General features: G+C 36.3%; 42 protein-coding genes and 3 pseudogenes (2 of these 45 cut by a window edge). 21 read left to right on the forward strand and 24 right to left on the reverse strand.

From position 1 onward, the window contains the following. The 4 genes in view from H4J76_RS11525 to H4J76_RS11540 are tightly spaced (at most 15 nt apart) and all read left to right on the forward strand, a layout consistent with a single transcriptional unit that may run on beyond the window. Positions 1–643 carry the 3' portion of an efflux RND transporter periplasmic adaptor subunit gene (locus H4J76_RS11525; protein ID WP_182175705.1) on the forward strand. Its footprint begins 539 nt before the window's first position, so only the last 643 of its 1,182 coding nucleotides appear in the window; its start codon lies beyond the left edge, outside the window; it ends in the stop codon at positions 641–643. A gap of 9 nt (positions 644–652) precedes the next feature. Further along, a complete protein-coding gene (locus H4J76_RS11530; protein ID WP_182222386.1) occupies positions 653–3,796 on the forward strand; it encodes an efflux RND transporter permease subunit in 3,144 nt (1,047 codons plus the stop codon). Positions 3,797–3,799: 3 nt separating this feature from the next. Beyond that, entirely contained in the window at positions 3,800–5,236 is a 1,437-nt protein-coding gene (locus tag H4J76_RS11535; RefSeq protein ID WP_182230635.1) for a TolC family protein, read from the forward strand. Positions 5,237–5,251: 15 nt separating this feature from the next. Beyond that, a complete protein-coding gene (locus H4J76_RS11540; protein WP_182175702.1) occupies positions 5,252–6,280 on the forward strand; it encodes a zinc-binding dehydrogenase in 1,029 nt (342 codons plus the stop codon). A 9-nt stretch (positions 6,281–6,289) separates the two neighbouring features. Here the strand turns inward: H4J76_RS11540 and H4J76_RS11545 are convergent, their stop codons facing one another. Beyond that, positions 6,290–7,078 carry an ABC transporter substrate-binding protein gene (locus H4J76_RS11545; protein ID WP_182222387.1) on the reverse strand — a complete coding sequence of 263 codons (789 nt, stop codon included), beginning with the start codon at positions 7,076–7,078 and terminating at the stop codon, positions 6,290–6,292. Between the two features lie 768 nt (positions 7,079–7,846). On the opposite strand from H4J76_RS11545, the gene H4J76_RS11550 reads away from it, so the two are divergent. The 3 genes from H4J76_RS11550 to H4J76_RS11560 are packed head-to-tail and all read left to right on the forward strand — an operon-like array spanning position 7,847 to position 10,249. Then, complete coding sequence (locus H4J76_RS11550) at positions 7,847–8,572, forward strand: 5-oxoprolinase subunit PxpA (protein ID WP_182222388.1); 726 nt, start codon at positions 7,847–7,849, stop codon at positions 8,570–8,572. Beyond that, positions 8,572–9,276, forward strand: a complete 705-nt coding sequence (gene pxpB, locus H4J76_RS11555) for a 5-oxoprolinase subunit PxpB (protein ID WP_182230636.1) — start codon at positions 8,572–8,574, stop codon at positions 9,274–9,276. Before H4J76_RS11550 ends, pxpB begins: the two co-directional genes overlap by 1 nt. Next, positions 9,269–10,249: a biotin-dependent carboxyltransferase family protein gene (locus H4J76_RS11560; protein WP_182230637.1), complete on the forward strand. Its 981-nt coding sequence runs from the start codon at positions 9,269–9,271 to the stop codon at positions 10,247–10,249. The genes pxpB and H4J76_RS11560 overlap by 8 nt, the downstream gene beginning before the upstream one ends. Positions 10,250–10,298: 49 nt before the next feature. Here H4J76_RS11560 and H4J76_RS11565 read toward each other — a convergent pair whose 3' ends face one another. The 10 genes and pseudogenes from H4J76_RS11565 to H4J76_RS11610 all read right to left on the reverse strand — a co-directional run bounded on the left by H4J76_RS11565 (position 10,299) and on the right by H4J76_RS11610 (position 18,298). Continuing rightward, positions 10,299–10,544, reverse strand: a complete 246-nt coding sequence (locus H4J76_RS11565; RefSeq protein ID WP_182230638.1) for a hypothetical protein — start codon at positions 10,542–10,544, stop codon at positions 10,299–10,301. Positions 10,545–10,758: 214 nt separating this feature from the next. Continuing rightward, positions 10,759–11,208, reverse strand: a complete 450-nt coding sequence (locus tag H4J76_RS11570; protein WP_182230639.1) for a hypothetical protein — start codon at positions 11,206–11,208, stop codon at positions 10,759–10,761. A gap of 190 nt (positions 11,209–11,398) precedes the next feature. Then, the gene (locus H4J76_RS11575) at positions 11,399–11,848 is read right to left on the reverse strand and encodes a methyltransferase (protein WP_310734074.1); all 450 of its coding nucleotides are present in this window, start codon (positions 11,846–11,848) and stop codon (positions 11,399–11,401) included. A gap of 492 nt (positions 11,849–12,340) precedes the next feature. Beyond that, positions 12,341–13,033 carry an SOS response-associated peptidase family protein gene (locus H4J76_RS11580; RefSeq protein WP_182230641.1) on the reverse strand — a complete coding sequence of 231 codons (693 nt, stop codon included), beginning with the start codon at positions 13,031–13,033 and terminating at the stop codon, positions 12,341–12,343. A 204-nt stretch (positions 13,034–13,237) separates the two neighbouring features. Continuing rightward, the gene (locus tag H4J76_RS11585; protein ID WP_182230642.1) at positions 13,238–13,942 is read right to left on the reverse strand and encodes an outer membrane beta-barrel protein; all 705 of its coding nucleotides are present in this window, start codon (positions 13,940–13,942) and stop codon (positions 13,238–13,240) included. A gap of 160 nt (positions 13,943–14,102) precedes the next feature. After that, positions 14,103–14,483: pseudogene (gene rimO / locus H4J76_RS11590) on the reverse strand (30S ribosomal protein S12 methylthiotransferase RimO); the annotation flags it as partial. 91 nt (positions 14,484–14,574) lie between these two features. Beyond that, positions 14,575–16,551 (reverse strand): M10 family metallopeptidase C-terminal domain-containing protein, encoded by a 1,977-nt coding sequence (locus H4J76_RS11595; protein WP_182230643.1) that lies wholly within the window; start codon positions 16,549–16,551, stop codon positions 14,575–14,577. A 139-nt stretch (positions 16,552–16,690) separates the two neighbouring features. Then, positions 16,691–17,041, reverse strand: coding sequence for a hypothetical protein (locus H4J76_RS11600; protein ID WP_182230644.1), 351 nt, complete (start codon positions 17,039–17,041; stop codon positions 16,691–16,693). A gap of 7 nt (positions 17,042–17,048) precedes the next feature. Continuing rightward, positions 17,049–17,426 carry a hypothetical protein gene (locus H4J76_RS11605; protein WP_182230645.1) on the reverse strand — a complete coding sequence of 126 codons (378 nt, stop codon included), beginning with the start codon at positions 17,424–17,426 and terminating at the stop codon, positions 17,049–17,051. Between the two features lie 47 nt (positions 17,427–17,473). After that, positions 17,474–18,298, reverse strand: coding sequence for a hypothetical protein (locus H4J76_RS11610; RefSeq protein ID WP_182230646.1), 825 nt, complete (start codon positions 18,296–18,298; stop codon positions 17,474–17,476). 194 nt (positions 18,299–18,492) lie between these two features. Here H4J76_RS11610 and H4J76_RS11615 point away from each other — a divergent pair, with 194 nt between their 5' ends. From H4J76_RS11615 to H4J76_RS11645, 8 genes and pseudogenes are all read left to right on the forward strand, one after another. Next, positions 18,493–19,086: a sigma-70 family RNA polymerase sigma factor gene (locus tag H4J76_RS11615; RefSeq protein ID WP_182230647.1), complete on the forward strand. Its 594-nt coding sequence runs from the start codon at positions 18,493–18,495 to the stop codon at positions 19,084–19,086. A gap of 3 nt (positions 19,087–19,089) precedes the next feature. Continuing rightward, positions 19,090–19,803 (forward strand): protein kinase domain-containing protein, encoded by a 714-nt coding sequence (locus H4J76_RS11620; RefSeq protein ID WP_182230648.1) that lies wholly within the window; start codon positions 19,090–19,092, stop codon positions 19,801–19,803. Then, positions 19,794–20,564, forward strand: coding sequence for a signal peptidase I (gene lepB / locus H4J76_RS11625; RefSeq protein ID WP_182230649.1), 771 nt, complete (start codon positions 19,794–19,796; stop codon positions 20,562–20,564). Before H4J76_RS11620 ends, lepB begins: the two co-directional genes overlap by 10 nt. A 45-nt stretch (positions 20,565–20,609) precedes the next feature. Next, entirely contained in the window at positions 20,610–20,930 is a 321-nt protein-coding gene (locus H4J76_RS11630) for a hypothetical protein (protein WP_182230650.1), read from the forward strand. Positions 20,931–21,022: 92 nt separating this feature from the next. Further along, entirely contained in the window at positions 21,023–23,272 is a 2,250-nt protein-coding gene (locus H4J76_RS11635; RefSeq protein ID WP_182230651.1) for a hypothetical protein, read from the forward strand. A gap of 3 nt (positions 23,273–23,275) precedes the next feature. Further along, positions 23,276–23,401: pseudogene (locus H4J76_RS19960) on the forward strand (IS3 family transposase); the annotation flags it as partial. Between the two features lie 91 nt (positions 23,402–23,492). Continuing rightward, on the forward strand, positions 23,493–25,727 hold the full coding sequence (locus H4J76_RS11640; protein ID WP_182230652.1) for a DUF4062 domain-containing protein: 2,235 nt from the start codon (positions 23,493–23,495) through the stop codon (positions 25,725–25,727). 49 nt (positions 25,728–25,776) lie between these two features. Further along, positions 25,777–26,334 carry a tetratricopeptide repeat protein gene (locus H4J76_RS11645; RefSeq protein WP_182230653.1) on the forward strand — a complete coding sequence of 186 codons (558 nt, stop codon included), beginning with the start codon at positions 25,777–25,779 and terminating at the stop codon, positions 26,332–26,334. A 391-nt stretch (positions 26,335–26,725) separates the two neighbouring features. Here H4J76_RS11645 and H4J76_RS11650 read toward each other — a convergent pair whose 3' ends face one another. From H4J76_RS11650 to H4J76_RS11695, 10 genes are all read right to left on the reverse strand, one after another. After that, entirely contained in the window at positions 26,726–29,674 is a 2,949-nt protein-coding gene (locus H4J76_RS11650; RefSeq protein ID WP_182230654.1) for a TIR domain-containing protein, read from the reverse strand. A gap of 62 nt (positions 29,675–29,736) precedes the next feature. Then, the gene (locus H4J76_RS11655; protein ID WP_182230655.1) at positions 29,737–30,105 is read right to left on the reverse strand and encodes a hypothetical protein; all 369 of its coding nucleotides are present in this window, start codon (positions 30,103–30,105) and stop codon (positions 29,737–29,739) included. Between the two features lie 55 nt (positions 30,106–30,160). Beyond that, positions 30,161–31,096, reverse strand: coding sequence for a hypothetical protein (locus tag H4J76_RS11660; protein WP_182230656.1), 936 nt, complete (start codon positions 31,094–31,096; stop codon positions 30,161–30,163). Positions 31,097–31,151: 55 nt separating this feature from the next. Continuing rightward, positions 31,152–35,006 (reverse strand): AAA family ATPase, encoded by a 3,855-nt coding sequence (locus tag H4J76_RS11665; protein ID WP_182230657.1) that lies wholly within the window; start codon positions 35,004–35,006, stop codon positions 31,152–31,154. Between the two features lie 200 nt (positions 35,007–35,206). Further along, positions 35,207–35,554, reverse strand: coding sequence for a YqhA family protein (locus H4J76_RS11670; protein WP_259377141.1), 348 nt, complete (start codon positions 35,552–35,554; stop codon positions 35,207–35,209). A 664-nt stretch (positions 35,555–36,218) separates the two neighbouring features. Continuing rightward, positions 36,219–38,135 carry an NAD-binding protein gene (locus H4J76_RS11675; RefSeq protein ID WP_182230658.1) on the reverse strand — a complete coding sequence of 639 codons (1,917 nt, stop codon included), beginning with the start codon at positions 38,133–38,135 and terminating at the stop codon, positions 36,219–36,221. Between the two features lie 44 nt (positions 38,136–38,179). Then, positions 38,180–40,876, reverse strand: coding sequence for a toll/interleukin-1 receptor domain-containing protein (locus tag H4J76_RS11680; protein WP_182230659.1), 2,697 nt, complete (start codon positions 40,874–40,876; stop codon positions 38,180–38,182). Positions 40,877–40,928: 52 nt separating this feature from the next. Continuing rightward, positions 40,929–44,834 (reverse strand): AAA family ATPase, encoded by a 3,906-nt coding sequence (locus H4J76_RS11685; protein ID WP_182230660.1) that lies wholly within the window; start codon positions 44,832–44,834, stop codon positions 40,929–40,931. A gap of 32 nt (positions 44,835–44,866) precedes the next feature. Then, on the reverse strand, positions 44,867–45,550 hold the full coding sequence (locus H4J76_RS11690) for a protein kinase domain-containing protein (RefSeq protein WP_182230661.1): 684 nt from the start codon (positions 45,548–45,550) through the stop codon (positions 44,867–44,869). Between the two features lie 6 nt (positions 45,551–45,556). Then, complete coding sequence (locus H4J76_RS11695; protein WP_182230662.1) at positions 45,557–46,168, reverse strand: ECF-type sigma factor; 612 nt, start codon at positions 46,166–46,168, stop codon at positions 45,557–45,559. A gap of 283 nt (positions 46,169–46,451) precedes the next feature. Here H4J76_RS11695 and H4J76_RS11700 point away from each other — a divergent pair, with 283 nt between their 5' ends. The 3 genes and pseudogenes from H4J76_RS11700 to H4J76_RS19735 form a co-directional block, all read left to right on the forward strand. Then, positions 46,452–47,126: a PEP-CTERM sorting domain-containing protein gene (locus H4J76_RS11700; RefSeq protein ID WP_182230663.1), complete on the forward strand. Its 675-nt coding sequence runs from the start codon at positions 46,452–46,454 to the stop codon at positions 47,124–47,126. A gap of 41 nt (positions 47,127–47,167) precedes the next feature. Then, on the forward strand, positions 47,168–47,443 hold the full coding sequence (locus H4J76_RS11705) for a hypothetical protein (protein WP_182216550.1): 276 nt from the start codon (positions 47,168–47,170) through the stop codon (positions 47,441–47,443). 71 nt (positions 47,444–47,514) lie between these two features. Continuing rightward, positions 47,515–47,611, forward strand: a pseudogene (locus H4J76_RS19735) (HU family DNA-binding protein); the annotation flags it as partial. 121 nt (positions 47,612–47,732) lie between these two features. On the opposite strand, the gene rimO (H4J76_RS11715) reads toward H4J76_RS19735, so the two are convergent. After that, positions 47,733–49,187: a 30S ribosomal protein S12 methylthiotransferase RimO gene (rimO, locus tag H4J76_RS11715; RefSeq protein WP_070376401.1), complete on the reverse strand. Its 1,455-nt coding sequence runs from the start codon at positions 49,185–49,187 to the stop codon at positions 47,733–47,735. Positions 49,188–49,658: 471 nt separating this feature from the next. Continuing rightward, entirely contained in the window at positions 49,659–51,347 is a 1,689-nt protein-coding gene (locus H4J76_RS11720; RefSeq protein ID WP_182230664.1) for a M1 family metallopeptidase, read from the reverse strand. 234 nt (positions 51,348–51,581) lie between these two features. On the opposite strand from H4J76_RS11720, the gene H4J76_RS11725 reads away from it, so the two are divergent. The 3 genes from H4J76_RS11725 (at position 51,582) to H4J76_RS11735 (ending at position 54,417) form a co-directional block, all read left to right on the forward strand. Next, complete coding sequence (locus H4J76_RS11725; protein WP_182230665.1) at positions 51,582–51,767, forward strand: hypothetical protein; 186 nt, start codon at positions 51,582–51,584, stop codon at positions 51,765–51,767. Positions 51,768–51,885: 118 nt separating this feature from the next. Continuing rightward, positions 51,886–52,407, forward strand: coding sequence for a gamma carbonic anhydrase family protein (locus H4J76_RS11730; RefSeq protein WP_182230666.1), 522 nt, complete (start codon positions 51,886–51,888; stop codon positions 52,405–52,407). Between the two features lie 213 nt (positions 52,408–52,620). Beyond that, positions 52,621–54,417, forward strand: coding sequence for a diguanylate cyclase domain-containing protein (locus tag H4J76_RS11735; protein ID WP_182230667.1), 1,797 nt, complete (start codon positions 52,621–52,623; stop codon positions 54,415–54,417). A gap of 62 nt (positions 54,418–54,479) precedes the next feature. Here the strand turns inward: H4J76_RS11735 and H4J76_RS11740 are convergent, their stop codons facing one another. Further along, a protein-coding gene (locus H4J76_RS11740) for a translocation/assembly module TamB domain-containing protein (RefSeq protein WP_182230668.1) crosses the window boundary here: on the reverse strand, positions 54,480–57,671 show its 3' portion. It continues 543 nt past the right edge of the window; the window shows 3,192 of its 3,735 coding nt (coding positions 544–3,735); its start codon lies off the right edge, out of view; the stop codon is at positions 54,480–54,482.

A 57,671-nucleotide genomic window follows, 5' to 3' on the forward strand; every position in this document is an offset into this window, starting at 1 on the left:
TTCTCGCGCCAACATTACCAAAGGCAATAACATTATCGCCGGACAAAGTGTGCTAACAACGATTGTTTCTAACCAAGCGATGTTTGCTTACTTTGACATTGATGAGCGCACCTGGAATAGCGATTTTGCTAATATTAGTGCCTCCGATCAGCAAAAAGTCATGATGCAAAAAGTAGGACAAAGTGAGTTTGCTTACCAAGGCTATATTGATTTTATTGATAACCAAATAAATTCGGCAACCGGCACATTGCGGGTAAGAGCGGTATTTAATGAAGAGAAAAACCAACTCCGTGCAGGCTCTTTTGCACGCATCAAGTTGGCTGCAAATGCCATTACCGAAAAAATTATCGTGCCTTCACGCGCTATTGGTACCGACTTAAAAAATAATTTTGTTTTAACTGTTGGTGAAAATAATATTTTGCAATATAAGCTGGTTAAATTGGGTGAGCGTTACGGCAGTTTACAGGCAATTACTTCCGGGCTAAAAGCAACAGATGTTATTGCTGTTAATGGTCCTGCCCGCGTAGGTCCAGGCATGCCTGTCGCACCTAATAATGTCACCATTGATAGTGCTGGTATTGCCTTTACTTTATCACCTGTTGCTGATGCCAGTTTAACGGCAAAACTAACGTCAGAAGAATAAGAGTTAACCATGAATTTTTCCCATTTTTTTATACAACGCCCGATATTTGCAGCTGTCTTGTCATTTGTCATTCTACTTGCTGGTGGACTTTCACTTTTTCAACTACCCGTTAGTGAATACCCTGGTGTTGTGCCACCAACCGTGGTGGTTACGGCAAATTACCCGGGGGCAAATCCTTCGGTTATTGCACAAACAGTGGCAACCCCACTTGAGCAAGAAATCAACGGCACTGAAAACATGCTATACATGTTTTCACAAGCCACTGGCGATGGTCGTATGACCTTAACGGTGACGTTTGCTCTTGGAACTGATCTAGATCGCGCGCAAGTACAAGTACAAAATAGCGTTAATAGTGCATTATCTCGCTTACCAGAAGAAGTGCAACGTCTGGGTGTGGTTGCAGAAAAATCATCGCCTGATTTAGCTATGGTGGTACATTTATATTCACCCCAAGAAAGCCATGATACCGCATATTTATCTAACTACGCCGATCTCTACGTTAAAGATAAAATCTCCCGCTTACCCGGCGTTGGTGATATAAAATTATTTGGTGGTGGTCAATATTCGATGCGCGTTTGGCTTAACCCAGATGCATTAGCTGCGCGTGAATTAACCGCAACCGATGTTATTAATGCATTACGTGAGCAAAACCAACAAGTTGCTGCCGGTAGTTTAGGCTCTCAACCTGCTGCTAACGACAGTGAATTTCAAGTATTACTCAATGTAAAAGGCCGTCTTGATAACATTGAAGAGTTTGAACAAGTAATTATTAAAGTCGGCGAACAAGGCCAGCTTACTCGATTAAAAGATGTCGCTCGTGTTGACCTAGGACAAAATACTTATGCCTTGCGTGCCATGTTAGACGGGCAACCTGCTTTAGCTATGCCTATTTTTCAACGACCTGGTTCTAATGCTATTGAGTTATCAGATCAAGTACGGGCAACTATGGCGTTATTATCTGAAGACTTCCCTGCTGGTGTCGAATACGACATAGTTTACGATCCCACTATTTTCGTCCGTGACTCTATCGATGCAGTAATAACGACCTTAATTGAAGCCATTGTTTTAGTTGTGATTGTGGTAATACTATTTTTACAAACATGGCGTGCTTCAATTATCCCGTTAATTGCCGTACCCGTGTCGTTAATTGGTACCTTTGCGGTAATGCAATTACTTGGCGTTTCAATTAACACCCTATCACTCTTTGGTTTAGTACTAGCAATAGGTATTGTCGTCGATGACGCTATTGTTGTCGTTGAGAATGTCGAGCGTAACATCGAAAAAGGGCTAAGTCCTTTAGAAGCAACACGCGTTGCCATGACAGAAGTCACAGGACCTATTATCGCTATCGCCTTAGTATTAAGTGCGGTATTTATACCAACGGCATTTATTAGTGGCCTATCGGGGCAATTTTATAAACAATTTGCCTTAACTATTACGATATCAACGATAATATCGGCCTTTAACTCTTTAACGTTATCGCCAGCATTGGCGGCATTGTTATTAAAATCACACGATAGTAAACCAGACCGATTAACACGCCTACTTAATAAACTTTTTGGCCGTTGGTTATTCGCGCCTTTTAACCGTGTTTTTGAACGTGGTAGCCATGGTTATCAGAAGCTGGTTAAAAAATTAATGCGTATGAGTGTTATCGTTATTGTTGCCTATATCGCACTCTTGGGTGGAACGGCACAGTTATTTAGCAGTGTGCCCGGTGGCTTTATTCCAACACAGGATAAACAATATCTTATCGCTATTGCTCAATTACCTGACGCAGCAAGTCTTGACCGTACCCATGCGGTGGTTAGAGAAATGGAAAAAATTGCTCTAGATATACCAGGTGTTGCTCATACTGTTGCTTTTCCTGGCTTGTCGATCAATGGTTTTACTAATAGTCCTAATAGTGCGATTGTTTTTCTTCCTTTAGATGCTTTTTCTCTGCGAACTGATGATAGTAAATCAGCTATGGCAATTGCAGCGCAATTAAACCAACGTTTTACAGCCATAGATGAAGCTTTTGTTGCGGTATTTACACCACCACCAATCCAAGGTTTAGGTACAACCGGCGGCTTTAAGTTACAAATTGAAGACCGTGGTAACAAAGGCTTTGAAGTGTTATTTAATAGCTTACAGGCAGTTATTGACAAAGCAAGACAAGACCCTGCATTGGTAGGACTGTTTTCAAGTTTTAGAATTCAAGTTCCACAAATGGATATAGATATCGACCGTGAACAAGCCTTAATACAAGGAATTCCACTTGATGAAGTCTTTAATGCCCTGCAAGTCTATTTAGGCTCAGTTTATGTCAATGACTTCAATATGTTTGGTCGTACTTATCAAGTAAAAGCGCAAGCAGAAGCTGAGTTTCGCCAAGACCCTGAACAAATATTAAACCTCAAAGTGCGCAATCGCCATGGTGATATGGTGCCGTTAGGTTCTGTTTTAACCGTAACGCCAACAACAGGTCCAGACCGTGTAATGCATTACAATGGTTACCCAAGTGCTGAGCTTAATGGTAGCCCTGCCCCTGGTTATAGTTCAGACCAAGCACAAACGGCAATAGAAGGTATATTGGCCAATACCCTACCCAAAGGTATTGCTTATGAATGGACAGAAGTGACTTACCAACAAATATTAGCCGGCAACACTATGGTGTATGTTTTTCCGCTAGTGGTGCTTTTAGTCTTTATGGTTTTAGCTGCACAATATGAAAGTTTGCGTTTACCTTTAGCCATTATTCTCATTGTACCCATGACTATATTCTCTGCTTTGTTAGGTGTTTGGCTCGTTGGTTCAGACAACAATATTTTCACCCAAATTGCGTTAATTGTTCTGGTCGCACTGGCCTCGAAAAATGCTATTTTAATGGTAGAGTTTGCTAAGGATCAAAACGAGCAAGGCTTATCTCACTTTGACGCTATTATTGAGTCATGTAAGCTGCGTTTACGTCCAATACTCATGACTTCGATAGCCTTTACGGCTGGTGTACTACCGTTAGTTTTTGCTACAGGTGCTGGAGCAGAAATGCGCCATGCTATGGGTAATGCGGTGTTCTCAGGCATGATAGGCGTGACTGTATTTGGCCTGCTCTTTACGCCAGTATTTTATATTTTAGTGACCAAGACTAAACAAAAAAAGGTTGAGGAGTAGCCAATGATTAAGTTACTTACCCGTAGTTTAAAAGCCAAGCAATTTAGCGCTAAACCGCTAAAAACCAAGTTAACTGTCGGTGTCGTTTTAGTCGCCAGCTTATTCTCGGGATGTGCCACCAAAATTGATGAGCAACAGCATCAACAATTAATGAAAAGTTTTATTGCTGATGCTGATATAGCCACACAGTTGACCGGTCAAGACGAGATTAATTGGTGGCAACAACTCAACTCAGTACAATTGAATCAATTGATTAAAGATGCACTTACCAATAACCATGACTTAAAAACAAGTCAGTTACAATTGAAAAGTGCTTTAGCTAAACTCAAGGTAGAAAAGAGTGATTTTCTACCACAAGGTGGGCTTGAGATTGGTGCGCAACGCACTAGCATAGCTGATAATATTAGTCGTCAATCAAGTGCTAATCTAGCCTTAAGTTGGCAACTCGATTTATTTGGTCGTATTAATGCGTTAGTTGATGCCGCCAATGCATCAGCGATGAGCCAGGCTGAACAATTACGCGCCTTGCAAATCGAAGTGATTTCGTCTGTTGTTAAAGGTTTCATTAGTTATCAGGGCAATATGCAAAAGCAAGAGATTATTAGTCTGCAAGTTGCTGCGCTTAAAAAAAGTATCTTGGTTCTTTCCGCCAGGGTTGAAGAAGGCATTGCTAATGAACTTGACTTAAACCGCACTCGTGCCCAGTTAAGTCAACAACAAGCATTATTACCTGAAACAAGTTATGCATTATATAACGATTTATCTACGTTGGCCTTATTAACCGGTCGTTTAAGCGGCGATATAAAGCTTAATAATGAACAAAAGATCTTTGACTTACCCTTTGAGGTCACTTTAGCGCAACCCAGTTCGGCTATAGCTTTACGTCCTGATATTAGCCAAGCCTTATATCAATTTAGCCAAGCTAATTCGTTAAGTGTAGCCGCAAGTAAAGCCTTGTTACCTGACATTAGTTTAAGTGCCTTTGTTGGTGTGCTAAGCCTTGGCAGTAGTCAATTAAATAATAGCCAGCATCAATGGCAAGTCGCGCCACAAATACAATGGTCATTATTAAGCTATCCAGCTTTACTGGCGCAACGTGACGCGCAGCAATATTTAAGTGAAGCGGCTTATAGCCAATATCAGCAGGTTGTTTTAGCGGCTATTAATGACAGTGAACTATCGTTACAATTGCTGACAAAGCACCTTGAACAAAAACGCTTTGCAGATAAACGTTTTCAATTTGCTCATCAAGCTTTTATGCAAGCTAACGCTATGTATCAAGAGGGGCAAATTCCTTACTTAGAGTTGTTAGATGCGCGGCAGGATGTTTTAATAGCCCAAGAAAATGCAGTAAACGCGACCATTTCTTCATCTCTGGCCAAAGTAAGTGCCTATCAGGCTTTTAATGGTCGGTGGAGTTACGGTTTAATCACCTTGTAAAGTTTGAGTTTTTTTATGCTAACTACTGAGATATTGCCCAACATTGACCAACCTACTTCTATGCGAGCTATAGTGCTTGAAAAGGCAAACGAAAAAATCCATTTATCTGACGTGCAATTGCCGTTACCTGAGTGCGATGAACACGAGCTGTTAGTTAAGGTTGAATATGTAGGTCTCAATCCTATTGATGCTCATTTCGCTAAAAGTGGATTTTCTCAATGGCAATATCCTCATATTCTTGGCTTAGATGCAGTTGGCATTGTCGTTCAAGCTAAAAAAGGCCTGTTTCCTAATATTGGCGATCGCGTTATGTGGCATGCCAATATTGGTCAACAAGGCGTGCTAAGTGAGTACGCTAAAGTCCCTAACTTTGCCGTTTCTATTGTGCCAAAAAATGTTACAGCAAGTGAAGCGGCAACACTTCCTTGTGCCGGTATGACGGCTTTAATTGCTTTAGATAAATTACAAGTAGTACAAGGCGATACTATTTTAATTGAGGCTGGTGCAGGTGCTGTTGGGCAATTTGCTATTCAGTTTGCCAAGGAACGTGGTGCAGATGTGTTTACCACGGCTGCTAAGCATAATCATAAATTAGTAAAGAAACTCGGTGCTGATGCAATATTTGATTACCACGATAAAAAACTTTGTCAAAAAATTCGCCTAGCATTAGGACCACAAGGTTTTGATGCAGTTCTTGACTCTGTTGGTGGTGACTCAACAATGCGTAATATTGAGCTGATGAGGTTTTGTGGTCGTATTGCTTGCTTGCGTCCCTTGCCTAACATTGACCAAGAGCTCATGTTTAGAAAAGCGCCCAATATCGGCATAGTATCACTCGCTGGTGCGTGGTTAGCCAATAGCTTGTGCGCACAACAAAAAATGAGTTTTAAGAGTAATCAATTACTTGATGCACTAGCAAAAGGCAGTATTCAAACGCCTGATATTACCTTAATTGAATTTAACGCACAGCAGGTTTCTCGTGCCCTGCATATTCAAGTTGATGGAGGTTTTACCGGTAAACAAGTGGTAAAAATATTTGCCTGAGGGTTTTATTTAGTCCCTTGGCTGGCTACTTTTTGAGTGCCAATCTGAGATACCATAACGCTGCAATATTTTTGACAGTTGTCCTTCTGATCTTAGTTTTATTAAGCCTTTATCAAAGGCACTAATATAGTTAAGTTTAGTGTCTGGTGCAAAGCCGATAAAAAGCGGAACAAATATACCTTGGGTACCGGCATATTGTAAGTTAGTGATTTTTTTATCCTGAATTTCATATTCAACATTAAAACGCGAATCAAGCAGCACAGTTATACGCTGCTTACTGAGCATTTTTAAAGCACTGGATAACGGCTTATCTCCCGAGGCTAAAAATATAAATTCACCCGAGGTTTCTTTTAGGCGACTCACTGCACTGCCGTATTCATAGCCATTAATAAGCCCAAGAATATTGCCCTGTTCAATGAAGTTTTTAAGGTTCTCTATGGTAGAAAATTTCCATTGAGTTTCGTTACTAACATAAAAGTCATTATACAAGCCGCCATAAACTTGTTGGCTTTGCCTTAAATCAAAAGCTTCAATGTGTTCTTTTGTTAAAGCGAGGACCATGTCTAACTTTGATTGTTGAAGAAGCCTTAATGAACGAGCCAGCGGCATAAGGGTAAAATTAACATCATAGTCTTGAGCTTCAGCAATTTCACTGATGATTTCAATTAATATACCTGGCTTATCATCTTCATTACAAATGTAAGGACACCATTCGTCTGAAGCAATGTTTATGGTGTCATTTGCCCCAACTTGCAGTGACCATGAAAAAACAATAAATAATATATATTTATACGGCATTTAGCACCATCGTTTTTACCTAATTTCAACGGTGAAATTAGGTAAAACCCCATAAGAATGTAAGTAGATCTATTGGTATATTAATAATTATAACAATAGTCAGCTATTAGCTTGTTAAAGATTAGCTTATTTTTAACTTTAACTTTAACAGAAACGACCGATTACTTGTTACTAGGGTCAAAAGTAACAATACCAATTTATACCTTACAGGCATTGCTAATGTAAAGTCGCTCGTCAAACAACTGGCCATTCATCCCATGATTGTAATCAATACACCCCGTTATTTTATCATGTCAGTGGCAACTACCTATTTGAAAACCTAGCATTAAATCAAGTCTTTGCCTTAACAGGACTACAGACCATAACTGCCGGTAAAGTCTAAAACAATGACATTAACACATGCAAGGAAATGTACAGGTAACATTTTATCTTATTACTTGCGAAAATAAATTATGTAGGATCAATAGGTACACAAAAATGATCATTTATTGAACTGGCAAGTGTCTTATTGCATTGATTTTATTGTTGTACACTCCCAAAAGTATCATTAACATCTTTTTATATTTATCTCAGCCATTTGATTTAAGTAATCTAGCCTCTCTTATTTAGATACTATTAGCCTTATACACCTAAAATTTAGTAAGATGCTGGCTAATCTTTGTCACTTAATAGCATGCTAAAGATTTAAAATAACGATGCTTGGTCAGAGTATCGTTAAAGTAATCATAATTCTTCACTGCATATACGGTAATATTTTTAGGAAATGAAATGAAGTTAAATTGCGACCTCGGCGAAAGTTTTGGCTCTTGGAATATGGGCTCAGACGCAAAAGTAATGCCGCACATTGATCAAGCAAATATTGCTTGTGGCTTCCATGCCGGCGATCCTTTGGTCATGCAAAAAACATTACAATTAGCTAAGCAGCACAACGTTAGTGTTGGCGCTCATCCTAGTTACCCTGATTTAGTTGGTTTTGGTCGTCGCTCAATGAAGTGCTCCACAGAAGAAATTATTGCGTTAGTTTTATATCAGGTGGCGGCTATTGATGGCGTTGCTCAGTCTTTAGATATTGAGCTTAGCTATGTAAAACCTCATGGTGCACTATATAACGACATGATGACTAATATTGAAGTGCGCGAGGCGATACTTTCAGCCATAGCCCAATATCACAAACCACTTAAGCTAATGATACAAGCAAGCTCAAATATTAAAAAACATCGCGCTCAAGCAGAAAAATTTAACGTGGAAATACTCACTGAAGCCTTTGCTGACAGATGCTACAACGATGATGGCAGTTTGTTATCACGCAACATAACAGGTGCGGTGCATAATAGAGAAAAAATGATCGCACAAGTTAAACTGTTAAAAGAGCAAAGCAGTGTCATCACTATTAATGGTAAGCGCTTACCTTTAGAAGTAGACAGCTTGTGTGTGCACGGTGACAACCTCGAGGGCGTAGAAGCAATAGCCACTATTAGGGAGCTTATTCGTTAATGTCAGCAACATTTAAAATAGAAATTGCCGGTGAAAACAGCTTGATCCTTTATTTTGACCAACCCGTTAATGATGAAGTTGCCGCAAAAGTACAGCAAGCACAATGGCTGATCAGGCAAGAGATGAGCAATGATATTATTGATTTAATACCATCTTATGCTTCAATATTAGTGATGTTTAATTTACACAATATCGACCATCATCAGATCACTAACAAATTGCAAAAGCTATTAATAAACTCACCAATAATTAATCATAATCAAGGGGCACTCATCGAATTACCTGTTTATTATTCGAGCGAGTCAGGACCCGATTTAGCGGCTATGGCTAAATCTAAAGATTTAACCATAGAGCAAATAATTACCCTACATCAGCAACAAGAATATAACGTATATGCTATTGGCTTTGCGCCGGGCTTTGCTTATTTAGGCGAAGTTGATCAGCGTATTGCGATGCCTAGATTAAACACTCCTCGTATAAAAGTGCCTAAAGGAGCTGTTGGTATTGCTGACAGGCAAACAGCTGTTTATCCAAGTACTTCTCCTGGCGGTTGGAATATTATTGGTCTTTGCCCTATTGAAATGTTTAACGCCAATAAAGCGCCAACAATGCCCGTTCAAGTAGGTGATAGGGTTAAATTTAAAGCGATTTCCAAAGATGATTTTTTTGCACTAGGTGGTGTATTAGGTGCAACATATGATTAGTCAAAGTAAAGCTTCTTTAAGAAGACCGGCAATAAACTTAGGTTTTATTGTTAAACGACCAGGCATGTTAAGTCTTGTTCAAGATGAGGGTCGTTATGGTGCTTTTAATGTCGGTTTAACCAATGGTGGTCCGATTGATAAGCTGGCTTTTCACTGGGCAAACCGCTTATGTAATAATGCCCTTAATGTTAGTGCTATTGAAGTGAGTGTTGGTGGTTTTGCCATCATTGCACAAGTAGATGCTGTTATTGCCGTAACAGGCGCTGACATGCCATTAACCATTAACGGTCAAGTAAAAACGTTATGGCGCAGTTATCAGGTGAAAGCCGGTGACTTAATCGAACTAGGTTTTACTAACCTTGGTATGCGAAGTTATTTTGCTGTTGCTGGTGGTTTTAATATAACACCCAGTTTTGGCAGCACTGCAACCGTTTGCCGTGAAGGTATCGGGGGATTAAAGGGCAAAAAATTAGCCGCGAACGATATACTCCCTTGTGTAACAACAAAAGATTCTCAATTAGTTAGTTTATCTATAGAAGACCAACCTAAATATAGCCAAGAAGTACTGCTGCGTATTATTCCTAGTTATCAGCAACATCATTTCAGTGTAGAACAGCAAAAATTGTTTTTTTCAAGTGAATATAGCGTTGGTAAAAGCTTTGATCGGATGGGTTATCGTTTAGAAGGTCAAAAAATTGTCTCTGATATTAACGGCATCTTATCAGAGGGTATTTGTCATGGTGCCGTGCAAATTCCTAGCGATGGCCAACCAATAGTATTAATGAATGATCGTCAAACAATTGGTGGCTACCCTAAAATCGGTGCAGTTATATCCATTGATACCGCCAAATTAGGTCAGTTATCTCAAGGCGGTAAAGTACGCTTTGCGCCTATTACGATGGAAAAGGCACGTGAACTTATTCTCGAAGATTTAAGCTTATTTGAACAAACCCAAGTTAGCGTCTGTGATTAATATAAGTCACACAAATAAGCTATTGGTTTAGTTTGAAGCTATGGTTGTATTACTTAGCGCGAGTAAAGACCTGCTTATAGTAATAATGCAAAACATACCCAGAAGCGAGTACAGGGAAAATAATAGAACTTAATAAATTAGCCCACTGCCCTGTTGATGGCTCAAGTAGAACTAAACTAACCAATAGACTTAGACCAAGCCCAAAAAGTGCACATAATATAACAACGCCGAATAAAACGATTTTACTGGTAAAATAACAATCATCTTCTGCTAACTTTTTAACACCTACACCCATTAACTGCCCTTATTAAGCTAACAACTTATTATAACTGTGTTTCATTATATCTATAAAAATTAGAATAATACCTAATAAAAACAATATCACACTAATAATAATGAAGAAGCCTACGTTTATTAGTACTTTAACTGCAGATATTAACTCGCCTAGTTCTACAGTTGATTCTGATTAGTTTTGCAACGCTATTTGGGCTTTCATATTTGGTCGCTCTTCAACGTTGATACTCAGTAGCGTTTTTAGCCAAACCTTGATTTATTTTATGTTGCATATAAACCACATGTAACAACGAGGTAATAAACGGGTTTAACCAAAGTTTGTCTCCTTTATTAGCGCCTGCAATTAGATTAATACGATTACGCACCATAATTATCCAGGTGATATCGAAAATAGATGAGATAATATGAAAACCTAAGGTGAAATTTAAAATACCAGGCTCTTGCCAGTTTACTAGTGCGTGAATTAGAGTGCTAAACGAAATAATATATAAAAATATAGTGATAAAAATAAAAGTCTTAGATATTTTTAACGCTGTATGTTTATTAATTTGCTTAGACAACAGGTAGAGCTTATATATCAAATATGAGCCCATACTTAGAATGCAAAGAACTAAAATCTTTGCTACTGATGCAATGTCAAAAACGCCCGTAAATCCATTTTTCATTTATTCTCCAAGGGTGCAAACCCCGATACTATTTAGCTACACTCCAATAAGGAGAGGTTAAAAGTTTACTGAAATGTTGAACGAAATAAAAACAGCCAATTGTTAATTTTCATTATTGAGTGGCTTTGTCAGCTAGATACTGAAATTTAGAATATAGTATATCGTCATTACGCCTTAATAAAGCCAAAGCTCATTTTGGTGGCCAATGATATACGTAAATAGGTGTTTGGTAGAAATCTCTAAGCTTGATGACTCTTGTTGGTTGACATAAAGGTAAGGCGAAGGTGTTACTCACAATAGTAACCTTATTAAAGACTTCATCTACTAACTTTTCTTGAAGAGCGACCATGCCTTCAGGAAAAAGGTAACAAACTAGGCTCGAGGCAGTGCTGAGATCAGCGTTTTTAAAGTCTTTACGAAAGAGAGTAAGGTTATCTAAACGTAAACTGTGTTTCAAAATTTTTGAAACCAACCACGGAAACCAAGATAACTCGTAGCCGATAACTTGCTGATTGGGATGTTTTTGGGCAACAGCTATAACCAGCGTGCCCCAACCAGAGCCTAGATCAATTAAAGGTCCTTTTTCATACGTATCTATTTCAGCAAGCATGGTTTTGCACGCTTTGCTTGAACTCATCATAGGGGAAATCCCCGTTTTCAGCGTACTCCAAACAATGGATAATACTATTAGAATAACTATGACAAGAAGTATTAGAGAAAAAAAGTCCATGTTAACAATAGCCTAAAATAGTTGAACGCTGATGATGTCGCTTACACCTAACACCGCAACAAGCGGAAAAAGCCAACTGTTCATTTTACCTTTAATAAAAATTAACAAGACATTCTATCCCTTCTTAAAAATTGATACTCTCAATAAGAACACCTTAGGCTTTTCAGAATATTACATCAACTAAGTCTAAATAATAAACGGTTACTAAACACACAACACCAGCTTTTAAATGTGCTTCTACGCTAAAACCTTCTGTTCCCTTTACGCTATTTACACCTACTATCAATTATCTCAGATAACTTAGCGTATTATCGACTTTCAATCATAAATAAAGAACGATGCTCTGCCCTTTTACTCTCGACAAGTAAAAGGGCAGCTACGGTTAAATTTACTTTCATATGCTCAATCATAAGGAATGATTTGCGGCGAAGAAATTGGCTGATGAGTCATGGGTCTATCAATTTGATGGGCAATCAAAGACTGAGGTAAGCGCGGCTGTAACAAATGTTCAAATTGATTAAGTTCATCACATTGTGGATCTAACCACTTGTCTATGAGTGATAAATTTTGCGGGAGTATCAGTGGCATGGCTTTGCTGTGGATATGTTTTAATTTTTCATGTGCGGGCAGTGTTATCACCGAGCAACTGAGTTTTATTTCACCCGTTTTATTGTGCTGCCATGTTCTATACAAGCCCCCCAATATTAAACCGCCAGACTCTGCTTGCATATCAAAGTAATGAACCGGCTTTTTATCGACAAATTCAGTTTCACCAAAGCCTTTAACGGCAATAATACACCTAGCGCTCCGATACGCCTGATAACCTGCACTTTGGGGAGTATTAAGCTTATCAAATCGGGTATTAAATGAAGTAAACCGAGAGGGTTTAAAGTCATTTTCAGTTTGATCTAGCAATAACCACCACATAGCATTTTCTACTCGGCGTTGTTCACCCACATTCCTCACAATGGAAACAGTGTCTGCAGCTTTAACAAAGCGACGATCAATCGGCCTATCGATAACCTTATTTATTTTTAAGCGGGTATAAAGCTTTTTTACACCGCTATCAAACATCGTATTCAACCGACCACACATAATACTATCCTTATTTATATCGGCCAGTGTAGCAACGAATATTAGCTGTGTCTTGCCAACGAATGTAACAAGTTGGTGTTAAAGAGAAAATGACTTAGTGACGACTGATGATTAAAAAGAAGATGTTTTTAATGATAAAAGTGAGCTTATTCAGCTCACTTTCATATGACTAACAAGGGTAGTTACCCAATTAGTTAAGTTAAGTTAAAAACGATAGGTAGCGTAAACACCAGCCACACGATCAAAATTATTATCATATTGATAACCATTTTCTTGCGCATCAAAGTTTGAATAACCAACAAACATCCCAAGGTCGGTCTGTTTGCTGTAATTATAATTAACACCAAGACTAACTTCATGAGCGGATTTTTGCTGAAAGTCTTTTAAATCTCGATAAGTATAGTTAATGTTAGCCGTCCAATCTTTCGCTAAGTGAGTTTGCACACCAACAGAGTAACGGTATTCATCTTTATTTTGTAGCTTCTCTTCATCCCACTTTACATAACCTAAAGAAAAAATCATCGCTAAGTTTTTATCAAAGACATACTTACCCTTTAAGTCAGTACCATAAGCAACAGAATCTCCATTAATGGTTGACTCTTGAAAGCCCCTTAAACCTAATCCAACCGCTAACTCAAGGCCGGCTTCATTGTCAGGGCGAGCTAAAAGTCGGTAACTAATACCATTTAAACCAATCGTTAAATTGTCAGTCAAACCGTAGCCCAGATTTAAATTTAGCGCTGCGTGTCTTTCATCCTTCTCTTCTCCCCACGCTAAGGCACCACTGACGGCAATGGTGCCATCAGTTAATGTTAAAGGTCTTAATATTGGATTGGTAGGATATTCAGTTTCTGCAAAAACAGTCGATGAAGCTAAAAGTAATACCGTGCTAATAAGTGATTTTTTCATAATAATTGTTCCCTAAAGTTTATGTTTGGTAATTTATGGGGGTATTATAAAAACTTATTGCGTTCGGTTCCTGAGGCTTTTTGTCTATCAAATGTCAGCGTTGTGTGAAAAATTGTAAGAAAGAGCAATCTGATGGATGTCATTACTCATAAAGACAACCGTTATGAACAGGCTTGGTCACCTGTTTGTGTACTTGTGTTAACACTTCATCGTAAGCATGAGGTCCCGTAACACCTAAAACATTAGGATGTAATTCGATGATTTCGTCTTTTTTAACGCCTAAACAGCCAGTCACCAATACTTTACCGTTGGCAGCAAGTGCTTCACCAATTGTATCAAGTGACTCTTGAACGGCTGAATCAATAAAACCACAGGTATTTACAATCACTAATTCTGCATCATCGTAGCTATTGGTTACATCGTAACCTTCAGTGCGAAGCTGAGTAAGGATAAGCTCGCTATCAACAAGATTTTTTGGGCAGCCGAGCATACTTACACCAATCCCACAGGAGAGCTTTATGTTTAAAGGCTTTGATAATATTCTTGGCTGCTTTCAGCTAAGTTAAGCCAGTTAATTAATAAAACTGGCTTTCTTGTACAACGCGGCCAACGCTAAGTATATTTAAAAATACTTACTTTCTAAATAATCTTAAACCCGCAATTAGCAAGATAAGATAACCAAAAGAGCCACCACTGCTTTTCTTCTCTTCAGGTGTTGGAAGAAAGACGAGAGCTTCGATGTTTGTAACAGTTACAGTGCGTGTTTCGCTACTCACTTCATCAAAACCATCTGAAACAAAAACTTGAACAGTTAAAGCAGTATCACTTGTAACATCAGGAGCAGTAAATGAAACAGTCTCAGTCGTATCACCCGTTAATATTACTGTTGCGTCATTTACAACCCAACGGTAAGTTAGCGCATCATTGTCGGCATCAGTAGCGATAACAGTTAATGTGACCGTTGTTCGTTCATCAACAGTTTGGTCTGCTGTAACATTAGTTATTATTGGTGTGTTGTTTGGAACTACAATAATAGTAACAGTGTTGGTTATAACGTTAGCACCATCTGAAACTACTAATTGCAGGTTAATAGTTTCTTGGGCATCAACGCTAGGGGCAACAAAATTAACATTTAAGTTATCTGCGTTTTCCAGTGTTAATTCTATACCATCAAGTTGAGTCCATGTATAACTATGAATATCATTATCTGGTTGTGTAACTGTAACCGCAATATTCGCTTGTAACCCTTCTCTCACTGTAATTGTTTCAGGCATAGTAACTACAGGCGCTTTATTAATGACAATGGTTTCATCTGCAAATTGAATAAATTCAAAATCAACCAAACTATCTTTATCTTCAGTAACCACCACCGATGTTACCTCTACCGTATAAGCGTTTATGATTTCAATAGTATAATCAGCTTTATTGCCAGCAAACTTAGCGATATCAATACCGCCACCACCATCAAGCATATTAGCTACAGAGTTAGCAACTAAAACATCATCCCCTTTACCACCAATGGCGTTCTCGATTACCACATCATAAGAAATTGCTAAATTATTGTTACTACGGTTTAAATGTTCTCCTCCAATATTTTTATCATAAAAACCAGTAGGATTTGGCGCTATTGAACTAAAGGCGCCTGCGCGTAAATCTATAATATTATTTCGGGCAGTATCAGCAACACTAAGGGTGTCAACTCCATCAACATCATAAATGATCTGATGAAAATCATATGAATCATCATAGGTATACAAGGTATCACCCGTATTGGTATTTTCAGCTTTGCCGTATAGGTGTTGTAATACCGCTACATCATATTTTTTTAAATCAGTAGGATAAAATACTTCAGATGAAGAATTTCCAATATTTGAAGACATTAAAGTATAAAACTTATTATCATATTCACTGGTTAGCTTTACATTTACCCCTGCATGATCTGAAGGGTAAACACCTAGCGACTGCAATATATGGTAAAGCAATTCAGACTTGGCTTTTGATAAATCGTGCTTATAGTCTACTACCCAATTGGCCTCATCGAATTCGCGTTGTGGATTAAGATAGTCAAGTAGTCCATTAACACTGAGATCTATAAGTCTTGCACCTATTTCACAGTCAGTTCCTCCGTTATCACAATCATCACTATTTATTGGTGAACTATGGCCACTTGGTAGCCCTGAGAAAGATATATCACCCGCAATATTTTCGAATAACAGGTCATACCGTTCAGTCCTATCTATAGGATCATCTTCAACAAAGCTGATCCCTGAAACTCGGCTAATACTAGTTAAAGCACCTATAATTAATTCTTTTTCACGCGGATAGAAATCACGGACATCACGTCCCCCTATCGTTTTTCCTGAAAAAGCAAACTTGATAGTTATAGGTGTACCCAATGGAGATTTTTCATTCCAGCGAATATCAGTCCAATAATCATAAGGGGCGTGACGTAAGCCTTCAACAGCTCGTTGTAAGTCAAAATTATCAGTTGGAAAAACGTGTGTTGTATTAAAGTCAACGAGGTCTGAGGCACTTGCAAATGTTGCCATTGCTAATGTTGCCGTGAAAAATGAAATTGAAAGTGCTGAACGCACAAATTTTGTGAGCATTTTTAAATCCTTTAAGTGGTAACTCCCTGTCATTATTAGAGAGTTTCCAGTCCAATATAGACAGCAATGATAAACGGAAAACAAATAACAATCATCTTTAATTTCAGATGATTATCATACGAAACTAAACAGAATGAATTTAAAAATACTGCTCGCCAACAACTTTTAAATCACCATCAACCTCTTTGACTTCATAACTATTATGTTTTTTGAAATTAACGATATAACTACCATCATCTAATACTTCCGTACTTTTCAAATCACAGTTAAGCATTTTTAATATGTTTTTCATTAACGGATCCGCATTTTCATGCCTTGCCTTGTTCATTTCAAACATCTCATCGTTCATCAAGTCACTTAAGGTGTCTATATCGCTATTTTTATCGGCAATACACGCTTGCTGTGCAATTTCATTGGCTTCATCTTTTGGGTCGCCGCAAGCACTTAATACTAAGACTGCTAGAACTGAGAGTATTATTGTTTTTTTCATAATGTGTTTATCCTTCTACTGCTATTTGATACTGACCATCTACTTTAAATACTTTAATAGCATCGAATTTTTCAAAAGTAATACGAGTTAAATCTATCTTTTTATAAGTTATGGATTCTGTATTTTTAATTTCACAATTTGCATTTTCTACATACGCAGCAAACTTCTCTGGATACTTACTTGTCTTACTAATAAACTTTTTGTACGCTTTTTCAGGAAATAAAAACTGAAGCTGCTCTAATTCAATATTTTTATATGCATTACACGCCAGCACAGCGACTTCTGTTGGTGACATTTGTGTAATTTCTGCTTGGCTTTTTATTCCACCACATGCTGTTAGAGATAGTGTTATAGCAACCAAACCAAGTGATTTTATACATTTCATAAATCTGTCCTTTATTATATTTTTTATTCGTTATAGATGATTAAAAATCAAAAAATGATGAGATAAATTAGAACAACTATGACCCCAAGCAATACCATTTTTACTTGTTCACGTTTTAAGTTGGGTTGTTGTTTGCAAATAATATCTGCACCTTTATCTAGCAGTGCATTAACTAAGGGTTTAACGATTTGATAAGCATATTTGATGAGCGCTATAGCTTTAGTAATAACTAAGCTCAAAGTACTTTTTAGGTTAGTTACAAGTGAGGAGGCTTTAGCAGAATTAACCTCTGTGCTATCTCCTGTTGATGTTGATTCATTTACTTCAACTGGCTGACCTAAAATTGCCGCTTTAAATTGCTTGTTTTCTTTATAACGAGGAGAAAAGATACAGCCCACTAAGCCAATAAAAGAAGCCATTAATAAAATACTAGCCACCGAAAAAAGGTCGTCTGCGCTGTTAATTGGCAAGCCTTGAGCCATACCTTTTATTGAACGCGCAAAGTGTTTGAACTCAAAGTCACGCCCTCTTATTTCTCTCGCTACTTTTGCCATATCATAAATGTCGTAAAGCTGAGTTAAAAACCAGCCAACAACAAGAGCCACAAACACTAAAGATAACAATCTTGAAGCTGTGCGGCTAAGGCCAGTTAAGGTAACAAGCACACCTAAGGTTGCGATAACCAACAACACCATTGGGTTTGCAATATTGTATAAACTAAATGTTTCATCAGACCAGACACCTAAATCAGCCAAGGGTAAGAAAGCTCCTACGATGAAAAGTATGAAAAAAGTGGTTCCTAGTTTGTTCATCACTTGAAGATGGCTTAACGCATTAGTTTTGTTGTAACTCACGATTTGTTGATTTTCCATATTTACAAATTACCTTCTAAAAAATTATGCTGTCACCTTAGACTCTTATTTTTAAAACGAAAAGACACGTTGCAATGAACTAAAAACGAAAAAAAATATAATGTTTATTTTTTGTTGAATAAACGGCCATTAAACTAGAAGCATTAAATGTCACGTGTTAGCATATTTATAACAACTCAAATAAAAACAGATATATGGATATAAAATTTTTATCAGACGTGCCGGTAACTGAGCTACTCACTCAATGGAAAAATGGCGATGAAACTGCCTACGATGAATTGTTTATTCAATGCTACCAACAGTTTCGACATCAAATACGCAAGACAAAAATTCAAAACCTTAATAACCAACAAACTGATGTCAATCAAGTGTCGGTTTGTATTGATTCAACCACTGATATTATCAATCACCTTTATCCTCGGTTAGGCAAAGTGACAAGTGCAAAACTTGATAACAGAGCCGATTTTTATCGACTTATTGGCAAGGTTGTTTATTCAATAATGAAGGACCAATATCGCAGTAAAAATGCGCAGAAAAACACCCTACCACAGGAAGAAAAACAACCTGAATACGACTGTAATATTGCGGAAATAATGTGTGACTTGGAACGGGCTTATGATGCACTGGTACAGGAAAAACCCCGAGCAGCAGAAATTTTTCAACTCAGTATATTTGCTGGATTAAATACAAAAAAAATTGCTGATATATACGATATATCTCTGCGTACAGTACAAAACGAGCTCAAATTTGCGCTTGCTTGGTATCAAAGCCACTTTAAAGGTATTTAACATATGTCTTTGCTTTATCAATTATTTACACAATATTCGAGTCTGCCAAAAAAATTATTAGCGCAAAAAATGATACAACTGCATCAAAAAAACCCAATAATAGCTACTAAGTTATCCAGTATATTAAAGAACAGTGATACCTCAGTTAATGGGATGCTCGAATACTTACATTTAGGGATCATTAATAACGAAGATACAAGTATTCGTATCGGACGCTTAATAAACAACAAATATCAAATTCAATCGCTAATTGGCCAAGGTGGTATGAGTGATGTTTACCTAGCCAAGCGAATAGACGGCTTAATAGAACATACCGTTGCTATTAAATATTTCGCCTTAGCCGACTCAAATAAAACAGCCCTTAATATGATTAAAAAAGAGGCGCAGTTATTGGCAAACCTTGATCATCAATTCATCGCCAGCTTTATTGATATTGGTCATGATGATCATCAAGAGCCGAACATTGTGATGGAATATATTGAAGGTATTACTCTATATGAATTTTTAAATACCTCACCAAATGAAGAGGCAAAAAATAAAGTTGAAGAAACACTTCAAACAGCTATAGAACATGCAAAGATCAAAGGTATTACTCACGGGGATTTAAGTAAAAACAATGTACTAGTCGATATTAATGGTAACGCCAATATCGTCGATTTTGATATCGCTAATTTTATCGATTCAACAACGAATTACACTAAACCTTTATGCGTATAATTAATGAAGATTTAACGCCAAATAACGCTATAAATTTACTGGTACGTTTCTATCACAGTAACAAGGGTTTTATTTGGTTTTTATTAGCGTTATTTTTTATTCGAAGTACGTTTATTAATTGGAATTACATTCCGTCTGCATCAATGAACCCCAACCTAATTGAAGGTGATTATGTCTTAGTAAACAAACTCGCTTTTGATATTAAAATTCCTTATTGGGGTAAAAATATATTCCCGATAAATAATCCACAACGTGGTGATATTGTCGCTTTTGACAATGATGGGAATTTATTTGTTAAACGAGTAATGGCGATACCTGGCGACACAGTACAAGTTATTAACAATAATTTTCACATAAATGGCAGCAGACTCCCTTTGAAAGCCACAACAATGGACATTATCAAAAACAAAGAACTGCCCTATTCAAGTAAGTATTCATTTAGTGCATCCCAAGAAACTAACAATACACCAGCTGTAAAAACTAAAAGTTATAATGTTATTTTTGCTAGTGACTTACCTGATTATATTAAAAGTAGCTTAGTCACAAATAGCCCTCAATTCACTGTTCCAACGGGTAAGTACTTCATGATTGGAGACACCCGTAACATGAGCCACGACTCACGTTATTTTGGCACTATAGAAAGAGAAAAAATTGTTGGTAGTATTGACCGTGTTTTATTTAACTACCAGCAACTGTGGAATAAAGTAACCCAACAAAAAACAATTGATAAGCTGAGGCTTTGGCAACAAATTAACCCGTAGCTTATACGCATTAATATTACAAAATTAACGACATAGGGAAGAAGTATGCGAGTAGAGTTTATAGAAGCATTTTATATGGGAATACCTTTGGCAATAATCATTAAGTATATTCATGGTTGGTTAGACAACGCTATTTCCCCTAAGACCCCCTATCCAACAGGCCAATTGATTTGGGTTATGGCAACTTTAGCAATAATATTAAGTATTATCTTGGCGATTGTTTATATCTGGCTTAAGTACTCTCACATTAGCTTAGGCCTTATACTTGCGCACACTTTTCCTTTTTTCACTTATCTATTCCCAGGGTTGTGCCTTTTTGGGATTATTTTTCATGTCTATGACAATAATGAGTATTACTCAAAGTAGAAAATATTTTTAAATCTTGTAGATAAACTAAAAATAGTAAGCCATGTAGTTACCATACAATTTAATACAATTAAAAAATATAGGGACATAAAATGCCATTGGAAAATACATACTGCAATAAACTACCTTTTATCATAGGGATAACTGGACACCGTGATCTGATAAGCCTAAAAAGCAAAACACACACACATATAGATATAGTAGCAATTAAAGAGCAAATAAAACTAGATATAGTAGCAATTAAAGAGCAAATAAAACGGGCGTTAATACATTGGCGTAATCAATTTGGAAAGGGTACAAAAACAGAACCTAATAACACGCCAATTTGGATTTTATCCGGCATGGCAGACGGTGCCGATTTATTAGTAATTCAAGCCGCAGAAGAACTATGGGCTGAACAAGCAGCGAAAGAATTATTAACTAAGGAAAGTTGGCCTAAAGCATCCCTAAAAGTAATTCCTTGCTTGCCTATGGATGAGTCAGCATTTGAAAAAGATTTTTCCGATTCAGGGTTATTCACTGCCTGTGATTTCAGTGAAACGTTAGATAAATATAGAAATAATCTAATTCAACTTAGGCATGGTTTGACGCAAGAACAATATCAATTTGCACAAAACGATTTAAATTATGGTGAACTGCGCAACTCACTTTATCTTAATTTAGGTGTTTTTATCGCTAAGTATAGTAATGTCCTCATTGCCTTATGGGATGAAGATAAAGCAGATAGTATGGGTGGCACAGGTGATGTAGTGCGATTAAAGTGCGGTTTAAGTGCTCAATGGCCCTTAAATACTGAAAATAAAGCGTTAACTCAGATTAGTGATTTTGACGGCCAATTAGGTGGCGTGGTTCATCACATTCCTGTTAATAGGAAAAAGAAACACAGAAAATCAGACGATAATATAATATTAACTCGCGTCGATAAAACTCAAGGGAAAACTGTTTTCCCGACAGAACACCTAGACTGTAAGCTATATATATCACATAAAATCAATCAAAGTACTTCTATTTCAGCGGGCGGTAACGATGATATTCAAAGTTTCTTAACTGAAGAATTTATCACACTTATTCAGCAACTCAATGAATACAACAATCAAAATTTTTCTGAGTTTGATATTTCGCAGGTAGAACCACAATACGAAGAAGAATTAGCGGTTCAGCAGTTAAGTTTAAGGGACTCTTTTCAAACGTTTAAATGTGCCGATGAAACTGCTATGACGAACCAAAAATTATACAGAAAAAAGGTCTTATGGTTTGTTTCAATCGCAATATTGGGCTTTACAAGTTATGAATTAGTGTCGGGGTTTTTAGATAATATATTGGGGATTATGCTTAACAGCCTAATTCTGATTGCTATAATTCTCTGCATCGTAATAAAAACATATGTTAAAAAGAGTAAATCAAAATGGTTGTACCAATTAACAAGGGGTGTTGCAGAAAGTATGCGACTTCGAAGCTTTCTCAATCTCGCTGATATCTCTCCCACAAAATCACCATTAGTACCTCGTCGATATAGGAAGCGTCTCCCCTTACTGGCCCATGCAATAGAGGTGACTGAGTTGAATTGGTGGAAATACCCTATAAAAGCACAGTTGGAAAGCGTTAATAAACATTGGTTAAAAGGACAGATTTCGTTTATTGAATCAAGACTAAAGATATCAAGTGAACTCAATAACACCAAACTACCATTGCTATCAAAAATAATAAATGCGGTGAAGCCCAGAAACATAAATATAAAATTGGAAATCTTTCTTTATAAGCGTCCTGCAAAAACTGAGCAAACGTTATCTAGTTTGACAACAATATTATTTAGACTTACATGTATCTCTGTTTTCGGTTTGTTTTTTGCACAAATAGTATTTTTCAATGGAGGACTACTCCCATTTATTGACCTAACTAAATCCACATTATTAATGTATCCAATCCAGTTTACCTTATTATTGACAGCCATCGCAGCTCTTTGGAATGAGTTTGCTAATTATGGTCCAACCGCAAATGGTTACTTTAATTTACTTGAGTTATATAAAAGAGCGGAGAACTCTTTATCTAAAAATAAAATTAACGATGACAGCCAGTCGGCATCAGTTATTCATCACGTTTATCAAGAGCTAAAGGCATTAAATAAAAAACTTGAAACCGATGAATTAAACAATTGCCCAGAGTTACATTTAACATACAAAAGTGCATTACAAAAAATACAAACCGGATTCGAACAATCATCAATAGATGTAAATAAAGAAGCAATCGACAATTTATTAGTCGAATTAGCAAAAGAAGCCATGCAAGAACATGCCGAATGGAATCATTTTGAGTCATTAAGTGATTTAAAGAATAAGAAATAGACGGTAGTAAATTACATAACAGGGTATTACCGCAAAGTAGGACTTCATCAAAAGAATGGCGGTTTAGCGCCTAATGAATCAGAACGACGATACTGGAATACTTACAAAACTGTGACCAATATTAATTAACTACTTCAAAGTAACCATGATTCTTATCAACTCCAAATATCATATTTATTAATAACGAAAAGACAACATTATTTTTATTAAGGAAGACAACATGCACGACGACAACCGTGAGTTTCGCATTTTTATTTCATCCACCTTCCGAGACATGCACGATGAACGAGACATGCTCAACCAGAAGGTATTTCCTGAAATACGTAAGATCTGCTGGGAGCGTGGTGTCAACTTTTCTCCGGTAGATCTTCGTTGGGGGATAAATAGCGAAGAGACTGAACGCGGCGAAATATTACGGATCTGCCTCGACGAAGTGGAAAACAGCCAACCTTTCTTTATAGGTATATTAGGCCAACGATACGGCTGGATTCCTGATCAGGGACAGAGTGGTCTCAACATCGATGAACAGAGTAACCTCTATTATGGAATTGTCTCGGAGGCATTATTAGAGGAGCGCAGCGTTACTGAGATGGAGATACGCTACGGTATGTTGAAGGTAAAAAATAGAAAGGCAATAGATGCTTTTTTCTATTTCAAGGAAGAAGATCTATCGCCGATAGACGAGCCCGTAGCTTCACAGGCTAAATTGGCTCAGCTCAAAGACCACATCCGCAGTTGGGCAATAACAACTGATAACGTCACACACTTACTTGATGGTTATTGCTCCCTAGAGTTATTGGGCAGACGAGTCCGAGCCGATCTGTTAAAAATCATCGAAAATCGCTGGCCAGAAAACCAAACCCCTTCCGCCATCGAGCGCGAGCGTTCTAAACATCTAGGTTTTGCCCAATCCAGGCGTCAGGACTATATCGCAGATGAGTCGTCAATAGCTTGGATTGATAGTCATCTTGATCATTTAGCTTATCACAGCGACCGTTCACTGGTTATTTGGGGTCCTTCCGGCATAGGAAAATCTGCGTTGTTGGCAGAGTGGGTTGATAGAACAAGAAAAAGGCGAACAGATGTATTGATATTCGAGCATTACCTCCAAGCAAATAGTCACATATCTACCCCAGAGTTACTCGGTCGTTTACTGGATTCAATGAATGTCTCGAAAAATGAAGCTGAAAGTGCTCAACAATTAGGTAATCTGGAGAACTACATGCGGGAGCGGTTGCAGGCATATAACAAGCCTGTGGTTTTAGTCCTTGATTTCAATGGTAACAACAGTTATGGCTGCTTTACCAATTTACCTGAAAATGTTCTAGTAATAACTACAAAAACTTATGTTACTGATGGCGTTACACTAGAGGTCCCGCTGTTAGATGACAACAGACGTAAACAGCTGATCGATAAATTTTCCAAACGTTATCGTAAACAGTTAGATGCACAGCAAATTGCTCTTATTAACGCAGCTCCGCAGACAAGAAATCCTCTCTTTCTAAAAACATTGCTTGATGAAATACGTTTGTTTGGTCGCCTCGAAGCTCGCACCCCTCAAGGTGTGTCAAACGAGATAACAGCCCTCTTGGAAAACTACTTGAACAGTGATAGCCTAGTTGACTTATTTGAAAGGGTCATTGCCTACCGTGAAAACTCTCTAGGCCTCGGATTAGTAGAACAGGTATTGTCGCTAATCCGTGTCTCTCTCATGGGGTTGACTGAAGACGAACTGTATGGATTACTTATCCAACAGGGATTAGGTTGCACTCCGAGAGATATCATTGAAGTACTTCGCCTTTTTGACCCCCAGCTTTCGTACTCGGGCGTCGATGGCGGAGCCTATCATTTCATACATGATGCTATGGATGCTGCTGTTTGGAATCGTTACAAGTTGGCTGCGGTTACAGGGAGAAGACTTGAGTTACATGCCCTACTTGCTGATTATTTCTACAACGTTCCTGATAAGCTTTTATCTGCAAGGTTAAGAGAATCGGTTCCCTACTACCTTGTGGAGAGTAAACAGTGGCAAAATCTTGATGATTACAGTGCCGTTCACCATGCTGCTTATCCACCAACTTGCTATACAGATGGGGATTACCTCATCGGGAATTTACGCCGTATCACTAACATTTCCCATTCAAAGTTCCTTTCATCCGTTCGTGATAGTATCACCGTCATTATGGCTGAGTGGGATCAAGAGAATAATATTAAAACCCTCTTCGAGTTAAACAAGCAACTCTACTTTACCAATAAACTCAAACCTATCGATGGCAGAGATGAATTATTTGAATCTCTAGCGGTTATTATTAAGGAAAAGGGACTTGACAGTTATGCTAGGTATATTCAAGGTGTACTACCAGAAACCAGCACGGTATTCTATTTCGTCACAACGATCGAACGTTTATTGAGCTGCGCGCCTGAAGAATGCCATAACAGGCCCCTGAGTATGTAGGTCACAGTTGAAAACGTTGACACAATACCATCCAGATGTGTTATTCATCATGAGTAACCTAGCATTAACATGGCGTGTCATTGGTGATTTAGAAAATGCTCGAGATTTATATCAACAGGTATTGATTTTACCAATGCGAGCGCAGGAACCTCAACATTCAGACATATACACAACACGAGCTGCGCTTGCATTTGTCTTAGAGCTTATGGATGATCACAGCAACGCGCTTCATATTATGTTAGATAACCTCCACGGATTCAGGGCAATCTTTGATAAGTGCCCAACAACGGATGCATTAAAATCCATTGTAAAGACACAGATTGTTATTGCTCGGCTATTTCGAAAAGTAGGTGATCTTTCCCAGGCCCAAGCGACAATCTATTATGTCATTCAGCTATTAGAACCATTCTCTGATAAAAATCCGGAAACATGGGCTAAAAACTGGATTATAAGCCAGGGGCTGAGGGGTAGCATTTTATTCTACAATGGTGACAGTGAACAAGCGACCTATAGGTTAATTGAAGCTTTGTCGCTAGCAAAAAAACATCAAAAAATTGATTTGATAGAATTAATTAATAGAGAGCTTGAAAAAGTCGGAGGTGATTAATCAGAAGGTTTCGCCCATAATTATCAGAAATACAGTCAATATAGATCCTCGATGCTACCTAGTCGTTCTGAAAACGGGATTGAGGATCTGTTCGTAATTATCATAGAGATGGCGTTGTTACAAAAAACTTTTGGAATTCATGGTTTAGTTGTTTATATTTTTACATTTCTTGACGAAGAAAAGATGATCAGGTTATAAATAACTAACAGTCTTTTCTAATTAAACAAGTTATGCATTTACTATGCAAACTCAATACAGATAAATCAATAAGTCCATATATCGAGTAGATGAGGATCCTTTCAACCTGCCGAGTTTGTCAACTTCCTTGGGCAAACTCGGCAGATCCAATATTTACTACAACTTCGATACTTAAATCTTATATATTAAGCCATTAAAACGGTAAGCCTCTATCTTTAGGCACATCATTACTACAAAACACACGAAACCTTTCGCTGTTAACTAAACCCATAGCTTCTTTATGTTTATGTTCCGCATATGATTTTAAGCTATTTATAACAGTATCAGCAGAAAGAAAATCATTTAGGCCACCACCGTTACGAAAACATCTATTATTATAATAAAAGTCGAATATTTTTATTAATGCAGTAACAGAATACCTGCTATCTATACGTGCACAATGAGTCAAAAATTGTAGTAAATATGTATTGAGACTACCTTTTTTCCATGTAGGGGGGCTAATTCTACCTGATGACAATGCAAAGTGACCATCAATTAACATAATTGCCATTAATTTTTCTTGTCTCTCATTTAATTTAGGCAGGTCAATATCGACATTTTGTGCTGACTTTTTTAGTTGCCGATTTTCAAAGGCAATATCTAGGACACGATTGAATATTTTTGTAAGCGCTGGTTTAAACCATGACCATGAATGATGTTCACCTTTTGTTCGTATTATTTCATACATATACCAAAACTCATCGAAAAGTTCAGTGTGGTAAATTGAAAACTGAAGGTTGTCATAGAAAAGTTTAGCTTTGTGCTCTAAAGTTAAGATACAGTTCTCAGAAATTCCATAATAACAAATAGCCTCTTTAAGATAACTATCATTATCATAATCAGCTTTTAATAAGTGATTAAACAGTGCTACTTTTAACCCATGTACTGTTTGAAATTGAAATGTAACATTCCTAGGTAAAAAATTTAAATGGGATTTTTTAAATTCTCCTATCGTTAATTTCTTATATTGAGCAAGACAAGTATATGGTTCGCTCTTATTTAATGTCTCTTCACAAGCCACCATAAATTTAAAGAATGCAATTTTAGACTTAACAGCTTCAATATTAAAACTAAAAAAAGAAGATAAGTGTGGAATCATTTCACAATTTTCTTCCAAAAACATCATAGTAATTGTATTTATTCTAGCTAATAGCTGCTCTGCCCTGCCATAATTAATCTCTGCATAATTTATCAAACTTGAAATGCGAGATATATTGTTACCTTCGTCAACATCAGGCCCTCCGACACATAATGCAGCCATCCATGACATACAATGTATATCTTTAAGTTGTATGCCTAACTCTAATAATATTAATGCTGCTTTACCGTTGTATTGAGCAAATTTACAAGCCAGTTCATAAAAATTAATTTGCGACGTGGCGGTTAAACTGATACTAAAATATTTGTCTATGTCTAAGTTATTTTCTTTTAATACGGCAATAAGGCCTAGTCCTAATAAAGCTCTCGTATCATCTTTTTCATGAAGTAGTTTAAATAAGGTAAATGCTTGAGTTAAGTCATCGTTATTTATTTCGCGCTCGTCAATTAACCAACATGCATATTGATGCATGGCATCTAATTGTCCATTTTTTGCAGCCTTAGCCAAATATTCAATAGCTTCAGCCTTTTCCTCATCTTTTATTAAATGTTGGCTTAACATATTTTGACATTCACGATCACCAAAATCAGCACCATTTATTAACATTAACCGTACTTGATGATCGTCTCGGTAATGACTTAGTGAATCTTCATTAAGCAACGCCCAAGCTAATGAATATGAACTAGAATGATAATTTAGTTCAATATTCTCTTGATGTTTCCTTAAGCCAAAATCAATGTATTGCTCTTTATCTTTGACTTTGTATTCACTTTCAAGATAAAAACTTGCAAGTGAGTCTCTCATAGAGCAACTACCTAATTCTTCACCTCTTTCCAAGTAATCAAGACTTTTATGGTAATCTTGCTCCCATATACAATCATTTTTTTGGAATTCGCATCCTAAAAATTCTAGTGCGGGGATATGGCCATCATTTGCCAACTTATCTAGTATATCTAACGCTTCCGTTGTACTTTTTTTTAATAAAATTAGGCATCTTGCATACCAGTAGCTTCCAATTGCGTCACCTAATGCGTGTAACTCTTGAGCCTCTTTTAAAGCTTTGGATATTAACGCTTCGCTCTGATTTAATTGATAGTTATCATTCAGAAAACTAGCTGGGCTATTCTCTTTATTCGTTGATTTCGTGTCGAGTAGCATTGCAAAACGAATAGTTGCAGGGAGGTAGCCACAATCATGTGCTTTTTCATAGTAATCTATTGCTTTATCATTATTATAACCTAGTATTGTTCCACCAAATTCAAACAGTAACCCTAACTCAAAAAAGGCTTCACGAATTCCTTTTCTGGCTGCTTTCTGTAGAGAGTCATAAGCTGATTCCGGCGATATTTTATTGCCAAATCGACCACACAAGTCAAACTTTGCTATAACAACATTATCTATTGGTTGTTTTAGTGGTTTATTAACAAGTTGATTTTTAAAATCAAGTGCCTCAGTTACTCCCCATGGCATATTAAATTTCAAGTAAGCTTGTTCACTTGTTAATTCAATTTTCGAATAAGTATTAATCAAATGAGTAGGTTGGGGTGAATAACGAGTATCTTCTATGAATTTTCCAATAAATTGCCTAACTAATTCTTGTGTAGTACCTGTAGATTTTGCCTCTAATTCTATAAATTGTGATGCTGATAATTTGTTAACAATAGAGCTACACCGATCAATTATGTCTGATTTTTTGATACCAATACCGATAGGAATCAATTTTTCTTGTTCTATTGCCCAGTTTAATTCCTTAATGATGTAATTCTTATCATCTTGATCACCATATTCAATTCTTTGGATGTAATCTTCAGTAAACAAAGCAATTACGTACTTAGAATTGCTCAATGATTCAAATAACTTAGTCGACCATTTATCACCAACCAAAAGTCCGGTTGTATCACGAAAAACACTAAAGTTATTACCCTTGAGATTAGACTCAAGTTCATCAGCAAACTTATCATTTGCTTCAACTTTATAACTTATAAAACAGTCAAATTTTTTCAAAACAAAACCCTAGGAAATTTATTAAATTAGTATTGATATATAAACCAACACTCCATCAACTCTTAGCACTTACTTTTTAACACAATCTGAATTTGATAGTATAAATCTTCATTCTTATCCGCTCGAATCCCTTCAGAGAACAAACGTACCTCTTCGTAAAAATACTCTCGAACATTAGCGTTATTTTTTATAAAAATCTTGTTTTCTGACGCTCTTTTGAACTGCTCAAACGTCAGTTTTTTATTGAGAAAGGCTTCCAAAGAATTAAGTACATAAGCCTGAATATAAAAATCCACTTTATCTTTAAACGGCCAATCTAATTCTGAATCATCTGGCTCAGGGTATAAATCATAATTAATTAGCTCCACCTTACGCAGTTGTTCGATAAAGTGAACATCTTGAAAGTTAATAGTACGCGCGTTATCTGTCATTTGTTCTCACTCGCACATAAGGTTGCTGATAAGTGGATAGTCATTATCTGCTCCCTTAAAATATTTTCTTGTAATAAAGCCTAATGGCAAAAAGTGCAATTAAATATGAAACGAGCACAAAGGGTAAATTAAAAATGTTCCTAAAGTTAAAATTAACCCTTATACCTCTATCCATATCTACATCAGAGAAAAATATACGATACAACCAGGATTCCTTGTTTAAAAAAAGTCCTGAAACATGAGGTTTAAAAGTGACCGAGTCGCCATTCAAATTGGTAACAAACGCTTGTAAGTATTCATCACCCACGTTTTCCTTAAACACTTTAGTAAATTGTTTAGGTGATAATTTGTTTAATACATCAGGTTCGTAAATTGATTTCCATTTTTTCATAAAATCCTTATCACCAAACGTTTTGACTAGATGTACCACTGTCTTCTCATCAAATGATTTAATGTCAGCCATGTAGCTTCTTCTTAGTTTTTCTTTTCCTTTAGCACCCACAAGACTGTAATTGAAGTTAATGGTCCTTATATCAGCTCCGCCTTTTAAAAAGTATACCGGCTTTCTAGGAATTACTTGCGTTGTTTTCACGTCAAAGTCTGGCGTTACGTCCTTTAGCCAATAGTTACTCACGCTTAATAACTCAAAAGTAACTAGACCTGTTCTTTGCATTATAAAATAAAAGTTCTCAATGGCATAACGTCGTTTTTCAATGCCGTTAATTCCCAAAAAATGCGTATTCTTGAAAAGTACTTTGTATTGGTCCTGAGAAGTTTGGAGTAATTCTGGTCTATCGCCAACCAATACAATTTCCCCATATTCTTTTCGCTGGTGTAAGTGGTTCATAGAATCTCTAGTTTGTAATAATTTATTCACTCCCGTTTCAGGGTTTAAATATAAACTTGTTATGCTAAAGACAACAATGATAACCGCTGCGATAGGTATAAGTTTAAAGATGAACTTAAACCCTTGAGTAAGCTTGATTAACAATATTTACATTCCTTTATTTCTAATCTTAAAATACACACTTTAATTTTCAACCTAGTTAAGAATCAAACAGAAGATCAATTTCGTCACCTAACAATGACTCTTTATCTAACAAGGTTTCAGCAACTAACGTTAGCTGCTGATAATGCTCTGTGAGTAATTTTTCTACCTGCTTTTCAGCCTTTTCTAGCCATTCTTTAACCGCTTGTTGTGCCGTTGACAACAACTCACTTTCTTCAAATTTGGTTAACATAGCAACATTCACTGGCCCAACGGTTGGTTCAATGCCCCCTTCATAAATAGCATGCATGGCAAGCTGAGTCGCTTTTTCTATATCGTTTGAAGCCCCTGTACTGACTTCTTCACTGTCTCCTGTACAAAGTTTTTCAGCCACCCTACCCGCTAACAATACTTGCAATTTATGCATCACCCTACGTTTTGAATAACTTTCATATTCTTCAGAAGCGCGTGTAGCAACAAAACCCAACGCCTGATTTCTTGGCTCTATGGTAATAAAATCTATCGGCTGCTTAGGAAAGAGTAATTTGTACGCTAATAAATGTGCAGCTTCATGATAGGCTGTACGACGTTTTTCTTCTGCTCCTAAGAAAATATGGTCAGAAGGAGCGCCGTAAACAATGCGGATCATGGTTTGTTTAATATGCTCAGTGGTAAGTTGTTTCTCTTCCCCAACCGCTTGGTAAATACTTTCTCGTAGCACTTGCTCTATTTCAGCCGAAGACATGCCTTGAGCAGACGAAACCAACTGCTGTAACTCAGCGCCTTGCCAATTAAGCTTATGTTTTTGTGCAAAGCGTTCGAAAAACGTCAGACGGGCTTTTTTATTAGGAAGATCGCAATAAATGGTTTCATCAAAACGCCCAGGACGGGTGATCGCCTTATCAAGTAACTGTGGGTGGTTAGTGGCTGCCATAACAAACACCGGCGCTTCTCCCGATGAAAAGCCATCCATTTCAGTGAGTAACGCATTTACCGTTAAGTTTTTATCACGAGAGCTACTATCTGAATTATTTGTTCGTTGTGTGGCAATGGCGTCTATTTCATCAATAAAGACGATTGATGGTGCATATTTTCTTGCCGTGGCGAACAACTGTTTGATATTTTCAGTTGTACCGCCGCTATGGGGCGCTGAAAGTTCAGAAGCGGCCACACTGAAAAACGGCAAATCACACTCACCTGCAACCGCCTTGGCAAGTAAGGTTTTGCCGGTACCCGGAGGACCCGAAAATAAGAAGCCTGTTGGCACCTTTACACCAAAGTTTTGTAGCTTTTCAGGTGACTTTAACCAGCCAATAACTTCGCTAAGCCTACGTTTTGCTCTTTCAAGACCGATGACATCATCGAGTGAATTATCAGGTAAACTATGGTTGAATAAACTTGTTTCTTGTAAGTCCTTTGAGTTCACTATCTGCCGACGCGCTAAATTACGGAATGAAACTTCAAGTTCATTATTGTTTCGTTCGATCAAACATTGGTACTTTAACTTTTCATTACGAGAAATCATTCGTAATACCGCTTTTTCCATGATCAGATAATAGTTAATACGTTTAAGCATTGCAGGAAACGACTGCTCTACATTTGCCAAATCTAAATCGAAGTGCTCTCGTACATTATGGTTGCACGCTTGCTCGCACGGCTTAGCGACTTTTGTATCTACGACACGATAGCTAAATATTGGTACGTTAATATTCACATTATGAACTTCATCGATGACGTCACTTAGAGATAACTGAATATTAGAAACAGATTCAATATCAATCAAAAAAGCATCAGGTCTTTGCTCTTCCATTTTTGTTCTGATATTTTCAATATTGTCGATAAGACTCGCTGAAAGCATAAATTCAGACTGTTCGAGCTGCGATTGAAGTCTCATATCATTATCAAACAACAATAGTTTTTTCACTTCCGCGGCAGTCGTATTTTCTTCTACCTTAATCTTGCAAGATATTAACGACATATCTTCATCAATAAGATCACTAGCCTTGGATAATATTTCAGCCTTTAATTTGGACAAACAGTTGGTTAATTGCCTTGCTGTTATTTCAGGGGCTAAAGATTGTAGTAAAAAAGAAGGAAAATTCTCTGGCCAATAAAAATTAAGCATATTTTGAAAGATTGTTGACTTGTTAAGTTCTCTTTCTGCAAGGTAGGCAAAGTGGTTAATTTGCAAAGAAGAAAACAATATCGAATAGCCTTTCGCCAATCGATTAATGAACTCAACAGAGAGCTTAGTTTTAGTCGCTGGGTTTTCAGTATTACGTAAAACGTCAAAAATATTCAGTGGGTGTTTTTGATTATTTTTGGCCAATATGTCTTGGCCAAGATTAGTAGTAAAAATGACAATGCACTGAGTAAAACTAATAAATTCTTGACTGGTTTGGTCTTGAGCCACACCTTTATCTAAAACACTCAATAAAGATTGAATGACATTGGGATGGGCTTTTTCAATTTCATCAAAAAGTAATATCTGCCTTGGCTGCGCTCGCACGGCACTTGTTAATACTCCGAGGTTGGCGTCATTGTATTGCAGCCCGCTGCCGAACAGTTTCATCATATCTTGCTTGCCAGCATATTGCTCCATATTGAAAGTAGTGAAAACATATCCCGACTTTTCATACTGATTTAACAAATCACAAAAAATAGAGGATAAATAAGTTTTACCTACGCCAGAGGGGCCTGCGAAGGTAAAGATCAGCCTTGGCCCTTCACTTTCGCCTATATTGGACGTTAAATAGCCTTTAGTTAAACTCTCAATAGCTTCTCGTTGTCCAATAACCTGCTTGTTTAAATCATACTTAAGTTGTTTTTCAATTTTGATAGCTTTAACAATATGGCTAGTACACTGGTTTAACTGTTTGAGTTTAATAATACTCTGATGTTCAAGTTTTAGTAATGCCTCAATAAATAACGAAGGGGTAAATTCATCACCATTAAACGCCTCATCACAGCAAGATTGCACATCGTTATTTAGCACAAGTTTAACTGCATGGCTTTTCGCCATTTGATACCAGTTTTTACTTGTGTCATTGTTTGCAGAGAAACTACGGGAAACCACCTGTTCTTTTAATACTTTCCTCGTTTGATAAACATCTTCAGGCATTGTGACTTGACTTGGTTGACACTGAAATTGGCTTGCCAATACCGTCAATAAATGTGGGGTTCCAATAAGTACAGAAAGCACCAAATCACAATCAATTTCAGGCAGTTTTTCTGCCCTGATATTTTGTACTTCGAATGATGGTTTTTTAGAAAGGTATGTAGCACAGGCTACAACAGATAGTTCTTCAAAAAAATACTGGGTAGATAAGTTTAGGCGCACATACTGTTTTTCCAGTTCAAACGCTTTTTGTGGACGGGGAGTTTCACCTTCTCTTTTTTCGTTTATTGATGACTCTTGTTCATACCAATAACTTTCTGTTACCTCTATTTGCGCTTCAATGAAGTCTACATCTAAATTCAATGAAAAGCGTTCTGAAAATTTCTGATAGAAGTCATCATCATCGCTTAAGTTTTGCCCTTCGGGAACATCTTGCAAATACTGACGAAACATCGTGACTAAACATTCTATATCTACAGGGCTGGTTCCATTTCCTTCAATCGCTGAAATTGCACTATAACCACCCAATTCCTCAAGAATATTTAGCGCAATAAATTCATCGATGAACTCAATATTTTGAGCAGAAAAATAACACAGTGACTCTGTTTGTTTAACCAATTTACATTTAAGTACTTTATCTTCAAGCTTGGTATTTTTGATTGCCAACTGGATATAAAGTAAAACCAAAGGTAAAACCACATCAGATTGCTCTAACATAGAATCATCCATTGGCATTTCAGAGCATTGTACCGTGCGATATTCAAAAAAAGTGTTAAGTAATTTGTTCTGATTCATTATGATTATCTTAAATTTAGGAAGTACTTAGCTAAGGCTCATTTAATCAAGGCCGTTATTTTTTGCATGCTCAAGACAAAGGCTAACTGAAACAAGCAGAACTATGATGGCCATATATAAAATTTCAACAATATTTTGAGGCTTAATTTCAACAAGATACTAAATTATTTTTATGACTAACAGCATCACGATTACTTTACCTAGCTTTGTTTTAAATTCGTCAATACTGCTAATTTGAAAGGCTTTGATTGATGCTGTTTAGAGTCTTCAATTGGGCTAATAAATAGTTCATACAAGCCAAAGGAAAAGATAAATAGGATAGAAGAAAGTAAGAAGGTATCAAGGATCTCGATCACCATAAGTACTAGGTTATCTCGAGAAACATCTGAACTATGAGTAATTAGGTAAGAGAACATTCCATGTAATAAATGAAAGACCTCAACACAACCCAATAATATTAAAGTTGCCGCTGTGATCACACAACAAAGAACACCAAAAAGTAGAAGTAATCGGCTACTCCAAAGCAAAGACTCGAAACGCTTTTCCATTTAACATCCTTATTAAAATTACTTTATTTTTCAATAGAATGATTGTGCCGCTTATGTTTTAAAATGTCAATTTCATGTTAAGCATGGGATGTGCTTTTAAACTTACACTTAACAGCTTTGGAGAATATTTACATATATGAAATAAAAGACCGATTCAAATTAACCATGATTAAAGTTAGCGAAACCATCAACAAAGTTCAGCTAAGACTATAGTGTGGCATAACAACGAGGTTTTAAATTATCAAAAATTGACATCTTTAAAGGCGTGATACACAAATAGTCCAAAAAGAAAGATGAAGTATATTGTGTAGATAGTATAACTAATTCCTTCTGAATTTTTAGATATAATAGGTAATTCTTTAAAAATCCCGACTATAAAATTTAAAACAAGAAAGATAAAAAAAGATAATGTAATTATTTCAATCATTATAAGCTCTCAATTATATATACTTTCATCTGAAAATAACTATGTTAAGCAATCCGCAACGAATATCACTAGTAATAACCAGACTATAAACATTAAAACAGAAGAGTAAAATCAACCGCTACCTAAGATCTACAGATGGTTTACTTTAGGGTTTTACAGTTAGTTACTGTCTATATAGTTTTTGCTTATTGAGTAATTCAATAAGCAAAAACTAAAACTTGGATACTGTAAATATATTTAAATAGCTAATTTCACATGAGGTAAGCTAATGCTTTTTTTTGTTATTTCATATCCACCATTAGCTAAATAATTAGGTAAATATAAAATAGAATAAAGGTCATAAATAACGGTTAACTTATGTTCCGGTTTTACAAATTCAGCAAGGGGTATCAAACAATCGTGATATTTGGTTCTCTTATTTTTATATTCACTATATTTCCAGCCATTTAAAAAATGGAACGCATTCCAACGATTATGTTCAGAACGTATTAATTTTTCTAACATACAATGATATTCACTCGGAAAATATTTAACCTGAATCGACCCACTATTTCCATCCCATATCTTAGGTAGTTCTAATGAATAGTCCTGAATGAACTCATCACTTAAACCAAGTAACTCTCTGTCTTTTTTTAATACCTCATTAAAGAGGGATAAGTTTGATTGAAGTAACTCACTTGCGGTGTTCTTCGACTTCACTTTCTTTAAACCCAGCGCTTTTAACTTCATATCTATATGTAGGCTTTGAGATTTGTTTGATAATTTGTCATGTAGCTTTAAACCATCATGCCACTTACCATTGATCATTTTTAAAACACTGGGATCATCCAAACTATATTGTTCCATTGGTTCAAATCTTTCTGCATATCCATTATGGATAAGCTTAGCTATTAACTCATGCTCTTCATCAAGTACATTTTCTCGTGTACAGATGCTTTTCACATCAGCAAAAGTAAAGAACTGCTTAAAGCTATCTTTATCATTATCAATGATTTTGCTCATATTATAATTATTAAAGCTACCGAAACTAATACGTGTTGTTAACGTATCATTGCCAATACTTGCTAAATAAGTTTTATTAAACAAATCGGTAGCAATATTGAGATTACGTTCTTCATCATCATAACAAACAATTACATGGGTTAAGTTGTTTTTAAACCAAAGTTCTTCTTGCTCAAAATAAGTTAGACACTCATTATCTAAATCAATAGCATCTAGGCCAATAACATTTAAAATTCCTGGGTAACGTTTAATAATACGATTTTTAAATGAGGAAGCATTCTTATCAATTAAGTGAATTGTTAATTTATTCTCATTGGGAAGGTGCGCTAACTTAGCGGTTTGGTAAATAATATTAAAAGCTAATTCTCCGTCTCCGGCAACAACCATATGATAGTCTTCATCGCTATTTAGAATCTTATCACCTTCCCCCTCGGCACAGTTATTTTCAAAAAAGGCTTCTGCCGCTTCCTCATAAAAAGAGAAAGTTTGAATATCTAACTGCTGTTTATCCTTGCTCTCTGGAATTAGAAATTTCTGATGGAAAAGTGCATTAAGATCCTGATTTATAATATGGACAACAAGTTTTAACGAATCTTGCGCTGAAGTCTTTTGGTAATGATCAATAATAAGTGTTGCTAACTCAATATTTAACCGATCGTTTCCTAAAGAAATAACACCACACTCCATGTCTTTAAAGTTTAATATATCTAGTTGCTTCTCATTAAAAACATCACCTTCAACCACCCCCATACCGAACTTTCGAAAGAGATCTAATTTGTCATTTTGCTTGTTTTTTTCAAAAATAACATAACGACTATTATTCGATGCCATCTCATTTTTTAAAAGTGCGCTATTAAACTCTCCAAGACCAAAGACGGTTATATGTTCTGTTTTTAAAATGCGCTTTACTATCTGCTGATTAACAGCATCTTTGAAATAGATTAAAACCGCAATCACAGATGCAGACACGATAGAAGCAAACTCAATCGCACTGCCCAGTGCACTGATCAAATTTTTCTCAGGGTACGCAAGCACAAAACGTAATATAAACATCGATATGCAAACAGTCGCAACGGTAATCGCTTTTTTTTCTAATAAGTAATAAACAAAACTTGGGGATTTCTTGGTGTTATTCGCCATTTTAATTTCCATTTTAAAAAATCATTAAGGATATGATTCGAGCATTTTTTAGGGAATTACCTACCAAAATCTGATTCGAGAAGTTCATGCCGTATTTCTTCTTTGGTAAGTGATGAAGAACCTTTTTCAATACATTTTCTTACTCTCAAATCTAGCAATTTTTTTATATAGCATATCTTTTTTTTGAGTTCAAAATGTTTACTAAAGGCTCTATAAAGCCCATCAGTAATAAATATATTATATAGTTTTTCAAAATTAGAGAAAAAATCTCTGAGACTTGGAGGATCATCTAGACAATCATCACTGAAATCGTGAGTAAGAGTTACAATACACCAACTTATGTGGCCTTCATTTTTTGCTATCATTTTCTCGCTTGGGTTTGCTTTTACTGCTTTTAACAGATAGATAGTATGTGCCCATAAGGCCCTTTGCACAGAAGAATCATTACGATTTTTCACTCCTTGGACGAGTTTAATATAGAAAGCATTACTTAAATCAAAGGTTGATTTATATTCTTTATTCATGCAAAGGACATTATAGTAGGCCTCACTATATTGTCCTACTTTAAGATCTATAAAATTATGTAATAAGTGATAAGTTGGAGTAGATGGAGTAAGAAGGTTTATTTCACACCTTTTAGTAAAAGCCATATAACTAAGAGTATTACTTACTTTTATTGTAGACAAATAAACACTGTCATTGGAGCCACCTATATTTACATAGGAAATTTTAAAATCTTCTTCTCTGGTTTTAGCTTTATTAGCTTGTATAAATTTACGCCAAAATAAACTATCATAATCCTCAGCACAGGCAATGTCTTCGTACTCTTTACTTTTCCAGCGTAAAAAAATCATTAATAACCAATCGTTACACTTATCACATCCATTTTCAGCCCCTTTTTTCAAAATAAAAAAGACTTTCTCTAGTTTGGAGTCAAAGATACCATAACCAGATCTTAACAGTGTTCCTGCTGCACGATAGTAATGGTCTTTTCCGTCAAGGCTACTAATGACAGAACTTATATTATTCTCGCCAGAAGACACGGCTAAATATAACAAGCCTGTATATATTTTATCACCATTGGTGTTACCAGCAGAATATGACTCATTATAAAAACGAAGGGCCCTATTCGCGATAATAGTACTGTTATAGCAAAGGTCACTTGTACCGTTCAAAACTAAAAGCTCCCCGCATAAACAAAGAAGAGGCTTACTAAATAATGTAATAAGTGGTTCAAGATTGCCTTTATCTAATGCGCTTATAATTAGAGGGATTAAAGAAGTATTTTTAGTATCCATGTATAATTCAGCCAAAAAAATTACACAGTAAATATGCCCAAAATTTTCGCCACATTCAAGTATTCTAATCAACTTTTCAGTACTCATAATATGCTTTAATGCAGCAACATTTTGCAGTGCCCACACCAAAGAACATGAACTATAATGGTAGTTTAATTCGATATTTTGCTGATGTTTTTGTATTCCGAACTCTACATTTTTAACAAAGTCTAATTCTGCGTATGTAGATTCCAAATGTATAGATGCTAAAAAATATCTTGAATAGCAATAACCCAATTCATCTCCAGTATGTAAATAATCTAAACTTTTTTGAATGTTTTGCCCAGTATCGCCGTCTTTTTCTAAATATTCGCTCCCCAAAAAATCAACAGCATGAGAATACCCAATAGACGCCAGTTCTTCCATCTGTTTTATCGCATGACTTTTATTCTCGTTCACGAATAGTTGTGTTCTAGTATAAAAGTATTTTTCAACCGTGCTTAACTGTTGGTACTGGTTTTCTTTTTCCATTAATATCGATGTAAACTGGTTTGAATGTGCAATGCCATATTTCTTTTTTAAAAAAGACGTGGGGCAATTGTTATTTTCAGTTTTTTCGTCAAACATCATCGCCAACCTATATGTAGCGGGCATATAGCCAAGCTTGTGCGCCTTGGTATAATAGTCAGTTGCTTTTATGTCGTTATTACAGTATTTAGTATCCTTAGATTCGTGTAAAAGACCAAATTCATAATAGGCTTCTTTACAGTCTTTTCTCACTGCATTTTGAAGGTTTTGATAAGCAATATCAGGTGATATTTTGATATCAAACCGACCAAGTAAATGAAATTTGGCAAGTATCACGTAATCAAGAGACGATTTATTGACTTTGTTTTCTAATGTTTTTCTGTATTCAATTGCATCACATTTATCCCAAGGCATTTCTAATTTCAAATATGCATCTTCGCTCGACAATGCAGTACCAGACACGTTAACAGGGTGCGATACGGGTATAATACTTTTTGCTTTTGAGTCTTTTAAATAAATACGTTTATACAGTTTATTTAATATTATATGAAAGCATTGCTCTGATAAGTCTGTAGGAAACATTTGAAATTGTATGGGTTTCAAGGAAGGCACTAAGTCAAAACACGTTGCTATTTCTTCTACTGTTACGCCTATACCAATAGGAATAAGTTTATTATCTTTAAGTGCCCAGTTTAGCTCTTCAATAATAAAATTATCTCCATTACAATTACCTTCAACCACTCTAGCAATGTAATCTTGAGTAAAAATTGCAAAAACATAATTGGATTGAGTAACCGAGTGTTGTAATTCATCGGCCCAATTTTGTCCGGGCAGTAATGATTTTTTATCAACAAAGACTTTAAAATCATTATCTTGTAACAAACTAGACAACTGAAAGGCGACATTATCATCGGCCTCTACCTTATAACTTATAAAACAATCATACATAGTAAAACTTCATTCCATTTATCGTATTTATTTAAAATAACATACTGTAACGCTACTGAATAAATAGTGTATTAATTTCGTCACTCAACAGCGATTCTTTCTCTAATAAAGTATTAGCAACTAACTCTAGTTGGTGGTAATTATCATTTAATAATTGTTCTACATTTTGCTCTGCTGTAATTAACCATTGCTGAACGGCTTTTTGTGCATTTGCTAGCAACTCACTTTCTTCATATTTTGTTAATATGCCCACATTTACAGGGCCTACACTTTCTTCTATACCGCCATCGTAAATAGCATGCATGGCAAGTTGTGTCGCTTTTTCAATATCGTTTGATGCGCCCGTGCTAATGTCATCAGCATTATTAGTGCAAAGCTTTTCTGCGACACGGCCAGCAAGTAAGACTTGCAATTTATTCATCACTCTTATTTTCGAATAGCTTTCGTATTCTTCAGAAGCGCGGGTTGCTACAAAACCTAATGATTGGTTTCTTGGTTCTATGGTTGCAAAATCAATAACTTGATTCGGAAATAGTAATTTATAAGCAAGTAAGTGTGCGGCTTCGTGAAAAGCTGTTCGGCGTTTTTCTTCTTTACCTAATTTAATACTTTCAGACGGAGAGCCATATACAACTCTTACTATGGTTTGCTTAATATGTTCAATGGTTAACGGTTGCTCGGTACCTACGGCTTGATATATGGCTTCTCGCAATACTTGGTCTATTTCAGCCGACGACATACCTTGCGAAGATGATACAAGCGCGGTTAAGTCTGATTGTTGCCATTGCAGGTTTTGTTTTTGGGCGAATTTTTCAAAAAATATGGTGCGCGCTTCACTGTTGGGTAAATCACAAAAAATCGTTTCGTCAAAGCGCCCTGGTCGCAAAATGGCTTTGTCTAATAATTGCGGATAATTTGTAGCCGCCATTACAAATACGGGCTCTTCTGATGAAGAAAAACCATCCATTTCAGTCAGCAGTGTATTAACTATTGCATTACGTTCTCGTGAGTTACCGTGACTGTCTTCTGATCTTTGTGAAGCTATTGCGTCAATCTCATCAATAAAAACTATTGATGGTGCATATTTTCGAGCAACTGAAAATAACGCTATTATTTTTTCAGATGAACCTCCAACTATTGTCGACGAAAGTTCCGACGCAGGAACACTGAAAAAAGGTAAGCCACATTCGCCAGCAACGGCCTTTGCTAAAAAGGTTTTACCTGTGCCCGGCGGACCTGCAAATAAAAATCCTGTTGGTATTTTCACGTCGAAATTTTGTAATTTATCAGGAAATTTCATCCATTCAATCACATCTAATAGTCGTTTTTTAGCTCGCTGCAAACCAATAACATCATCAAGCTTTTCTGTAGGTAAACTTTGATTAAAGAAGCTAGTTTCTTGCATATCTTTAGATTCAATAACCTGATTAACTGACAATTGATGAAATAAAACACTTAAGTTTTGTATTTTACCCTCTTGATCTTGTTTATCGTTTTCTAGCTGCTGATTTGTTATTTGACATTGGTAGTTTAGTTTTTCGTTTCTACCTAACATACTAGACAATGATTTTTCAGTGGTTAAATAATAGTTAATTCTTTCTAACATTTCATAAAAAGTAGTATCTAAATGACTTAGTTCTAGTTCAAAGTGTTCTCTTATGTTTTGGTCTCGAGGTACTGAGTCAACATTACTACCTCCGATTATTCGATATGAAAACAAGGGAATAATAGAGTTAATAGCATGAATTTTATTAATGATGTCATTTAACGACTCAACAGCATGGTCAACTGATTCAATATCAATTAAAAAAACGTCAGGTCGATGAAGTTTTAACATTTGAGAAATTTTGTCAGAATTATTCATTACATGTATATTCTTGTCTGCATGTGAGATTGACAATTCACTTTGCAGTCGATTGTCATTATCAAAAAGTAATATACTTTGGGCTATTAGCGGCACCCCTTTGTCTTCAACATTGATATTATATTTTAGTGCAGTTGTATGCTCACCTAGACTTGCAGCTGACTTGGTCAAAATTTCTGATTTAAGTTTAGCTACACACGTTGTTAATTGCCTTACGGTTATTTCTGGGGATAAGCGCTTTAACAAAAACGAAGAAAAACTTTTTGGCCAACTAAATTGAACACCTGCGGTATTATCACTTTTACTATTCAATGCCTTTTCAGCAAGCGAGATCAAATGGTTTGCTTTCAAAGGGGAAAATGAAATTGGATAACCTTTTGATAATCTGTTAATAAATTCAATTGACAGTTTAGTTTTTGTCGTCGGATTTTCAGCATTTCTTAGTACATCAAATATATTTACCTGACGATTTTGTGCATTATTAGCTAAGACTTCTTGGCCAAGGTTAGTGGTAAAAATAACAATACATTGTGTAAAATCAACGGGGACAGAAAGCGTTTGGTCAATGGTAACGCCACTATCTAATAGAGTTAGAAGCGATTGAATAACATTTGAATGCGCTTTTTCTATTTCATCGAATATTAATATATGCCTTGGCTGTGCTTTTACCGTTCCTGTTAATATGCCAATTCCTGCATCTGTATATTCAGAGCCAGAGCCAAATAATCTTGCACTATTTTTTTCATTATTAAACTGTTCCATATTGAATGTGCTAATAGCATAGCCAGAATGCTCACATTCATTTAAGTAATCACTGAAAACATTTGCTAAATAAGTTTTACCTACACCCGATGGCCCTGCAAATGTATAAATTAAGCGAGGGCCATTTGCTTTGCTTATACATGAGGTTAAATAGCCGTTAGTTAAATGTTCTATCGCTTGTTGTTGACCTGTAATCTTAGTGTTTAGGTACTCTGTTAAGTTTCGTTGAACAAGCATTGATTTTATTGTGTGATTAACTAACTTATTTGAGCGTGATAAGTTCTCTACACACTCATTTTTTAGCTCTAATAAAGCTTTAATAAATGTGGATAGGTTCAATATTTTTTCATTAAAAGCTAAGCTTAAACAGCTTTTAATGTCGGTTTTTATATTAATTTTAGTTGTGTACTTTTCTGCTAACTGATACCAACTTTTAGTATTATTTGCACTATCTTGCAGGGTACGTGCACCTACTGAATCTTTAAGTAATTCACGGTTTTTATAAATGATAGATGACATAACAATTTGCGAAGGCTGGCAACCAAACTCGTCAGCAAGTACCTTCAGTAATTCAGGCGTGCCAATGATGGCTGATAACAATATTTCAATGTCTATTATAGGTAAGTTATTGGTATTAATTTCTTGTATGTTAGCTTCTGGTGATGAAGACAAATATTTGGCACAAGCAATATATGTTATTTCATTGAAAAAATTTTTAAGCTTACGATCTAAATATAGATAATTGTTCTTAAGTGTAAACGCTATCTGCTGCTCGTTTATCGTGTGTTCTATCACCGGAGAAGGTGCATCAATATTGTGTTCATATTCCTTAAGTTCAGCAGTTCGATTGGCAATAAATTGTTCTAAATCCTTAATTAATCGATCTTTATCAAGTTTCTTTGATAGAACCACAGAAAAAAGTTCATCTAAGTAAGTCGCGTCAATTAACTCTTCACCTTCAGGTACTATTTTTAAGTGTTCTCGAAAATATTCAACAACAAGTGTTATATCAATATCTCCATCCAATTGATTTTCAAACCACTGAAGAGATTGGTAGCCACCCAATAACTTAAGTACATGATGAGCAAGTCTTTCATCGAACAGTTCGAATTTATCTACTTTTAAGTAGGTCAATGATTCTGTTGTTTTCAATAATGTGCAGGCTAAGCAAGAATTTTCAAACGAGGTGTCTTTTAATGCAAACTTTATATAAGCCAAAACCACAGGCAAAAACACGTCTTTTTGGCCGGCAATACCGTAATCTAAAGCGGAAGTTGAACATTCAAGGGAATTATTATCAAAAAATGTTCTAACTAACATTTCACTAATCATATTGGTACCTACCTATTAATTATTAGAATAAATTACTTAGTTTTATACTGAGCTATATCAAAATCAATTATATTGGCATTACCATTCTTATCGACCAATACATTGTTCAAACTCATATCGCCATGAGTAACACCCTGTTTTTCTACGTAGCCCTTCGCCTCGTCTAATGTGGCATAAACCTGAGATAAAACCGTCTCATCAGATACTGTTTTTAAAAATGTGAAAAGCGTTTGACCTTGTACATATTCCATCATGATATTAGGTTCATCGTTATCGTCATGACCAATATCTATGAAACTAGCGATGTAATGATGGTCTAATTGAGCCAGAATTTGCGCTTCTTTTTTTATCATCTGTAAGGCTGTATCAAAGGTGTCGGCAAGCGAAAAATATTTAACCGCAACAGTATGTTCAATTAAGCCATCACACCTAATTGCTTTATACACATCACTCATACCACCTTGACCTAGTAGTTCAACGATTTTGTATTTATTATCAATTGTCCTCCCTAATCTCAGCTCGGGTTTGTCTACAGTGGTTAAAGGAGAAAATATTTTTTCAATCAGCACGTCTGTTGATACTCCATGGTGCTTTAATAATTGTGCTAACTTTTTTGCTTTTTTAGGAAATTCGGTTTCGAGTTGACTAAACCAGGTTGACTGTAAAGGTTTATCAATAATGGCAAGCTTTTGAAATAATTCATATAAATCGTTCATAATAACCTAAGCGCTCAATTCATCTAGATACCAGGCTTTCGCAAAGTTCAAATCATTATGAACAGTACGAACAGAGATACTCAATAAAGTTGCTATTTTTTCTGCTGGTAATCCGGCAAAAACGTTTAAGTTCAAAACTTCAGTACAACGTGATTTCTCTTGCTTTAATGACTTATCTGCCAAGAGTAATTTTGCCAGTAATTCTGAAGATTCGCTCTCAAAACTTTCAGGAATGAGGTTGTTACTTGGATTTCTTTTTTGTGAAGTGGCTTTTCGGTACTGATCGTAAAGAATAGATTTAACGACTTGAGTAATTAATACATATAAATCTTTACGATTACAGACTGCTTGTTCTCTATGAGGAGATAATTTTAGGTAAGCGTCGTGAACAATTGATGTTGTTGTTTGAATACAAAAATCTACTGGCTTAACATTATTGGCTTGTTTAAGTTTTTGTTTTCTAACTTCATGCTTAAAATGCTGATAACAGTGTTTAAACAGTTCATTGAATGAAGCCTTACTGCCCTTTTTCCATTCAACAATTAACGCTGTGATTGGTGCTTCTTCATCCATAGTGTACATCATGTATCTACTTAAATAATTTAGAGTAATTTCCATATAAACCTATCAATACATAATCAAGTAAAAAACTATAATATTCAATATATTATTAAAATTTGTTTTTATTTTGTTGTATTGCATTTTTAATAAAAAAACACGTACCTACCTCAATTTCATCTTATCTATATTCTATACCTAGTTCTAAAAACAACTATTTAACGCGCTATGGCTGCATTTTTTAATACAAACCAAAACAATAATAAATAACTGATTTTAAAGTTACAGGAATGAGCTTTGGTGGTACCTCACCAAAACGCTATATAAAATAAAGGAGAAATATATGTTTAAGAAAATTGTAGGTGTTATTGGTTTTTTAGCATTTTCATTTACAGCATCTGCTGGATTGATTACAGATACCACAAACGGTAGTTTTATTGATGAAACCACAGGTTTCGAATGGATGGATTTTGGTATTAATAATAAAGATACCTACGAATATGTATCTTCTCAGTTAGATTCGGGTGATGAATATGAAGGATGGCGATTAGCTACAAAAAATGATGTATACATCATGATGGCGAATGCGTTTTTAGGACTCGGAGCACGACACGAGAATGCAAATAATCACCTGCCTGGAAGCGTATATGTAAATGATGGTGAGGGTAGCGTTGGTTCAGTTTTATATCATTTTACCGACATTATGGGATATAACCGAGAACTTAACTCGGGTTTAAACAGCGAATTTCAATATTCATTTGGACTATTCGCAGGCACAGATGGCTTAAGCCGAATTGAAATGCACAGAATGACAGGTAGTTATTATGACTTGGCTGTTAATGATGATGCATTTATTATGGATTATACAAATTACGATAGCAAAGCAACAAGTACCTCATCTTCATACAGCACGTTATTAATAAAAAACTCATCGGTAACATCTGTTCCAGAGCCACCCACTTTAGCTATTTTCGCTTTAGGCATATTCGGAATAGCCTCTCGTAAATTATTAAAATAAATTTTATAACAACCATTTAAAAATTCATAAGGAAAGATCAAATGAGCGACACAATTCAGCAAGCGAGATTACAAAACAAAATGAAAAATCCAATTGTAGCATTAGCTTTAGGTTTTTTTATTCCTGGAGCAGCTCAAATGTATTCAGGTAGCATAATGTGGGGAGTTGTTAACCTAATCCTTGTTATTATATTTGCAATAACCATTATTGCTTCCCCCTTAGCTTTCATCATATGGTTAGTATCAATGTTTCTTGGGTATAAGGGAGCTAAAACGTTCAATGACAAGGTTCTAGATAAAGCTGAATCTGTTATGTAATAGTTCCCTTTATACACTATTAATAGGAGCGTTAATTGCGTACAACTTACGCTCCTGAACCATCATCATTGGGTCGCAATCCTCACAGGTGGTAAAATCCAAATTGCTACGGAAAAAGTACCTAAATTTAAAGCAGGTAAAGCATTGAAAGACGCTGTTAACGTTTAATTTTTCAAATACAAAAAAGCCCAGCTTAATTAAAGTTGGGCTTTTTTATATGCGATAAAACATAACTAAGGTTAAATGACATCAAGCTTACTAAAGCAAAGTAAAAGCTTTGTGAAGAAAATTAATCTTCAGCTTCGTCGTCAACTCTAACGCCCCAAACATCATGTTCGTCGGCATGGATAATTTGTACCCACATTAGGTCGCCTGGCTTAGCGTCATAATCATCAGACAAATACACTTTACCATCAACTTCTGGCGCATCCATATAAGAACGCCCAACAATACCAAGGGCACTTACTTCATCAACAAGAATTAAATATTCTTGGCCAATACGTGCTTGTAGTTTTTCCGCGCTTATTCTCGCTTGTACTGCCATAAAACGTTGTAAACGATCTTCCATTACTTCGTCTGAATTATGATCAGGTAAAGCATTAGCGGTAGCGCCTTCAACAGGTGAGTATTTAAAACAACCGACGCGGTCTAATTGCGCTTCTTCTAAGAATTCTAATAACTCTTCAAATTCTTCTTCTGTTTCACCCGGGAAGCCAACAATAAAGGTTGAACGAATAACTAATTCAGGGCAAATCTCACGCCATTTAGCAATACGCTCTAATACTCGGTCTGAGCTACCAGGACGCTTCATTAATTTTAAGATACGTTTATTAGCATGCTGAAAAGGAATGTCTAAGTACGGCAGTATTTTACCTTCTGCCATAAGAGGAATTATTTTATCAACATGTGGGTACGGGTAAACATAATGGAGACGTATCCAAACGCCTCGCTTGGCTAATTCTTCACATAACTGCTGCATATGAGTCTTAACCGGCATGCCATCCCAAAAATCAGTTTTGTGTTTAACATCAACGCCGTAAGCCGAAGTATCTTGAGATATAACTAATAATTCTTTAACGCCAGCATCAACTAAACGTTTGGCTTCACCTAACACATCGCCAATAGGACGAGAGTCTAAGTCGCCACGCATTGAAGGAATAATACAGAATGTACAACGGTGGTTACACCCTTCTGATATTTTTAAATACGCGTAATGCTTAGGGGTAAGTTTAACGCCTTGTGGCGGCACTAAATCAATAAAAGGGTTATGAACAGGCTTGGCTACATGTTTGTGTACTTGTGTTAACACTTCATCGTAAGCATGAGGTCCTGTAACGCCTAAAACATTAGGATGTAATTCGATGATTTCGTCTTTCTTAACACCTAAACAGCCAGTAACCAATACTTTACCGTTGGCAGCAAGTGCTTCACCAATTGTATCTAAAGACTCTTGAACGGCTGAATCAATGAAACCACAGGTATTTACAATCACTAATTCTGCATCATCGTAGCTATTGGTTACATCGTAACCTTCAGTGCGAAGCTGAGTAAGGATGCGCTCGCTATCAACAAGATTTTTTGGGCAACCCAATGAAACAAATCCGATTTTAGCCGCTTTAGAGGGCTGTTGACTATTCTTTTGCTCTTCAATCATCTTAGACGGAATGTCTAATGTGGTTGTCTGGCTCTCGGCTGAATTACTGCTTTTTTTAGTTGCTTGTGGATCGAATTGTTCTACGGTCATATAGTGTCTCAACTTACTCTTATTGTGTAACTGGTGCTTTTACTAATGAAGAGCAGCGTCATAAATGTTGGTTTAACTGTCTTTATAGCTAACTTTAGTGTGTTTGCTTAGGCAGTTGCTTAATGGGAAGGATTATACAGGAATGTTTTGTTCGATGGTAATGGATTTGATGCTACCTGGCTATAAACTCCGAACAAACTGAATAAGAGAAACTATACTTTTCTCTCTTTCTAAAAGCGCTTCCATCATCTTTAAGTATTTAACAAATATGCAACCTAATTCCATTCTCATTTAACAATATTTACATTTATCGACCTAATCTTATTGGCCTAATTTTTAACCACACTAATTGGCAACTTTAACCATTTCAGAGTCCGCTCATTTTATGATGGCGTTAAGAAAAAAAGAATGGCTAAAGTAATAGCAGTGCTTCCTTGCACTTTATTAGTGTGGTATGTGCGAGTCTAAAAGCTACTTTTCTTTTGTTTTCAAAAAATCTTGATATTTCGCAATATGAGGCTTTTCTATTAATACTTTACTCATAGGATCAATAATCACTAAATCATTGGCGGACACTTTAATCGTTTGTGGTGTATTCATGGTTAATGTCGTGATCTTACCATTAACTGATACTTCCAACGGTAATGGAAAAAATAAATCATGTGGTATTTTCCATTGCAACGTCAGACTATTTTCAGTTCTTTTTTCAATCACTTTAGGTAATTGAGCCTGATAAAAATACACATCAAAAAACCAGCGATAATTTTGACCTGTTAAACGATTGACAATACTAAGAAAGTCATCTGTATCAGCCAGTACTGGCTTGAACAGCCCTGGTTTTGGCTCAGCAACACCATATACGAGCTCAGTTGTTGCACTAAAGAAAGCCTCATCACCAATAAGGTTACGTAATGTATGTAGTACCCAAGGCGCTTTAGCGTATATATCGGCACCTGGCCCGCCTTTTTCCTCTTGATAAACCCCTTCTACGGTTTGCAATTTTTTACTCACAATAGGAGCTTTATTTCGTATTTTCAAACGCATGTCGTACATGTGAGCCATATAAGCAACTTCGCCATGGAGATACTGTTCATATAGCGGATGCATATAGGCGCCAAAACCTTCATGTAGCCACATAGCATCGGCATTTTTATTGGTTAGTTGATTAGCAAACCATTCATGGGCAAACTCATGGAAAAGCAACCAATCAAACCCATATTTGTCGGCTTGGTACTTGTTACCATAGGCATTAATGGTTTGATGCTCCATCCCTAAATGTGGGGTTTCTGCTATCCCAATTTTGTCTTGAGCAAAAGGATATGGCCCGATCTTTCTCTCAAAGAATGTTGTTATATCAATAAGCTCTTGTGTCAAACGCTGCGCTTTCATTTTGTTTTCGGGTAAATGGTAAAACTCAACAGGGATACTATTGCCGTACTGGCTATCAAATGTGGTTTTAATGACGTCATAAGGTGCAATATTAATGGCAACACCATAAGTGTTTAGTTGCGATAAACTATGCCAATGATACGTTTTAGTCGTATCATTTTCTGTTACCGAAATTAACTTTCCGTTAGCGGCAGCAACCAAATCTTTAGGCACAGTAATATGCATTGTGGTTGTTTTAGGCTCACCAACAGGGTTGTCGATACAAGGCCAAAACAAATCACAACCCTCACCTTGCACAGCCGTAGCTATCCAATCTTTCCCTGTCGATGTTTTAGACCACACAAAGCCTCCATCCCAAGGGGCTCTTACCGCTTCGCGCGGCGTACCAGAATATTGTACTTCGACGATAAACTGGCCCTTTAGCGGGGTTGTAAGATTTATCACCAGGAGCCCTTCAAGGTTGCTGTATTGTGCTTTGTCTATCAACACATCGTTTACCAGCACTTGTTCTATAGTAAAAAAATTATCGAGATTTATGCCTACCTGCCCCATTGCACGCTGACTGTTAAGGGTTAAAACGCCTTTGCCTGAAATAGTTTTTTGTTTAGGAAAAATACGAAAGTATAAATCGGCATGGTCAAGTGTTAAACCCTGCTGAGATATAGGCAAAGGACCGTCACTGGCCATTGTATATTCACTGCGCTCTACTGAATTTGCTTTAACACAAACTGCTAACGCAACAACCCAAAAGCACGCTAATGAAAACTTCATATGCTAAACCTCAAAAAGTAATGTAAATAAAAACCTTAGCTTCAAGTTATCCCTTTAACATTGGTGATAAAAGCTAATTGCGATTAACGACATCTTCAACACTATGAATGGCATGACTAACAATAAAAATCCTAGTGTACATTAAATAAAAATGTTAATAATCTGAAGAGCTTACACAATATAATTACGTTTGGGCATTTCCTACCTAAAAAATCGCCATTTTTTAAGATACTTGTGGATCGTATTGCTTATACGACAGTGCTAAGCCCCACCCTATTTACTTTATCAACAACTAAAGAAGTTATCCCTTTAGTTGTTGATAAAGGCATGGGCAGTCAGAATATTGTTAAATACTTAAACGAAACCTATCCTGCGCCTTTGCCTAAGACTAAAAAGAAAGTGTGGAATATATCCCTTTGAGTTAGTTAATTAATGAGATACCAACAACAATCCACAGATTATTAGGCGACAAAGTTAATGATTGTTAATCTCTAATTAGTTATATTAAATCAATACATTAATATTAAGGTATCAAGATATGATCTATCAATTAGGTGAACTTTCTCCTCGTATTTCAAAAAGCTGTTTTATAGCACCAAACGCCACTGTAATAGGAAATGTAGACTTAAGCGAAAATGTCAGTATTTGGTTTAATGTTGTGATCAGAGCCGATTTAGCACAAGTGAAGATAGCGAAAAATTCTAATATTCAAGATGGCTCTATTCTACATGTTGATGAAGGCTTCCCCATTAATATTGCTGAAAATGTAACTATTGGTCATAAAGTAATGCTTCATGGTTGTACGATAGGTGAAGGGAGCTTAATTGGTATCAATGCGGTGGTATTAAATGGCGCTAAAATTGGTAAAAACTGCTTAATTGGTGCTAATGCTTTAGTGACCGAGCATATGGTTATACCAGACGGGAGTTTAGTCTTAGGCTCACCCGCAAAAGTAATTAAACAACTTGACGAAAAAACCCAAGAGATGATTGCAGCAGGCGCAGCACATTACGTTCAAAGCAATCATCAATATAGGAAAGAATTAAAGCAAATAGGTTAAGCATCATGCTGGTTAACTTAACCGCCTTTGTTGAAAATTAAATGGCCCGCAGTAATTAACACTAAGGTCGTTACTGAGTGCTTTGTTATAAAGAAGAGTTTGAGTTAATAATGAATAATGAGTTTCCAGCCGTTATTTAGCTTTTTTTTGTTTTATCTATTGATTAAAATATGAGAAAGTAACCTAAGGACAACATCAGCGCTAGGAGTTAAAGTGATAAAATGGTTAATAGCATTGATACTGTCACTGATTATCACCTCACCAAGTTTAGCAAACGAGGTAAATGTTGATTCATTAAAAGCAACATTAACAGCACTTCCTCTAGATGATAAAGCACGCTTAGCGCCATTAATTGAGCTGGCAAGCTATTACCTTTATATCGCTCCAAAAGAAACAAGCGCTTATGCAACACAAGCCCTAGCCTTTACTAGTATTGAAGATAGTGATTTCAATAAAGCTAAACTATTGCGCTTGCTTGGACAATCACAGATGTACCAAGGTTTAAACCTTGAAGCTTTCAAACATCTCACTCAAGCGATAAATAGTGCCAATAAGAGTGAGAACGTGCATTTAATCTCAGTCTCTAATAGAGCAATGGGAGTATTTCACGAGCTCATTATCGATCACAAAAATGCAGTAAAATATTATATAGAAGCATTAAAGTTTGCTAAATTAAGCGATCAAAAAGAAGATTTAGCGATGGTTTATAATAACTTAGGGAATGTACTTAATTCTCAAAATGATTATACTAATGCTGTTAAATATTTTAAAAAGTCAATCGTAATCAACACTGAACTCAATGATATTGCAATGCAGATGAACGCTTCTGTTGGATTAAGTGTCTCCTACTTAAGATCCGACAACCCTCTTAAAGCACAAGAATTACTTGAAGAAGTGCTAAGAAATAAAGATTACATCAATGACTTTAGCTTCAGTGAAGCATCAGCCAACTTAGCTGATGTTTATAAATATTTAAAAAACTTTACGGCGGCTGAATCTCTATATAAGTTTGTTATTAACGATGAGAAAGGTAGTATTTATCCACCGGCTGTCGCATCAGCATACTTAGGCCTCGCTGATATTTATATCCAAACAAACCAAATAAAAGCCGCCATCGATTTATACCATAAAGGCATTGTTGAGGTAAAAAATAAAATATCGGTGGAAAGTGAAATGGCGCTTTATGAAAATTTAGCCAAATTAGAATTAAGCCAAGAAAATTTTGAAGCAGCAGCGATTATTCAAACAGAGTACATAAACAGAAGAAATCAAGTTCAACCGTTGACACAAAAGGGTCTATTACAAAAATTAGAGAGTCAACTACTCTTGGAACGAGATTACATAAAACTACAAGATGAATTACTGATCAGCGAACGAGAGTCTCGCCACGCTTCAATGTACCTATTTGCTGTTATTGTTATTTCACTGATTAGTTTAGTGCTATTCCTAGTATTAATGCTAAGAAAACAGGTGATCTCTCGTTTGGAAGCCACAAACAAAACATTAAAAAAAGCCTCTGAAACCGACCATTTAACAAGCATTGGTAACCGTCGTTTTTTAGAGCATCAAATTGATACCTTTAGAGGGCGAGATATACAAATGGCCTTTTTGCTGCTTGATGTTGATTATTTTAAAGATATTAACGACAACTTTGGTCATGATGCTGGTGACGAAGTCTTGGTGGCGATTGCTGATAAAATTAACAGACTTTGTCGAAAAGATGATTTATTTGCACGTATTGGTGGAGAAGAGTTTGTTATTTTATTAATGAATAGTAATGAAGTGTCTGCCTGCTTATTTGCAGAAAGAGTCAGAAGTAGTATTGAAAAAATGTCCCACCCTTTTCAGTCTAAAGTCACAGCAAGCATCGGTGTTACGTTTGGTAATATGAACAACGCTAATTACGACGAACTATACAAACAAGCCGACATTGCACTTTACTCGGCTAAAGACAAAGGCCGTAATAAAGTACTGCTATTTCCTAGTTTAAATCCAATAGATGCTGATTAACGCAGCTTAGCGTTTATTAACTTCTCGAGCATATTAGGAAATAACGATTACCTGTCACCAGCTTACTTTATGTCGAATGAGTAATAAATATCGGCAGAATTTTCTAGCCCAGAAACTGTTTCAACCCATAGCCTGCTTAATAAATAAAACCTCACGGTTAATTCATTGATAGGATCCTTTATACCAAGCCCATATTTAATATAAACCTGCTCACCTAAATAGCCAGCGATGGAGGCTTGCTCATTGTCTCCGTCTATTTCGATTCTATTGATCAAAGGTAATTTTTCTATTTGAGTGAGTACACCAGAAAAGTTTGTTAACGCTGAACCTAAAGCCACACCTATAGCGGTATTACTGTCGCTGGTTTCTGCATCTAAACCACGCCCTCTCACCAGGTATGATAAAGTTTCAGATTGTTGCATGGTTGGCTTTGAAAACAACTTAATATTCAAACTGTTGGCTAATCCAGTTGCATCAATACCAACAATAATATTTTCTTTTTCAATGCTACGTGTCGCTTGCATTGAGACATAAGGATTATTTGCTGTGCCATTAAAAGAAATAATACCTTTAGTTAACGACAAATCTTGCCCATAAGCGCGATAGCGACCCTCTGGTATCTTTAAGCTGCCAAAGAGCTGTAAGGGTTGATTTGCCTGCTGACTCACTTGTAATTCACCGCCTAGACGACCTATGAATCCTTGCCCTTCAACTTTAAATGCATCGGCAATAACCACACGAACATTGGTAAATAACTCAAATGGCTTTTCATTAGCAACTTGTTCGCCTGCATCATTAACCATAATGACATCTTTGCTTAAGCTAACACTTCCTTGCGGCAATTTATTTACCAGTAATTTACCTTCGAGCACTTCTATACGGCCCGATATTTTCAGTTCTGATGCTTTTATTTGGGCGTTAAGGTGAGGAGAAACGGTTATGGTAAGATCCGGGGGAACTGATAACTTTAATGATTCCCCATCAAAATCAAAATTACCTTGCAATTCATCTTGCCAGTCAACGTCTCCTTTAAGATTAGCTAAGGCATTATTAATATTTACCCCACCAGAAATAACGGCTTGTTGACCTTTAAATTTTAAAGCCATATTAATATCAGTTAAGGTATTAATATTTCCTAAAATTTTAGCTTTACCTTTAGTTAACGTAATGTCACCTGTTATTATTGGCTTATCTAAATCACCATTCACAGTTAAACGGCTATTTAATAGGCCTTCCAATGAGGTTAACTCTGGCAAAAAAACTTGCAAGGGTGAAAGGTTGAATTCATTAATATTAAGTTGGCTATTTATAGTGCGACTATCGGCAAAGACAATCGTACTGCTAAGGTTGACTATTTCAGCACTGTCTTGAGCAAAAAAAGCAACTTTGCCTGCAACACTGCTATTATCAACTTTTAACGTTAACTCACCCTTTTGCCACTCAAGTAATTGATGTAATTCGCCTTCTTTAGTTGTCTTTATATCGCCATCACTAATAAGTAATTTAGCATTAACGGTTGGCATTTTGTTTTGTTGCCAACCCACAGCAACATTCCCCGCTAATGTGCTCTGCACAGTTATATCTTTAGGAATAAAGGGCGTTAAAAGGTCTGTGTCTAATTGAACGGCTAACGTTAACTCGTCTTGAGCTACTTTTAAGGTGGCATCGTCTTTTAGACAGAGCTGAGCGCCGTCACCAAGCCAGCAATGTTTATTAACAGCAAGCGTTTTAAGGCTATTATTATAAAGTATATTAAGTGGCTGACTTGATTTAAAAACATCGTCACCTATCGAAAAAATTACCTGATCAGTTTGTACTCGCCACTGCTCTCCCACAGGTGAATAGTCACTATTAATTAACAAGTCAATCGCTGAATCGCCAAGCCAGGCTAGCTTTACTTTTTGTTGATTTAAATCGCCACTACTCGATAAATTAACACCATTGATGGTGTGATCGTTCCAATTGATACGCGCACTGCTCAACGCTACCTGATGTTGATGATTATCCTGCGGTCGATATTTGACCTCGACCTTAATCGCATCACTGGCAAGATTAGCCACTAACAACTTTTTTAATTCACCTTGTAGATTGAGTTCTGGCTGCTCAATTGGACCAGATATTGAAATATTGGCCGCTATTCCACTTTCAATATCCTTTAACCACAAACTGCTATCTCCAACATTAACCGTACCATCGACATGCCAATGGGTATCGCTATGGCCTTTTATGTTAAGCGCTATATCACCATAATTGAGCTTAATATTACTTGGCGCTAATTGACCTTTATGGTTAATATCAACATTACCGTTTGCGTTAAAAGCTATTTTATTAATTTCGCCTTTGACCTTAGAGTCAGCAAGCGTAAACGCCCATTCATTATCTTGCCAAAACCCTTTACTGTAAATATTTCCCTGCAGACGACCCGATAAACGTTTATCAATATTAGGTAAGCTGATGCCCGAAGAATTCACCTTAACATCCCATAACAATCGATTGCCTAACTGTAACTCTCCAGTTATATCCAAACGGCTATTTTCTTTGAATTCTTCAAAATATAAGGTCTTTATTTTAAAGGTTTGTTCGCTGTAAGTTGCCTGTAATTCCAACGCGGCATCTTGGTAACCAAAGCCACTAATGTTACTTTTTAAATCAATAACATGCCGGTTAAGATCGCCTTCGCTGTTTAGTAACAGTGTTGATGGAGTAATAACATTAGCGATATCATCAGGTAAAATAAACTGGCTGACATCAGCTTTCAATTTATAAGGTAAGTTTGCGTTAGTAACATCCACTGACATTTTAGCGGTTAGTGTTAATTCACCCACGTTGCTAATCGTTGTTACTAAATCAGCTAAATCACCTTTTAATGAAACCTTTTGTTGAGAATGACTGAGTTGTGGTAATAACTCAAAGTTATCAATGGAACTACTCAAGGCTAAATCAACAAGATAAGGGGGTACAAAATCAACTTTTCCTTTTAATGAAAACTCTCCTACTGCCGCTACTTTTGATGACAATTCTTCAATAGATAATTGCGTTTTGAACCATGATAAACGTGCCACATTATTCGTGGTATTAATTAGCGTTTTCTCACTGCCCGTATTGTCTAATTCATTAACGATTAGCGTTTTTACCACCAACGACTTTAGCGCTAACTTAACTGGTAAATACATCTTAGGCAGTGATGCCAGTGGCCAAGGGGTAACGGGTTGCGGGGTTGATGAGGTCTTCGCCGCAGATAAATTAATATGTGC

Source organism: Colwellia sp. BRX9-1 (assembly GCF_014077195.1).
Classification (GTDB): Bacteria; Pseudomonadota; Gammaproteobacteria; order Enterobacterales; family Alteromonadaceae; genus Colwellia_A.

Coding starts and splice junctions, on each gene's coding strand:
- H4J76_RS11720 (WP_182230664.1), bottom strand. CDS start 51,347: ATGAAGTTTTCATTAGCGTGCTTTTGGGTTGTTGCGTTAGCAGTTTGT.
- H4J76_RS11605 (WP_182230645.1), bottom strand. CDS start 17,426: ATGAAATGTATAAAATCACTTGGTTTGGTTGCTATAACACTATCTCTA.
- H4J76_RS11545 (WP_182222387.1), bottom strand. CDS start 7,078: ATGCCGTATAAATATATATTATTTATTGTTTTTTCATGGTCACTGCAA.
- H4J76_RS11635 (WP_182230651.1), top strand. CDS start 21,023: ATGCCATTGGAAAATACATACTGCAATAAACTACCTTTTATCATAGGG.
- H4J76_RS11535 (WP_182230635.1), top strand. CDS start 3,800: ATGATTAAGTTACTTACCCGTAGTTTAAAAGCCAAGCAATTTAGCGCT.
- H4J76_RS11600 (WP_182230644.1), bottom strand. CDS start 17,041: ATGAAAAAAACAATAATACTCTCAGTTCTAGCAGTCTTAGTATTAAGT.
- H4J76_RS11685 (WP_182230660.1), bottom strand. CDS start 44,834: ATGATTAGTGAAATGTTAGTTAGAACATTTTTTGATAATAATTCCCTT.
- H4J76_RS11640 (WP_182230652.1), top strand. CDS start 23,493: ATGCACGACGACAACCGTGAGTTTCGCATTTTTATTTCATCCACCTTC.
- H4J76_RS11690 (WP_182230661.1), bottom strand. CDS start 45,550: ATGAACGATTTATATGAATTATTTCAAAAGCTTGCCATTATTGATAAA.
- H4J76_RS11655 (WP_182230655.1), bottom strand. CDS start 30,105: ATGACAGATAACGCGCGTACTATTAACTTTCAAGATGTTCACTTTATC.
- H4J76_RS11530 (WP_182222386.1), top strand. CDS start 653: ATGAATTTTTCCCATTTTTTTATACAACGCCCGATATTTGCAGCTGTC.
- H4J76_RS11570 (WP_182230639.1), bottom strand. CDS start 11,208: ATGAAAAATGGATTTACGGGCGTTTTTGACATTGCATCAGTAGCAAAG.
- H4J76_RS11615 (WP_182230647.1), top strand. CDS start 18,493: ATGGATATAAAATTTTTATCAGACGTGCCGGTAACTGAGCTACTCACT.
- H4J76_RS11560 (WP_182230637.1), top strand. CDS start 9,269: ATGATTAGTCAAAGTAAAGCTTCTTTAAGAAGACCGGCAATAAACTTA.
- H4J76_RS11665 (WP_182230657.1), bottom strand. CDS start 35,006: ATGAATCAGAACAAATTACTTAACACTTTTTTTGAATATCGCACGGTA.
- H4J76_RS11675 (WP_182230658.1), bottom strand. CDS start 38,135: ATGGAAATTAAAATGGCGAATAACACCAAGAAATCCCCAAGTTTTGTT.
- H4J76_RS11610 (WP_182230646.1), bottom strand. CDS start 18,298: ATGGAAAATCAACAAATCGTGAGTTACAACAAAACTAATGCGTTAAGC.
- H4J76_RS11730 (WP_182230666.1), top strand. CDS start 51,886: ATGATCTATCAATTAGGTGAACTTTCTCCTCGTATTTCAAAAAGCTGT.
- H4J76_RS11670 (WP_259377141.1), bottom strand. CDS start 35,554: ATGGAAAAGCGTTTCGAGTCTTTGCTTTGGAGTAGCCGATTACTTCTA.
- H4J76_RS11585 (WP_182230642.1), bottom strand. CDS start 13,942: ATGAAAAAATCACTTATTAGCACGGTATTACTTTTAGCTTCATCGACT.
- H4J76_RS11595 (WP_182230643.1), bottom strand. CDS start 16,551: ATGCTCACAAAATTTGTGCGTTCAGCACTTTCAATTTCATTTTTCACG.
- H4J76_RS11645 (WP_182230653.1), top strand. CDS start 25,777: ATGAGTAACCTAGCATTAACATGGCGTGTCATTGGTGATTTAGAAAAT.
- H4J76_RS11680 (WP_182230659.1), bottom strand. CDS start 40,876: ATGTATGATTGTTTTATAAGTTATAAGGTAGAGGCCGATGATAATGTC.
- H4J76_RS11620 (WP_182230648.1), top strand. CDS start 19,090: ATGTCTTTGCTTTATCAATTATTTACACAATATTCGAGTCTGCCAAAA.
- H4J76_RS11550 (WP_182222388.1), top strand. CDS start 7,847: ATGAAGTTAAATTGCGACCTCGGCGAAAGTTTTGGCTCTTGGAATATG.
- H4J76_RS11630 (WP_182230650.1), top strand. CDS start 20,610: ATGCGAGTAGAGTTTATAGAAGCATTTTATATGGGAATACCTTTGGCA.
- rimO (WP_070376401.1), bottom strand. CDS start 49,187: ATGACCGTAGAACAATTCGATCCACAAGCAACTAAAAAAAGCAGTAAT.
- H4J76_RS11580 (WP_182230641.1), bottom strand. CDS start 13,033: ATGTGTGGTCGGTTGAATACGATGTTTGATAGCGGTGTAAAAAAGCTT.
- H4J76_RS11700 (WP_182230663.1), top strand. CDS start 46,452: ATGTTTAAGAAAATTGTAGGTGTTATTGGTTTTTTAGCATTTTCATTT.
- pxpB (WP_182230636.1), top strand. CDS start 8,572: ATGTCAGCAACATTTAAAATAGAAATTGCCGGTGAAAACAGCTTGATC.
- H4J76_RS11705 (WP_182216550.1), top strand. CDS start 47,168: ATGAGCGACACAATTCAGCAAGCGAGATTACAAAACAAAATGAAAAAT.
- H4J76_RS11540 (WP_182175702.1), top strand. CDS start 5,252: ATGCTAACTACTGAGATATTGCCCAACATTGACCAACCTACTTCTATG.
- lepB (WP_182230649.1), top strand. CDS start 19,794: ATGCGTATAATTAATGAAGATTTAACGCCAAATAACGCTATAAATTTA.
- H4J76_RS11565 (WP_182230638.1), bottom strand. CDS start 10,544: ATGGGTGTAGGTGTTAAAAAGTTAGCAGAAGATGATTGTTATTTTACC.
- H4J76_RS11575 (WP_310734074.1), bottom strand. CDS start 11,848: ATGATGAGTTCAAGCAAAGCGTGCAAAACCATGCTTGCTGAAATAGAT.
- H4J76_RS11695 (WP_182230662.1), bottom strand. CDS start 46,168: ATGGAAATTACTCTAAATTATTTAAGTAGATACATGATGTACACTATG.